54 protein-coding genes, 1 tRNA gene and 1 riboswitch (2 of these 56 running past the window's edge) are annotated in these 55,850 nt (G+C 70.7%); of the genes, 26 read left to right on the top strand and 29 right to left on the bottom strand.

The genetic code is table 11. The features are described 5' to 3' along the window. Together IEY91_RS34490 and IEY91_RS34485 are read left to right on the top strand one after the other, a co-directional pair. Nucleotides 1–817 carry the 3' portion of a peptide MFS transporter gene (locus IEY91_RS34490; protein WP_164324253.1) on the top strand. Its footprint begins 674 nt before the window's first position, so the window shows 817 of its 1,491 coding nt (coding positions 675–1,491); its start codon lies beyond the left edge, outside the window; the stop codon is at nucleotides 815–817. Between the two features lie 127 nt (nucleotides 818–944). After that, nucleotides 945–1,790 (top strand): alpha/beta hydrolase family protein, encoded by an 846-nt coding sequence (locus IEY91_RS34485; protein WP_189176988.1) that lies wholly within the window; start codon nucleotides 945–947, stop codon nucleotides 1,788–1,790. Nucleotides 1,791–1,901: 111 nt separating this feature from the next. On the opposite strand, the gene IEY91_RS34480 is transcribed toward IEY91_RS34485, so the two are convergent. The 6 genes from IEY91_RS34480 to IEY91_RS34455 form a co-directional block, all read right to left on the bottom strand. Next, nucleotides 1,902–3,305 (bottom strand): hypothetical protein, encoded by a 1,404-nt coding sequence (locus tag IEY91_RS34480; protein WP_189177022.1) that lies wholly within the window; start codon nucleotides 3,303–3,305, stop codon nucleotides 1,902–1,904. Between the two features lie 74 nt (nucleotides 3,306–3,379). Next, a complete protein-coding gene (locus IEY91_RS34475) occupies nucleotides 3,380–4,510 on the bottom strand; it encodes a hypothetical protein (protein WP_229697419.1) in 1,131 nt (376 codons plus the stop codon). Continuing rightward, the gene (locus IEY91_RS34470) at nucleotides 4,500–5,426 is read right to left on the bottom strand and encodes a COG1470 family protein (protein ID WP_189176987.1); all 927 of its coding nucleotides are present in this window, start codon (nucleotides 5,424–5,426) and stop codon (nucleotides 4,500–4,502) included. The genes IEY91_RS34475 and IEY91_RS34470 overlap by 11 nt, the downstream gene beginning before the upstream one ends. A gap of 47 nt (nucleotides 5,427–5,473) precedes the next feature. Next, nucleotides 5,474–6,226, bottom strand: coding sequence for an LPXTG cell wall anchor domain-containing protein (locus IEY91_RS34465; RefSeq protein ID WP_164324243.1), 753 nt, complete (start codon nucleotides 6,224–6,226; stop codon nucleotides 5,474–5,476). A gap of 223 nt (nucleotides 6,227–6,449) precedes the next feature. Beyond that, complete coding sequence (locus tag IEY91_RS34460) at nucleotides 6,450–6,959, bottom strand: ATP-binding protein (protein WP_164324241.1); 510 nt, start codon at nucleotides 6,957–6,959, stop codon at nucleotides 6,450–6,452. A gap of 323 nt (nucleotides 6,960–7,282) precedes the next feature. After that, nucleotides 7,283–7,651 (bottom strand): STAS domain-containing protein, encoded by a 369-nt coding sequence (locus IEY91_RS34455; protein ID WP_164324239.1) that lies wholly within the window; start codon nucleotides 7,649–7,651, stop codon nucleotides 7,283–7,285. Between the two features lie 274 nt (nucleotides 7,652–7,925). Between IEY91_RS34455 and IEY91_RS34450 the strand changes: the two genes are divergently transcribed. Further along, complete coding sequence (locus IEY91_RS34450; protein ID WP_189177020.1) at nucleotides 7,926–8,921, top strand: RNA polymerase sigma factor SigF; 996 nt, start codon at nucleotides 7,926–7,928, stop codon at nucleotides 8,919–8,921. A gap of 106 nt (nucleotides 8,922–9,027) precedes the next feature. Here the strand turns inward: IEY91_RS34450 and IEY91_RS34445 are convergent, their stop codons facing one another. Next, nucleotides 9,028–9,720 carry an aspartate/glutamate racemase family protein gene (locus tag IEY91_RS34445; protein WP_189176986.1) on the bottom strand — a complete coding sequence of 231 codons (693 nt, stop codon included), beginning with the start codon at nucleotides 9,718–9,720 and terminating at the stop codon, nucleotides 9,028–9,030. 33 nt (nucleotides 9,721–9,753) lie between these two features. Continuing rightward, nucleotides 9,754–10,164, bottom strand: coding sequence for an ATP-binding protein (locus IEY91_RS34440; protein ID WP_189176985.1), 411 nt, complete (start codon nucleotides 10,162–10,164; stop codon nucleotides 9,754–9,756). Nucleotides 10,165–10,279: 115 nt separating this feature from the next. Between IEY91_RS34440 and IEY91_RS34435 the strand changes: the two genes are divergently transcribed. From IEY91_RS34435 to IEY91_RS34405, 7 genes are all read left to right on the top strand, one after another. Next, nucleotides 10,280–11,167 (top strand): helix-turn-helix domain-containing protein, encoded by an 888-nt coding sequence (locus IEY91_RS34435; RefSeq protein ID WP_189176984.1) that lies wholly within the window; start codon nucleotides 10,280–10,282, stop codon nucleotides 11,165–11,167. Continuing rightward, nucleotides 11,112–11,327 (top strand): DUF397 domain-containing protein, encoded by a 216-nt coding sequence (locus IEY91_RS34430; protein ID WP_189176983.1) that lies wholly within the window; start codon nucleotides 11,112–11,114, stop codon nucleotides 11,325–11,327. Before IEY91_RS34435 ends, IEY91_RS34430 begins: the two co-directional genes overlap by 56 nt. A gap of 208 nt (nucleotides 11,328–11,535) precedes the next feature. Further along, a complete protein-coding gene (locus IEY91_RS34425) occupies nucleotides 11,536–11,751 on the top strand; it encodes a hypothetical protein (protein ID WP_373288088.1) in 216 nt (71 codons plus the stop codon). Nucleotides 11,752–11,755: 4 nt separating this feature from the next. Then, the gene (locus IEY91_RS34420) at nucleotides 11,756–12,268 is read left to right on the top strand and encodes a DUF6879 family protein (protein WP_189177018.1); all 513 of its coding nucleotides are present in this window, start codon (nucleotides 11,756–11,758) and stop codon (nucleotides 12,266–12,268) included. Further along, nucleotides 12,252–13,109: a helix-turn-helix domain-containing protein gene (locus IEY91_RS34415; RefSeq protein ID WP_229697417.1), complete on the top strand. Its 858-nt coding sequence runs from the start codon at nucleotides 12,252–12,254 to the stop codon at nucleotides 13,107–13,109. Before IEY91_RS34420 ends, IEY91_RS34415 begins: the two co-directional genes overlap by 17 nt. Before the next feature lie 38 nt (nucleotides 13,110–13,147). Beyond that, a complete protein-coding gene (locus IEY91_RS34410) occupies nucleotides 13,148–13,408 on the top strand; it encodes a DUF397 domain-containing protein (RefSeq protein ID WP_189176982.1) in 261 nt (86 codons plus the stop codon). A gap of 35 nt (nucleotides 13,409–13,443) precedes the next feature. Beyond that, complete coding sequence (locus tag IEY91_RS34405; protein WP_189176981.1) at nucleotides 13,444–13,950, top strand: hypothetical protein; 507 nt, start codon at nucleotides 13,444–13,446, stop codon at nucleotides 13,948–13,950. Here IEY91_RS34405 and hutI read toward each other — a convergent pair. The 4 genes from hutI to hutU form a co-directional block, all read right to left on the bottom strand. After that, nucleotides 13,913–15,103, bottom strand: a complete 1,191-nt coding sequence (gene hutI, locus IEY91_RS34400) for an imidazolonepropionase (protein ID WP_189176980.1) — start codon at nucleotides 15,101–15,103, stop codon at nucleotides 13,913–13,915. The genes IEY91_RS34405 and hutI overlap by 38 nt on opposite strands. Nucleotides 15,104–15,476: 373 nt before the next feature. Next, a complete protein-coding gene (locus IEY91_RS34395; RefSeq protein WP_189177016.1) occupies nucleotides 15,477–16,832 on the bottom strand; it encodes a formimidoylglutamate deiminase in 1,356 nt (451 codons plus the stop codon). After that, nucleotides 16,829–18,061, bottom strand: coding sequence for an allantoate amidohydrolase (locus tag IEY91_RS34390; RefSeq protein WP_189176979.1), 1,233 nt, complete (start codon nucleotides 18,059–18,061; stop codon nucleotides 16,829–16,831). The genes IEY91_RS34395 and IEY91_RS34390 overlap by 4 nt, the downstream gene beginning before the upstream one ends. Nucleotides 18,062–18,216: 155 nt before the next feature. Beyond that, nucleotides 18,217–19,875, bottom strand: coding sequence for a urocanate hydratase (gene hutU, locus IEY91_RS34385; protein ID WP_189176978.1), 1,659 nt, complete (start codon nucleotides 19,873–19,875; stop codon nucleotides 18,217–18,219). Nucleotides 19,876–20,006: 131 nt separating this feature from the next. Between hutU and IEY91_RS34380 the strand changes: the two genes are divergently transcribed. Beyond that, the gene (locus IEY91_RS34380; protein ID WP_229697416.1) at nucleotides 20,007–21,470 is read left to right on the top strand and encodes a type III PLP-dependent enzyme domain-containing protein; all 1,464 of its coding nucleotides are present in this window, start codon (nucleotides 20,007–20,009) and stop codon (nucleotides 21,468–21,470) included. 152 nt (nucleotides 21,471–21,622) lie between these two features. After that, nucleotides 21,623–22,990 carry an APC family permease gene (locus tag IEY91_RS34375; protein ID WP_189176977.1) on the top strand — a complete coding sequence of 456 codons (1,368 nt, stop codon included), beginning with the start codon at nucleotides 21,623–21,625 and terminating at the stop codon, nucleotides 22,988–22,990. A 45-nt stretch (nucleotides 22,991–23,035) separates the two neighbouring features. On the opposite strand, the gene IEY91_RS34370 is transcribed toward IEY91_RS34375, so the two are convergent. The 4 genes from IEY91_RS34370 to IEY91_RS34355 form a co-directional block, all read right to left on the bottom strand. After that, complete coding sequence (locus IEY91_RS34370; RefSeq protein WP_229697413.1) at nucleotides 23,036–23,470, bottom strand: type II toxin-antitoxin system VapC family toxin; 435 nt, start codon at nucleotides 23,468–23,470, stop codon at nucleotides 23,036–23,038. After that, nucleotides 23,449–23,700 carry a hypothetical protein gene (locus tag IEY91_RS34365; RefSeq protein ID WP_164324209.1) on the bottom strand — a complete coding sequence of 84 codons (252 nt, stop codon included), beginning with the start codon at nucleotides 23,698–23,700 and terminating at the stop codon, nucleotides 23,449–23,451. The genes IEY91_RS34370 and IEY91_RS34365 overlap by 22 nt, the downstream gene beginning before the upstream one ends. 106 nt (nucleotides 23,701–23,806) lie before the next feature. Then, nucleotides 23,807–24,640 carry a MurR/RpiR family transcriptional regulator gene (locus IEY91_RS34360; RefSeq protein WP_189176976.1) on the bottom strand — a complete coding sequence of 278 codons (834 nt, stop codon included), beginning with the start codon at nucleotides 24,638–24,640 and terminating at the stop codon, nucleotides 23,807–23,809. After that, the gene (locus IEY91_RS34355; RefSeq protein WP_229697428.1) at nucleotides 24,637–26,214 is read right to left on the bottom strand and encodes an aromatic amino acid ammonia-lyase; all 1,578 of its coding nucleotides are present in this window, start codon (nucleotides 26,212–26,214) and stop codon (nucleotides 24,637–24,639) included. The genes IEY91_RS34360 and IEY91_RS34355 overlap by 4 nt, the downstream gene beginning before the upstream one ends. Nucleotides 26,215–26,356: 142 nt before the next feature. On the opposite strand from IEY91_RS34355, the gene IEY91_RS34350 reads away from it, so the two are divergent. The 7 genes from IEY91_RS34350 (at nucleotide 26,357) to IEY91_RS34320 (ending at nucleotide 32,549) form a co-directional block, all read left to right on the top strand. Then, the gene (locus tag IEY91_RS34350) at nucleotides 26,357–27,463 is read left to right on the top strand and encodes an ABC transporter ATP-binding protein (protein WP_189176975.1); all 1,107 of its coding nucleotides are present in this window, start codon (nucleotides 26,357–26,359) and stop codon (nucleotides 27,461–27,463) included. Next, a complete protein-coding gene (locus IEY91_RS34345) occupies nucleotides 27,460–28,107 on the top strand; it encodes an ABC transporter permease (RefSeq protein ID WP_189176974.1) in 648 nt (215 codons plus the stop codon). Before IEY91_RS34350 ends, IEY91_RS34345 begins: the two co-directional genes overlap by 4 nt. Before the next feature lie 5 nt (nucleotides 28,108–28,112). Next, the gene (locus IEY91_RS34340) at nucleotides 28,113–28,784 is read left to right on the top strand and encodes an ABC transporter permease (protein WP_164324201.1); all 672 of its coding nucleotides are present in this window, start codon (nucleotides 28,113–28,115) and stop codon (nucleotides 28,782–28,784) included. Nucleotides 28,785–28,795: 11 nt separating this feature from the next. After that, entirely contained in the window at nucleotides 28,796–29,764 is a 969-nt protein-coding gene (locus tag IEY91_RS34335; RefSeq protein WP_189176973.1) for an ABC transporter substrate-binding protein, read from the top strand. 11 nt (nucleotides 29,765–29,775) lie between these two features. Next, entirely contained in the window at nucleotides 29,776–31,212 is a 1,437-nt protein-coding gene (locus tag IEY91_RS34330) for a purine-cytosine permease family protein (RefSeq protein ID WP_189176972.1), read from the top strand. Between the two features lie 103 nt (nucleotides 31,213–31,315). Further along, complete coding sequence (locus IEY91_RS34325; RefSeq protein ID WP_164324197.1) at nucleotides 31,316–32,032, top strand: carbonic anhydrase; 717 nt, start codon at nucleotides 31,316–31,318, stop codon at nucleotides 32,030–32,032. Nucleotides 32,033–32,117: 85 nt separating this feature from the next. Then, nucleotides 32,118–32,549, top strand: coding sequence for a hypothetical protein (locus IEY91_RS34320; RefSeq protein WP_189176971.1), 432 nt, complete (start codon nucleotides 32,118–32,120; stop codon nucleotides 32,547–32,549). Between the two features lie 407 nt (nucleotides 32,550–32,956). On the opposite strand, the gene IEY91_RS34315 is transcribed toward IEY91_RS34320, so the two are convergent. Continuing rightward, complete coding sequence (locus IEY91_RS34315) at nucleotides 32,957–34,366, bottom strand: cystathionine beta-synthase (protein ID WP_164324193.1); 1,410 nt, start codon at nucleotides 34,364–34,366, stop codon at nucleotides 32,957–32,959. A 319-nt stretch (nucleotides 34,367–34,685) separates the two neighbouring features. On the opposite strand from IEY91_RS34315, the gene IEY91_RS34310 reads away from it, so the two are divergent. From IEY91_RS34310 to IEY91_RS34300, 3 genes are all read left to right on the top strand, one after another. After that, nucleotides 34,686–35,684 (top strand): SGNH/GDSL hydrolase family protein, encoded by a 999-nt coding sequence (locus IEY91_RS34310; protein ID WP_164328468.1) that lies wholly within the window; start codon nucleotides 34,686–34,688, stop codon nucleotides 35,682–35,684. Between the two features lie 368 nt (nucleotides 35,685–36,052). Then, nucleotides 36,053–37,273, top strand: a complete 1,221-nt coding sequence (locus tag IEY91_RS34305) for an acetyl-CoA C-acetyltransferase (protein WP_164324191.1) — start codon at nucleotides 36,053–36,055, stop codon at nucleotides 37,271–37,273. A gap of 310 nt (nucleotides 37,274–37,583) precedes the next feature. After that, nucleotides 37,584–38,438, top strand: coding sequence for a hypothetical protein (locus IEY91_RS34300; protein ID WP_189176970.1), 855 nt, complete (start codon nucleotides 37,584–37,586; stop codon nucleotides 38,436–38,438). A 44-nt stretch (nucleotides 38,439–38,482) separates the two neighbouring features. Here IEY91_RS34300 and IEY91_RS34295 read toward each other — a convergent pair whose 3' ends face one another. Further along, nucleotides 38,483–38,794, bottom strand: a complete 312-nt coding sequence (locus tag IEY91_RS34295; protein ID WP_164324189.1) for a hypothetical protein — start codon at nucleotides 38,792–38,794, stop codon at nucleotides 38,483–38,485. 101 nt (nucleotides 38,795–38,895) lie between these two features. On the opposite strand from IEY91_RS34295, the gene IEY91_RS34290 reads away from it, so the two are divergent. Then, complete coding sequence (locus IEY91_RS34290; protein WP_016643352.1) at nucleotides 38,896–39,126, top strand: DUF4287 domain-containing protein; 231 nt, start codon at nucleotides 38,896–38,898, stop codon at nucleotides 39,124–39,126. Between the two features lie 125 nt (nucleotides 39,127–39,251). Here IEY91_RS34290 and IEY91_RS34285 read toward each other — a convergent pair whose 3' ends face one another. Further along, nucleotides 39,252–40,172, bottom strand: coding sequence for a Bax inhibitor-1/YccA family protein (locus tag IEY91_RS34285; RefSeq protein WP_164324187.1), 921 nt, complete (start codon nucleotides 40,170–40,172; stop codon nucleotides 39,252–39,254). 157 nt (nucleotides 40,173–40,329) lie between these two features. Further along, nucleotides 40,330–41,505: a 4-hydroxybenzoate 3-monooxygenase gene (locus IEY91_RS34280; RefSeq protein WP_189176969.1), complete on the bottom strand. Its 1,176-nt coding sequence runs from the start codon at nucleotides 41,503–41,505 to the stop codon at nucleotides 40,330–40,332. A gap of 170 nt (nucleotides 41,506–41,675) precedes the next feature. Here IEY91_RS34280 and IEY91_RS34275 point away from each other — a divergent pair, with 170 nt between their 5' ends. Further along, nucleotides 41,676–42,473, top strand: coding sequence for a VOC family protein (locus IEY91_RS34275; RefSeq protein WP_164324183.1), 798 nt, complete (start codon nucleotides 41,676–41,678; stop codon nucleotides 42,471–42,473). A gap of 138 nt (nucleotides 42,474–42,611) precedes the next feature. On the opposite strand, the gene IEY91_RS34270 is transcribed toward IEY91_RS34275, so the two are convergent. Beyond that, nucleotides 42,612–42,695: transfer RNA gene (locus IEY91_RS34270), tRNA-Leu, on the bottom strand. 423 nt (nucleotides 42,696–43,118) lie between these two features. Between IEY91_RS34270 and IEY91_RS34265 the strand changes: the two genes are divergently transcribed. Beyond that, nucleotides 43,119–43,892, top strand: a complete 774-nt coding sequence (locus IEY91_RS34265) for an ABC transporter ATP-binding protein (protein ID WP_164324181.1) — start codon at nucleotides 43,119–43,121, stop codon at nucleotides 43,890–43,892. Between the two features lie 133 nt (nucleotides 43,893–44,025). Then, nucleotides 44,026–46,545: an ABC transporter permease gene (locus tag IEY91_RS34260; protein ID WP_164324179.1), complete on the top strand. Its 2,520-nt coding sequence runs from the start codon at nucleotides 44,026–44,028 to the stop codon at nucleotides 46,543–46,545. 138 nt (nucleotides 46,546–46,683) lie between these two features. Here the strand turns inward: IEY91_RS34260 and IEY91_RS34255 are convergent, their stop codons facing one another. The 8 genes from IEY91_RS34255 to IEY91_RS34220 form a co-directional block, all read right to left on the bottom strand. Further along, the gene (locus tag IEY91_RS34255) at nucleotides 46,684–47,985 is read right to left on the bottom strand and encodes an SAM-dependent methyltransferase (protein WP_164324177.1); all 1,302 of its coding nucleotides are present in this window, start codon (nucleotides 47,983–47,985) and stop codon (nucleotides 46,684–46,686) included. Nucleotides 47,986–48,214: 229 nt separating this feature from the next. Continuing rightward, nucleotides 48,215–49,621: an NAD(P)/FAD-dependent oxidoreductase gene (locus IEY91_RS34250; RefSeq protein ID WP_164324175.1), complete on the bottom strand. Its 1,407-nt coding sequence runs from the start codon at nucleotides 49,619–49,621 to the stop codon at nucleotides 48,215–48,217. Between the two features lie 456 nt (nucleotides 49,622–50,077). Next, nucleotides 50,078–51,070 (bottom strand): Ppx/GppA phosphatase family protein, encoded by a 993-nt coding sequence (locus tag IEY91_RS34245; protein ID WP_164324173.1) that lies wholly within the window; start codon nucleotides 51,068–51,070, stop codon nucleotides 50,078–50,080. A gap of 53 nt (nucleotides 51,071–51,123) precedes the next feature. Beyond that, nucleotides 51,124–51,648: a DUF501 domain-containing protein gene (locus IEY91_RS34240; protein WP_164324171.1), complete on the bottom strand. Its 525-nt coding sequence runs from the start codon at nucleotides 51,646–51,648 to the stop codon at nucleotides 51,124–51,126. Nucleotides 51,649–51,697: 49 nt separating this feature from the next. Continuing rightward, entirely contained in the window at nucleotides 51,698–52,192 is a 495-nt protein-coding gene (locus IEY91_RS34235; protein ID WP_189176968.1) for an FtsB family cell division protein, read from the bottom strand. A 100-nt stretch (nucleotides 52,193–52,292) separates the two neighbouring features. After that, a complete protein-coding gene (gene eno, locus IEY91_RS34230) occupies nucleotides 52,293–53,588 on the bottom strand; it encodes a phosphopyruvate hydratase (RefSeq protein WP_164324167.1) in 1,296 nt (431 codons plus the stop codon). A 361-nt stretch (nucleotides 53,589–53,949) separates the two neighbouring features. Further along, complete coding sequence (locus tag IEY91_RS34225) at nucleotides 53,950–54,684, bottom strand: LysM peptidoglycan-binding domain-containing protein (RefSeq protein ID WP_189176967.1); 735 nt, start codon at nucleotides 54,682–54,684, stop codon at nucleotides 53,950–53,952. Between the two features lie 4 nt (nucleotides 54,685–54,688). Continuing rightward, nucleotides 54,689–54,878, bottom strand: a riboswitch (cyclic di-AMP (ydaO/yuaA leader). Nucleotides 54,879–55,081: 203 nt separating this feature from the next. After that, nucleotides 55,082–55,850, bottom strand: the 3' portion of a protein-coding gene (locus tag IEY91_RS34220) for a transglycosylase family protein (RefSeq protein ID WP_189176966.1). It continues 335 nt past the right edge of the window; the window shows 769 of its 1,104 coding nt (coding positions 336–1,104); the start codon falls outside the window, past its right edge; its stop codon occupies nucleotides 55,082–55,084.

Raw genomic sequence — 55,850 nt, 5'->3', positions numbered from 1 at the left:
GGGCCTGCTGCGCAAGGCCATGCTGTGGGTCATCGCCGCGGTCGTCTTCTACGGCGTCACCATCGCCACCGATGTCTACACCCTGAACTGGGCGACGGTCCCGATCGCGATCGCCGGTCTGGTCATCCCGATCTGGGTGCTCGCGCGCATCAAGCGCGACAAGGAGCTCGACCAGGTCGAGCAGTCCAAGATGACGGCGTACATCTGGTTCTTCGTCGCCGCCGCCGTGTTCTGGATGATCTACGACCAGGGCGCGTCCACCGTGGCCCTGTTCGGCAAGAACTCCACGGACACCTCGATCCTCGGCTTCGACTTCCCGGTCTCCTGGTACCAGTCGGTCAACCCGGTCCTGATCATGGCCCTGGCCCCGCTGGTCGCCTTCATGTGGCTGGCGCTGAACCGCCGCGGCAAGGAGCCCAGCACGGTCGTGAAGTTCGCGTCCGGTCTGGTCCTGATCGGTGCCTCGTTCTTCGTCTTCCTGATCCCGCTGACCATGGCCGCCGACGGCGAGAAGGTCGGCGCGTACTGGATGGTGGCGATCTACTTCATCCACACCATCGGTGAACTGTGCGTCTCCCCGGTCGGCCTGTCCGTCACCACGAAGATGGCCCCGGAGAAGTACGCCTCGCAGATGCTGGGCGTCTGGTTCCTCGCCGTCACCGCCGGCGACTGCACCACCAGCCTGCTGTCCACCGCGGGCGTCGACCTCAACAAGACCGGCGTGGTCGGCATGGAAGCCACCCTCGCCGTCATCGCGGGCCTCGCGGTCTACATGTACCGCAAGAAGGTCAAGGCGCTCATGGGCGACGTCAACTGACGCCCGCCTGACGCCACACGGCCCGACTGAGGCCGTTCGTACGAACTGAGGGCCGCCGCACCACCCGGTGCGGTGGCCCTTGGCGTTTGCGGCGGCGGCCCGGAGCCCGCCGGGGCACCATCGGCCCATGACCCTGCGCCGAGCGCTGCTGACCCTGGCCCTGTGCGGCTCCCTGCTTTCGTCCAGCGTCGCCGCCGAGGCGGCCCCGGAACCCGAGGCGTCCCGCGCCCCCGAGTTGTTGTCTTACGGCTCGCATCCCCGCCAGACCATCTCCGTGTACGGCGACCGCGGCCCCGCCCTCGTCCTGCTGCACGGCGGCTCCTGGGCGCGCGACACCGACTGGAGCGGCTGGGCCCGCTGGTTCGCGGCGCGCGGCTTCACCGTGTACGAGACCGACTACCGCCTCACGTCCGACGCGGTGTGGCCCGCCCAGCGCGACGACGTCCTGTCCGCCCTGCGCCGGATCGCCGCCCGCCGCCTCCCGGACACCCGGCGGCCGCTGCTGCTCGGCTCGTCGGCGGGCGGGCATCTCGCGGTGAGCGTGGGGGCGTACGGCGACGGAGTCACGTACACACGCGGTGTCGTCGCCCTCTCCCCCGTCGCCTCGCCGTACCGGGCGTGGGCCGACGGCGGCAGGCCCGGCGCGTCGAAGCAGCGGCGGGCGCTGCGGGAGGCGGCGAAACGTCTCGCCGGATGCTCGCCGGACCGGGGCGGGCGGGTCTGCTGGGAGCGGTGGGGCGATCTGGCCGCGAAGTCCCACGCGTCGGGCCCGCGCGACGCGCCCCTGTACCTCGTGCACTCCGTCGGCGACTTCGTGCCGCCCGCGCACTCCGCCGAACTCGCCGCCGCCCAGCGCAGATCGGGCCTGCGCGACATCACCGTGCGCACCCTGCCCGGATCGGCGCACGGCGGCCCGCTCCTGAAGACGCCGGGCCTCGCGGACGACGTACTGCGGTGGCTGCGGGCGCACTAGGCGCTCCGCTGGAAGTCCGGTATGCCACCTGCGGGTGCGTCGTGGCTGGTCGCGCAGTTCCCCGCGCCCCTTCGGGGCGCTGCCACGGCACACCGGACTTCCTGGGACGCGTCAGCGCAGCCCGCGGCGCCTCCTCGGCAGGAACGTGAACACCGCGCCGCCCAGCAGGATCGCCGTGCCCGCGACCAGGCCCAGCGCCCGCAGCGCGCCGTTGCCCTCGCCGCCGGTGTCCGCGAGGCCGCCGCCCGACGTCGCCGCGCCGCCCGCCGAGCCGGAGGCGGAGCCACCCGACGTACCCGAACCGCCCGCGCCGCCGCTGCCCGACGAGCCGCCGGACGCGCCGCCCGGCTGCGCCGACGTGTCGAGCTCCAGGGACACCTGGGTCTTCGCCGGGGTGCACGTCGTGGTCGTACCGAGGGCCTTCACCGTCAGGACGCCCGGCGACAGCGTCGACTTGCCGTCGGCTCCGGGCTTGTACGTGCCCTTCAGGTCGGGGACGGTGATGGGCGCGCCGGACTTGATCGGCTCCTTGTTCGCGGGGCCCTCGACAGGCACCGTGCCCTTGTCGGCGCCGCCGAGGGCGACCTGCATCGACGGGATGACGGAGTTCGCGGGGATGTCGGCGGGGCTGTCCATCACGGACTTCATGAACTGGACCGTGAGGCCGTAACTCCCGCCGTTCTTCTTGGCGTTGATCTGCACCGGCGAGGTGGCTTCCTTGTCGCCGATGGGCGTCTTGCACTTGTAGGGGATCTGGACCTCCTTGCCGGGGAAGTCGGTCTGGCCGTCACCGCCGCCGCTGGAGCCGCCCGCGGCGGACCCGCCGGACGTGCTGCCTCCCGAGCTGCTGCCGCCGGTGGTCGTACCGCCGTCGGCACCGCCGCCGGTCGACGAACCACCGGAGTCCGATCCGCCGGAGTTCCCGCCCGACGTACTGCCGCCGGAGGTGCCGCCGGACGTGGTGCCACCTGACGTGGTGCCGCCCGAACTCCCGCCGCCCTCCGTGACCTTGATGGTCGCCGCGGCCTTCACGGCCTCCTCGGGCTTGCACTTGGTGTCCGTGGAGATGGGCTTGTTGACGTTGATGTCGTACGCGTCCGGGGTGAGCGTCACCTCGCCCGGCTTCGTCAGCTTCAGCTTGCCCTTCATGTCGGACAGGACCATCGGACTGCCCTTGGGAATGGGCGGGTTGGTCCGCGTCCCCTCCAGCTTCAGGTCGCCGCTCTGCGCGCCGCCGACCTTGATCGTGCCGGTGGGCAGCACGGTGTCCTTGCCGAGGTCGAGGATGTCGGGGTTCTTGGACGCGGCCTGGACGGTCTTCCACACCACCTCGACCTCGTCGCCGACCTTCGCCTCGGCCGGCACCTTGACGTCCACCTTGGTGGTGCCGTGCACCGGTGGCAGGTTGGAGATCGGGGGCGGTACGCACTCGGTCTTGTACGCGACCTCGGCGGCGTACGCCGCAGGAGCCGCGGCGAGCACGGTGCCGGCGACGAGTCCCGTGCCGCCGAGCATCAGGGCGACACCGGCCGCCGTCGCTCTCGTACGGGGTGGTGCCGCTCCCGCCGCCCTCGCGCTCCGTTTCCTGCTCATGGCTGTCCTTTCGTCGTGGGGCCGTTGTCGGACGGTGCGGAGAGCTGTCCCGCCGGTGCGCCCGGGTCGGTGTCCGGGCTGAACCAGGGCAGGGTGGTCGTGGGGGGCGCCTGCGCGGGGGCGGGCGGGGGGCCGCCGCGGTCCGCGGCCTGGGCCGACTGCGGCAGGCGCAGCTTCGGCAGGCGTCCGGTGAGTTCGCCGATGCGGGTGGTGCGGTGGCGGCCGGGGGCGCGGCGGCGCCGGTCCGGGCGGAGGCGGTCGACGAGCACCATGCCGACGCGGAACACGGCCGCGGGCACGACGACGCAGAGCAGCACCCAGAACAAGGTGACGCCCCAGGGCCGCCCGACGCCCCACGGCTGCTCGGCGAGCACCTTGTCGGCGAACCGCAGCGACACCAGGTAGTCGCCGTGCGCGCCCGCGGGGAGCTCGACGGGCAGCTTGATCCGCGCCTTCTCGCCGGGCGCGATGGTGCCGCGCCACTGCTGTTCCTCCCACTTCGGGGCGAACACGCCGTGCGAGGTGCCGACCTGGAAGACGGGGTTCTTGACCGGCGCGGAGCCCACGTTGCCGACGGTGAAGACCAGGCTCCGCGACGGCGGGGAGCCGAACCAGGTGAGGATGCCGCCGGACCCGTCGAGCCGGGTGTCGGTGAGCACGGAGAGCCGCCCGCCCGCGCGCTGCTCGGGCAGCTGCTTCACCGGGTGCCCCGCCACCTTGAACTCCGCGTCCACGGCGGTCTTCGCGCCGGTCACGGTGGCGACGTGCACGACGCACGGGCAGGGCTTCGGGGGCTCGGTGACGGGCAGCTTCTTGCTGAAGGCGCCGTCGCCGTCGGTGGTGACGGCGCGCCCCTGGGAGTTGGCGCAGGAGTTGGTGCCGCCGGGCACGCCGACGGCGGTGGTGGCCTGCCCGCACACGAGCATCATCAGCAGCGTGTCGGGCCGCCAGCCCTTGCCCTTGACGGTGACCGAACCCCCGGTCCCCGCCTGGGACTTGGAGAGGGTGACGGTGGGCTTGTCGGCCGCGCGGGCGGCGGGAGCCGCGGTGAGGGCGAGGCCGAGCAGGGCGAGAGCAAGGCCGAGGACGGCCGCTTTCACAGTCTTGCCGTTCGACTTACCGTTCACTGGAGGCCTCCACCCGCCGACGCCGACGTACCGCAACAAAGCCCCCCACAACCACCGCGACCACCCCGGCAGCGGCCCCCGACACCACCGGCCAGGGCACGAGCCGCGCGGACCCGACCCCCACCTCGCGCACGCCCCCGCCCGCCGTGACCGTGAGCTTCACGTCCACCGCGTCGAGCGCGGGCATCCCGCCCCACGGCTCCGTGAGGGAGACCCGCCGCCCCGGCGCAAGCTCCAGGGGCAGCTTCCGCGCCCCGCGGTCGAGCAGCTCGCCGAACACCCCCTCGGCCCGCACCGCGACCCTCGGCTCAAGGACGGTGTTGCCGCGGTTGACCAGGTCGTACGAGATCCGCCCGGCCCCCGCGTCCACGCGGACGCGCTCCACGGTGAGCGCGGACAGCGTGGGCCCGCTCACCCGCAGCCGCAGGGCCACCCGCTCGTCGTGCCCGCCGCCGCGCGCGACGACCTCACCGAGGTGGTCGCCGGGTGCGGCACCCGACGGCACCGTCACGGTGAACGGCACGTCGGCGCGCGTCCGCGGCGGCACGGTCACCTCGCGCTTCGCGAACGCGAGCCACTTCCCGGTGCCGGAGGGCCCCGCGCCGCGCAGGGTCACGGTGCGCGGCCGGGCCCCCGGGTTGGTGACGGACACGGTGTCCTCGAGTACGGCTCCGGGCTCGCCCTCCGCGTAGAAGTAGGGCCGCCCACCGTCCCGCGCGGACCGGGACCCGGCCCCGGCGGAGGGCGCGACGGACCAGGCGGGACGGTCGTCGACGGCCCGGGTGGGACCACTGTCGGCAGCCCGCGCGGCACCGTCGTCGACGGCCACCGCGGGGCCCGCCGCGCACCACGCGAGCAGCGCGGCGGCGCCCACGCACAGCGCACGCCGCGCATGCGTTCCCCATGTCGACGGCATCAGCGGCTCCCCCGTGCTCGTACCTCCCACACGTCACACGGCACGCCTCAGCGCGACCGCGCCGCCTGGTTCCGCCGGGTCAGCCACAGCACGCCGGCCGCGCCCGCGAGCAGCACGGTGCCGCCGAGGGTGCCGAGGGCGATCGCGGAGTCGGCGGGGCCGGTCTGCGGGAGTTCGTCGCCGCCGGAGGGCGCGCCCTGCGAGCCGCCGGAGGTGTCACCGGAACCCGAGCCAGAGCCGGAGCCCGATCCCGTGTCCGAGCCGGACCCGCCCGTGCCGCCGGACCCGCCGCCCGAGCCCTTGACGTCCAGCGTCAGGGACGGCTTGGGGTTGTTCGCGGGCGTACACGTCGTGGTCGTACCGAGCGCCTTGATCGTGAGGACCCCGGCCGTGAACGTGACCTTGCCGGACTTCTTGGGCGTGTACGTGCCCGACAAATCGCTGATCTTGATGGGGGTGTTGGCCGGAATGGCCTCGGGGTTGGTGGGCCCGGAGACCGCGACCGTGCCGCTCTCCGCGCCGCCCAGCTTGATCACCGCACTGGGCTTCATCGCGCCCTTGCCGAGTTCGACGGGGCTGGAGGAGACACCCTTCTGGAAGGACATGGTGAGCTTGTAACCGCTGCCGCTCTTCACGCTCTTGATCTCGATCGGCGAGACCGCCCCCTTGTTCCCGATGGGCGTCTTGCACTGGTAGTCCACGTCCTGGACCTCGGCCTGGGCGGGTGCGGCAAGGAGCAGAGCCGATCCGGCCAGGGCCGTGGCGAGGACGAGCGCGGCCGTCTGTTTCTGGTACGACACCTCGTTTTCCCCTCATGCCGTGGTGCGGGCTGAGTCCGTGCCGCGCGTGCGAATTTACTGACGGCACATCAGATTGGGCGCTCAAGGTACGCCCGGGGCCTTGCCGAGGGAAGACAAAGGACGCGCCGGATCCGTGATGATCCGACGCGTTGAGGAAACTTCAGGGGGCGGAGCGATTCAGCCGCCGAGGGAGCCCGTGGGCGAGGGGGCCCGGCCCCCCGGACTAGTTGGGGGCGCCCAACTCCGCCCATACCGTCTTGCCGGCCGAACCCGGCGTACGTACGACCCCCCAGTCCAGGCAGAGCCGCTGCACGATGAACATCCCGTGGCCGCCGGGCCGCCCCGCGCGGTGCGGGGTGCGCGGCGCGGGCGTACCGGCGCCGCGGTCGGAGACCTCGACGCGCAGGACCTTGCCCTCGCAGCTGAGCCAGAGCTCCTCGGGCCCCTCCGCGTGCAGGCACGCGTTGGTGACCAGCTCGGAGACCACGAGCAGCACGTCCTCGGCGGCGGCGCGGCGGTCGGCGCCGGCCGCGGGCAGCCAGCCCCAGGCGTGCAGCGCGTCGCGGGTGAAGTCGCGCGACAGGGGCACGACACCGCTGGCCCCGTTCAGGCTCAGCCTGCGGGCCTGGCGGCCCCCGGACTCCGGGGTGGCCGCGGGCTCGGGAGCAGCCGCCACGGCGGCCTCCGGCTCCGGGCCACGGTCGCCCGGCGAGTAAGGCCGGGTGGTGCTCATCAGCACTTCACCTCACCGACAAGAGGACCGGACAAGTGGCGGGTGCGCAGGGCCCCGGTGGCGGACCCCCGCCCGCCCGGATGCGTCCCGGCCGCTTGCCGTTCTGACTTCGATCTGACTGTTGACTTGATGCTTTTGACTCGATGAATGACTTGATGGATGTGGACGACAGACTCAGAGTGACTCCTGCCCTGCCGATCCGTGCGGACACCCATGGATTCGGCACGATCCGTGTGACGCTGGTAACGCATCGATCACACAGCGACAACTGACGCGTAACTCTTCTCGCCACGCACGGAGAGTCATCGGCGAGTCACCCCGACTCAGTCGGCCAGCGCCGCTTCGAGTGTGTCGTGGACGGTGAAGACGGCGTCGGCGCCAGTGATCTCGAACACCCGGGCCACCACGGGCAGCATCCCCGCCAGATGGACCCCACCCCCCTCGGCCTCGGCCTTGAGCCGGGCCCCGAGGAGCACGTTGAGCCCCGTCGAGTCGCAGAACTCCAGCCGTGAGCAGTCGACCACGAGGCGTGCGAAGCCGTCGTCGACACAGGCCTCCAGTGGCTCGCGCAACAGATCGGCGGTGTGGTGATCCAACTCACCCGCCGGAGTCACGACGGCACTGCGGCCCTCTTTTCGGACTTCGACCAGAAGCCGGCCCCGGTGTGCGCTGCCGACCGTCCCGCGGTCCATGCCGTCACTCTCTTCCCGACAAGTCGTGGGCTGTTGCTTGCGCGCTCATGTCGCGCGATGACGCTCTTGAACATTACGCCTTCCCTACGCTCCGGGGTACCCGAACATCCCCCCGAATTCGGACATTTCGCCACGGAAGCCACTTGCGACTCCGACGCGGAAGCGGGTAGGGGTAGAAGAGACACCAATCGAGACGGACGGCCATGGAGGCGCCGCACACCGCAGTGCACGTAGTGGCATCGGCAGCCATATGCCGAGAACGATGGAGGAGACCATGTCACCCCGGCTCGACGAATCGCGTACTGACCAAGCGACGTCGACACCCCCGCCGAACCGCACCCAGACCGCTGTTTCAGGGATCCCGGGTCCGGCCCACGAGGCCGCGCCGACCCTTGAGGCCGCCCCGACCGCCACGGCCGAGCCCCCGCTCGCAGGCGCCGGAGAGCTGCACGAGAGCGCCGAGAGCCTTGAGGGCCTCCCCGAGATCCCGCCGTACGACCAGGTGGGGCCGCTGGACGCGCGGGCCCTGTCCAAGACCCTCTTCGAGCGCCTCGAATCCCTCGAAGAAGGCACGCACGAACACGCATACGTCCGCAACACCCTCGTCGAACTCAACCTCGCCCTGGTGAAGTTCGCCGCCTCCCGGTTCCGCTCCCGCAGTGAGCCGATGGAGGACATCATCCAGGTCGGCACCATCGGCCTGATCAAGGCGATCGACCGCTTCGAGCTGAGCCGCGGCGTCGAGTTCCCCACCTTCGCGATGCCGACGATCGTCGGCGAGATCAAGCGCTTCTTCCGCGACACGTCGTGGTCGGTGCGCGTCCCGCGCAGACTCCAGGAACTCCGTCTCGACCTGGCCAAGGCGGGCGACGAGCTGGCCCAGAAGTTCGACCGCGCGCCGACAGTGGCCGAACTCGCCGAGCGCCTCGGCATCTCGAACGAAGAGGTCGTCGAGGGCATGGCGGCGTCCAACGCCTACACCGCCAGCTCGCTCGACGCCCAGCCCGAGGAGGACGACTCCGAGGGCGCCCTCGCCGACCGCATCGGCTACGAGGACCACGGCCTCGAAGGCATCGAGTACGTGGAGTCCCTCAAGCCCCTGATCGCCGAACTCCCGGCTCGGGACCGGAAGATCCTCTCCCTGCGCTTCGTCGCCAACATGACGCAGTCGGAGATCGGCGAGGAACTGGGCATCTCACAGATGCACGTGTCGCGACTCCTGTCGCGAACTCTCGTGAAGCTCCGCAAGGGGCTGACACTGGAGGAGTGACCCGCGCGTCGCCTCCGCCGTCCTTGAACGCCGATCGCCGGGCGGGCTCAATGTGTTGAGCCCGCCCGGCGATCGGCGTTCAACCCCGTCAACCCCCTCAACCCCCTCAAGCCCTGAGGGCCGCGTCCACGGCCGCCTCGGCATGGAGCCGCGTCGTCGGGAAGACGGGTACCGGGCTGTGCTCCTGCCCGATCAGCAGCTCGATCTCCGTACAGCCGAGGATGACGCCCTCGGCGCCGTCGCGCACGAGAGCCGCGATGACCTCCTGGTACGCGGCCCGCGACTCATCGCGTACCACGCCGAGGCACAACTCCTCGTAGATCACGCGGTGGACGACGTCCCGCCCCGCCTCGTCCGGCACAAGCACCTCAAGCCCATGGCTCGCGAGCCGGTCACGGTAAAAATCCTGCTCCATGGTGAACGCGGTGCCGAGCAGCCCGACCCGCCGCTCCCCCGCCGCGCGCACGGCCTCGGCGGTGGCGTCGCCGAGGTGCAGCAGCGGCACGGACAGCACACTCTCGACCTGCCCCGCGACCTTGTGCATGGTGTTCGTGCAGATCAGCACGAGATCGGCACCGGCCGCCTCAAGTCCCTTGGCGGCAGCGGCGAGTACATCCCCGGCCCGCTCCCACTCCCCCGCGACCTGCAGCCGCTCGATCTCCGCGAAATCCACGGAGTGCAGGACGCAGCGCGCGGAATGCAACCCGCCGAGCCGCTCCCGCACGAGTTCGTTGAGCAGCCGGTAGTACTCGGCGCTGGACTCCCAGCTCATGCCGCCGATGAGGCCGATGGTCTTCATGGGGCCAGGATGGCACTCGCGGGACAGCACGCCTCAGGTGGGCAGCGCCACACCGTGCCGCCCTCCCTCCAACTCGCACCAGACGGTCTTGCTGTCGGGCCCCTGTTCCACGCCCCAGCGCAGCGAGACCGCGTCAAGGAGGGCCAGTCCGCGGCCTGTCTCGTCGTCTCCGCCTACCCGGCGGAGCAGGGGCCAGGCACGCGGGTCGGGGTCGGTGACCGCCACCCGAACCCGGCCGCGCGCGCTGGTGAGGCGGACGGTCACCGGGGTGCCCTCGCCAACATGCCGGATCACGTTGCTGAGCAGTTCGCTGACGCAGAGCTGTACGTCGGGGTGAGGATCGCCGTACGGATGGCAGCTCAGGGTGCGGCGGACTTCGGGGACCGCTTTGGGGACGGCGAGCAGGGCCAGTTCGAAGGTTGGGTCTGGGTCTGGGTCTTGCATGGGGTACGCCTTCCGTGCGCTCTGTGATGGATCGGTCACACGGTGGCGTTTGGGCGGCGTAGCGTGACAGGGGTTTGGGTTGCGCAGGGCAACTGGCAAAGGACGGTGGTGCGTTGTGCCTCCTCGCAAGGATCCCGACGCGTCGGCGAGCGTTCCGGCCTTCTACGGCGCGGAGTTGCGCTTCAAGCGAGAGGCCGCGGGCCTCACCCTCGAACGGCTGGCTGAGGGAAGCTACCGAGGCGTCCCCTTTCTCAGCCAGATCGAGCGCGGCGAGCGACGCATGCCGTTCGATCTGGCCCAGCACGTCGACGCAAAGCTCCAGACGGACGGCTTTTTCCAACGCCGCTGTGAAGACGCGCGCAAGGCCCGCCAAGGCGGTCACGCCGAGTACTTCGCGGATGTCGCGGAGATGGAGCGGTACGCGGAGAGCATCGAGGAGTGGGCGCCGATGATCGTGCCCGGACTGCTGCAAACTCCGGCGTACGCCCGCACGATCGTACGGGCGGCACTGCCCCGGGCCTTGGGCGATGAGGTCGAGAAGAAGGTGAATGCCCGGATGGAACGGGCCGAGCTCTTCGAACGGGAGCAGCCTCCGGAGTACTGGGTGATCATGGATGAGTCGGTGATCCGCCGCCGAGCACTCCCACTGGAGCAGATGGCCGAACTGCTGGAGCACATTGCCGAGGTGGTCAAGACCACCGGCTCCATTCTGCAGATCGTTCCGGAAACGACCGCCGCACACCCGCTCATGATGGGCATGGCCAAGGTCATGACCTTCCCGGACTCCCCTCCCGTGGTGTACACGGAAGGCCTCCACAGCGGCCAACTCATCGACTACCCAGCGCTCGTGAAGCAGTACCGAGGGTCGTACGATCTGCTCAGGGCCGCCGCACTGCCGCCTGGGGCGTCCCTGGCCATGATCGAGGATGCGGCTGAGGATTACCGAAATGGCAAGCCACGACACCGACTTGAGCGCCGCGACCTGGCGGAAGAGCAGCTATAGCAACGGCACCGGCGGCGACTGCGTCGAGATATCCGACAGCCTCCCCGGCATCGTCCCCGTCCGGGACACCAAGGTCCCGCACGGCTCGGCCCTCGTGTTTCACACGACCGCCTGGGCGCCCTTCATCACCGCCGTCACAGAAGGCGAACTGACCGCTTGAGGGGAGCTGTCCGTGCCGTTGGACGGCGAAAACTGGCGTCGGATCAGGCACTGATCGCGCGCCCCACCTGTGTAGTGGCTGGTCAAGGCGCCTTCTGTCAGAACTTGCCCCACGGTTCTATGCGGCTACGTGACTAGAGCGCGGGCCGCTCTTGTGACGGGGGTATGACCATCCGTAGCTTGCTGACCACACAAACCGGAGGGTCTCAGTGGACGAACTGCGGATGATTGCCGGCGGACCGTGCAGGAGCGACGACGACAAGTGCGGGAACGGCGACTGCCCGACCGTGTACGCGACGCCGGAACCCGGGATGTTGGCGATCCAGGGATACGACGTGATCCACCCGACGCCCGATGGCGAATCGGTCGTGTTGATCCCCGAAGACATCCTGAAGGAGGCGGCCCGTGCCCGTGGATGGCTCTAGCCCCGTGCTGCTGGACGGCGACGCATGGCAGGCGTACTTCCGCGACTTCAAGCGTTCCGCCTTCCGGCTGGAAGTCCACCAGACGTACACCATGCCCACCGAGGCCGAGACGGTCCGCGACTTCCTTGCCGGAGCCCAGAAGCCCGACGGCTTCAACGAGTCGTGGCACCAGACGATCAGAAACCACGCGGCAGCCGGGCGGACGATGACACGCGCCAAGATCATGCGCCGACCGCTCACGCCGTACAGCCGGTACCTGTTCGAGTGGTGCATCCCCGGAAATGTCGCAGCCGGGGAGGACTACCAAATCGTTGATGTGACCGACCAGTCGAACTCTGGACTTCCAGAACAGGACTTCTGGATGTTCGACGAATCGACGGTCGTACACCTCAACTACCGTCCCGACGGAACGCAGATCAACCGCGAACTGATCCAAGACCCAGACACGGGTAAGTATCTCGCATGGAGGGATCTCGCCCTGGAAAGGGCCGTGCCGTTCAGTGCCTATCGAACCTGAGACGCAAGCACGGGAACGGAAGGACTTGGCGGAGGCCCTTCGGGGTCTCCGCCGCGCTTCCGGCCTCAGCGGTGAACGCCTTGCGCTCCGCTGCAACATGAGCCAGACGAAGATCAGTCGTATTGAGACCGGTCGCGCGCTGCCCACGGTCATTGACGTCGAGCGAATCCTCAAGGCGTTGACTGTTCCCGACGAAGTTTCCGACGAGCTCATACAACTGGCGCGCAGAGCCAATGTTGACTACGCATCTTGGCGTGCGTATGCACGTGTCGGCCTCTACCACAAGCAAGCCGAGCTGAAGGCGCTTGAGTCTTCCTCGCGAGCGATGCGGCACTTCCTGCCCGCCATCCCTACCGGCCTCCTGCACGTCCGCGAGTACGCCATCGAGACGCTGTCCCCCACGGTGGACAGCGATCCGGCCAGGAATGTCCGCAGGGCCGTGCAGGCCCGCATGGACCGCCAGGCCATCTTGGACGACACGTCACGCTCGTTCTGGTTCCTGATGACCGAGCAGGCCGTGAAGTGGCGACGGGCGAGCGCTGAAGCCATGGCGGCGCAGTGTGCGCACATGGCGAAGGTCAACAGGAAGCCCAACGTCGAGATCGGAATAGTCCCGAAAGGCGTACAGGTTCCCGGTACTCCGATGAACATCTTCGTCGTCTACGACGACCGCCTTGTCACGGTCGAACTGTTCTCCGGGGAAGTCGTGCTGCGCGACCCCCGGGATATCGCCCAACATCTGAGTCTGTTCGACCTGTTCTGGTCTCACGCTCTCACCGGCGATGACGCTTCAGCCTTTCTGACCGAAACCGCCGAAGGCTTTATGCATCATCGCAACTAGCGCTCCACATCGACCCATTGGGGCGCAATGATGGGTTCATGAAGAACAAAGACAAGACCTCAGAATCCAGCAGGCTTTGCCTGTACGACCTCCCCCTCTCCGAGGCCGCCGTGTTCAGCAAGGTGTGCGGTGGCAACACGCATCCGGACGGCGAATCGTGCGTGACTCTCGCCAAGATTGGTGAGGGTGCTTGGGCGATGGGGGACAGCAAGCGGCCCGACGTCGCGCCCCTGCGTTTCAGCACGGCCGAGCTGGACGCGGCCGGTATCGACCCGGCGAGGTTCGGGCTCTCCGCCTGACCGCTCACGGCCTGGGGCCGCGAAAGGGAAGACAGTTGCACCACCATGGCTACCTGTGGACCGGCCCCAAACAGCGGTTCGACGACGAGGCGCTGCGTCGGCCTCCGCCTCCGCACCCACCCCCGGACAGCAGCAGCCCCGAGCTGATTCAGCGACACCGGGAGGTGAGGGCGGAGTTCCCCGTCGTGGATCTGCCGCCGCTGGAAACGGCGTACTGGCTGATCAAGCCGGAGAAGCTGATCCGGGGCACGTGGGACGAGCCGAAGGGCGCGGCTGCCTGGTTCGGGGAGCGGTTGGCCGAGTACGCGCCTCGGTTCGGCTCCGAGGCCGAGCGGGAGGGTCGGCGTCTCGCGGGGCTCGTCGGGTCCGCTGCCGCTCGGCTCGGGTGGGGCGGGGACGTGTCCCACGGCTGCTATCTGGAACGGCCCTTGTTCCTGTCGCTGGCCCTGGTGTGCTGCTCCCCTAATCGCTCCATGCCTGAAGTGGCCTGCCCCGCAAGGGCCCTCAGCGCACGCGTGCGCCCCGCTGCCACACCTCCGTGACCAGCGGGACCCCCGGGCGGTACGCCAGGTGGACGTGGCTCGGGGCGTCGAGGAGGGTCAGGTCGGCTCGGGTGCCCGGGGTGAGGCGGCCCACGTCCGTGCGGCGCAGGGCCGCGGCGCCGCCCGCTGTGGCCGACCAGAGGGCCTCGTCCGGGGTCATCCCCATGTCCCGTACGGCGAGGGCGATGCAGAAGGGGACCGAGGACGTGAAGGACGAGCCCGGGTTGCAGTCCGTGGAGAGGGCCACCGTGGCGCCCGCGTCCAGGAGGCGGCGGGCGTCGGGCCACTCGGCGCGGGTGGAGAACTCGGCGCCGGGGAGGAGGGTGGCGACAGTCCGGCTGTTCGCCAGGGCGTCTACGTCCGCGTCCGTCAGGTGCGTGCAGTGGTCGGCGCTCGCCGCGTCCAGTTCCACGGCGAGCTGGACGCCGGGGCCGTAGCTGAGCTGGTTGGCGTGTACGCGCGGGTGCAGGCCCTTCGCCTTGCCCGCCGTGAGGATCGCCCGCGCCTGGTCGCCGTCGAACGCGCCCTTCTCGCAGAACACGTCCACCCAGCGCGCGTGCGGCGCGCACGCCTGGAGCATCTCGCCGGTCACCAGGGCCACGTACGCCGCCGGGTCGTCCGCGTAGTCCGGCGACACGATGTGGGCGCCCAGGAACGTGACCTCGTCCGTGTGGCGGGCCGCGATGCGCAGGGCGCGGGCCTCGTCCTCGGTCGTCAGGCCGTACCCCGACTTCGTCTCGAACGTCGTCGTGCCCTGGCGCAGGGCCTCGCGGAGGTAATGGGTGACGTTCGCCTCCAGCTCCGCGTCCGTGGCCGCGCGGGTCGCGGCGACCGTCGTACGGATGCCTCCGGCCTCGTACGGGCGGCCCTCCATGCGGGCGTTGAACTCCTTGGTGCGGTCGCCTGCGAAGAGGAGGTGGGAGTGGGAGTCGACGAAGCCGGGGATGGCCGCGTGGCCCTTTGCGTCGTACGTCTCGTCCGCCGCGGGGGCCTTGGCGGTCGGGCCCACCCAGGCGACGGTTTCGCCGTCCAGGACGACTGCGGCGTCCTCGACCAGGCCGAGGGGGCCCTCTCCGAGGGTGGGGTCGTTGGTGACGAGGCTGGCGATGTTGGTGATGACGGTGGTGGTGGCGGCGGTGGCGGTTGTCGTCATGGTCCTGTCCGTGGGTGGTGGGGGTGTGCCTCCGGCGGTTGTTTCCCCAATCCCGCCCCTTCCCGAGACCGGGGGCTCCGCCCCCGGGCCCCCGGGGTGGGTGTCCCCTTCGGGCGGGACGGGCCTCCGCCGTACATGGGGCTGCGCCCCTTTCCCCGCTATCGCCGCTTCGCGGCTCGTCCTCAAACGCCGGACGGGCTGGGAGTGCCGGCTGCGTGCCGTCGTGCGAGTTGGGGCGGGTGGGTGGGAAATAGCCCGTCCGGCGTTTGAGGACGAGGCCGTTCAGGCCGATACGGGGGTCCGGGGGCGGAGCCCCCCACGCGGCGGAGCCGCAAATCGATACAGCCGGGAAGGGGCGGGGTGGGGGGAAAGCTCAGCGCAGCGTCACCACCGCCTCCGTCAGCGCCGACGGCACGTCGGGGAGCAAGGTGTGCACGCCGTCGCGGACCACGTGGCGGCCCCCCACCACGGTGTGGCGGACATCCACCGCCGAGGCCGCGAACACCGCCACCTCCGCCGCGAGCCGCGGCACCGCCCCGGCCGTCCGGACGGAGTCGAGCGCGACGGTGGCGAAGTCGGCGAGGGCGCCGGGTTCGAGGGACCCGGCGTCGGCCCAGCCGAGGGCGGCGTGGCCGTCGGCGGAGGCCGCGCGGAGGAGCGCGGCGGCGGTCCAGTGCCCGCGGGTGCGCGAGCGGAGGCGTTCGTCGAGCTCCATGGCCCGCGCCTCTTCGAAGAGGTCGATGACGGCGTGGCTGTCGCTGCCCAGGGAGAGGGTGCTGCCCGCGCGCTGGAGGGCGGGCGCGGGCCCGATGCCGTCGGCGAGGTCGCGCTCGGTGGTCGGGCACATGCAGGTGCCGGTGCCGGACCCGCCGATGAGGGCGATGTCGGCGTCGGTGAGGTGGGTGTTGTGGACACCGGTGGTACGGGGACCGAGCACGCCGTGGTCGGCGAGCAGCCGCGTCGGCGTGCAGCCGTGCACGGCGAGGCAGGCGTCGTTCTCGGCGGTCTGCTCGGACAGGTGGACGTGCAGCGGCGCCCCGCGCGAGGCGGCCCACTCGGCGACGGTCCCCAACTGCCGCGCGGGCACGGCCCGTACGGAGTGGATGGCGGCGCCGATGCGGACGTGTTCGCGATCGCCCTCCTTGAGGAGGGACACCCGCTCGGCCCAGGCCTCGGCCGTACCGTCGGAGAAGCGCAGCTGGTGACGGTTGGGCGGCTCGCCCTCCGCGGCGCTGCGCAGCCCCGAAGCGACGTACGCGGTGTCGAGGAGCGTGATGCGGATGCCCGCGTCGGCGGCCGCGGCGATGAGGGCCTCGCCCATCGCGTTCGGGTCGGCATACGGCGTGCCGCCGGGCGCGTGGTGGAGGTAGTGGAACTCGCCGACGGCCGTGACGCCGGCCAGCGCCATCTCCGCGTACACGGCCCGCGCGAGCGCGTGGTACGTCTCCGGGGTGAGGCGGTGGGCCACGGAGTACATGACCTCGCGCCACGTCCAGAACGTGCCGCTGCCGACCTGCACGGTGGAGCGCAGCGCGCGGTGGAAGGCGTGCGAGTGGGCGTTGGCGAGGCCGGGGAGCGTCAGGCCGCGCAGGACGGTCGCGCCGGGCGGCGGGGTTTCGACACCGGTGCGTACGGCCGCGATCCGGCCGTCGGCCCCGACGTCGAGCGCCACGCCGGGCTCGACGTTCGGCTCCAGCCAGGCGTGCTCGGCCCAGTAGGTGTGCGTCAGCGGCACGCGAGACCCTCCAGTACGTCGGCCAGTGCGCGCACCCCGGCCAGGCAGTCGTCCTCGGCGGCGTACTCGGCGGGCGAGTGCGAGACGCCCGTGGGGTTGCGCACGAACAGCATGGCGGTGGGGACCGACTCGGACAAAATACCCGCGTCGTGCCCGGCGCCGGTGCCGAGTACGGGGATGTCGCGGCCCTGGCCGGTGTGCTCGCGCAGGATCGCGCCCAACTCGTCGCGCAGCGCGTGCTGGAACTCCACGACGGGCGTGAAGGACTCCCGTACGACGGCGAGGTCGATGCCGTGCCGGTCGGCGTAGTCGTGGGCCGCCTTCTCGATCGCGGTCACCACCGTGTCGAGGGTGTCCTGGTCGGCGGCGCGCGAGTCCAGCCAGCCGCGGACCAGGGACGGGATGGCGTTCACGCCGTTCGGCTCGACCGCGATCTTGCCGAACGTGGCGACCGCGCCCGCGAGTTCCGCCTCGCGGCGGGCCGCGAGGACCGTCTCGGCGTACGACAGCATCGGGTCCCTGCGGTCCACCAGACGGGTGGTGCCCGCGTGGTTGGCCTCGCCGCGGAAGTCGAAGCGCCAGCGGCCGTGGGGCCAGATGGCGCTGGCGATGCCCACGGGGTCGCCGGAACCCGCGGCGGAGCCGCTATTGGACAGAGCCAGGGCTCTGCCCTGTTCCACGTGCAGCTCCACGAACGCGCCGATCCTGGCCAGGCGTTCGGGGTCCGCGCCGATCGTCGACGGGTCGTAGCCCGCCGCCTCCATCGCCTCCGGGAGGCTGACTCCGTCCGCGTCGCGGAGTTCGTACGCCGCTTCGCGGGTCAGTTTGCCCGCGGTGAGGCGGGAGCCCACGCAGGCCAGGCCGAAGCGGGCGCCCTCCTCGTCGCCGAAGTTCGTGATGGCGAGGGGCTTGGTGAACTTCGCTCCCCTGGCGCGGAGTTCGTCGAGCGCGGCGAAGGACGACACGACGCCGAGGGGGCCGTCGAAGGCTCCTCCGTCGGGGACGGAGTCCAGGTGGGAGCCGGTGACGACCGCGTCCCCTGCGGTCGGGTCGCCGAGCCAGGCCCACTGGTTGCCGTTACGGTCCGTCTCGTAGGTCAGGCCTCGGGTCTCCGCCTGCTCCTGGAACCAGGTGCGGCAGTCCGCGTCTGCGCCTGTCCAGGCGGAGCGCCTGTAGCCGTGGGTGTCGGGGTTGCGGCCGATGGGGCTGAGGTCTGCCCACATCTGGTGGAAGGTGGGCCCTGCCGGGGGCGGGCTGGGAGTGTGCCGGTTGTTTTCAGCCCGTCCGGCGTTTGAGGACGAGGCCGAAGGCCGATGCGGGGGTCTGGGGGCGGAGCCCCCAGTCTCGGGACGGGGCGGGTTGGGGGAGATCTCCTCGTTCACTCGGACTCCCGCATGGGAATGCGTACGCCCCGCTCGTCCGCCACCGCGTCAGCGGAGTCATAGCCCGCGTCCACGTGCCGGATGACCCCCATCCCGGGGTCGTTCGTCAGCACGCGCCGCACCTTCTCGCCCGCGAGCTTCGTGCCGTCGGCCACCGACACCTGCCCCGCGTGGATGGAGCGGCCCATGCCCACCCCGCCGCCGTGGTGCAGGGAGACCCAGGAGGCGCCGGAGGCGACGTTCACCATGGCGTTCAGGAGGGGCCAGTCGGCGATCGCGTCGGAGCCGTCGAGCATGGCCTCGGTCTCGCGGTAGGGCGAGGCGACGGAGCCGCAGTCGAGGTGGTCGCGGCCGATGGCGAGGGGGGCCTGGAGCTCGCCGGAGGCCACCATGTCGTTGAAGCGCTCGCCGGCCTTGTCGCGCTCGCCGTAGCCGAGCCAGCAGATGCGGGCGGGCAGGCCCTGGAAGTGGACGCGCTCGCCGGCCATCTTGATCCAGCGGTGCAGGGACTCGTTCTCGGGGAAGAGGTCGAGTATCGCCTTGTCCGTCTTGTGGATGTCGGAGGCCTCGCCGGACAGGGCCGCCCAGCGGAAGGGGCCCTTGCCCTCGCAGAAGAGGGGGCGGATGTAGGCGGGTACGAAGCCGGGAAACGCGAACGCGCGCTCGTAGCCCGCGAGTTGGGCCTCGCCGCGGATGGAGTTGCCGTAGTCGAAGACCTCGGCGCCCGCGTCCATGAAGCCGACCATGGCCTCGACGTGCTTGGCCATGGACTCGCGGGCGCGCTGCGTGAAGCCCGCCGGGTCCTTCTCGGCCGCCGTCGCCATGTCGTCGAAGTCGACGCCGACGGGGAGGTAGGCGAGCGGGTCGTGGGCGCTCGTCTGGTCGGTGACGATGTCGACGGGGGCGCTCTCGGCGAGCATCCGCGGCAGCAGTTCGGCGGCGTTGCCGAGGAGGCCGATCGACAGCGGGCGGCGGGCGTCGCGGGCCTCGACGGCGAGCTGGAGGGCGTGCTCCAGGGAGTCCGCCTTCACGTCCAGGTACTTGTGCTCGATGCGGCGCTCGATGGCGCGCGGGTCGACGTCGATACAGATCGCGACGCCGTCGTTCATCGTCACGGCGAGCGGCTGCGCGCCGCCCATGCCGCCGAGCCCGGCGGTGAGCGTGATCGTCCCGGCGAGCGTGCCGTTGAACTTCTTCGCGGCGACGGCGGCGAACGTCTCGTACGTGCCCTGGAGGATGCCCTGCGTACCGATGTAGATCCACGAACCGGCCGTCATCTGGCCGTACATGGTGAGGCCGAGCTGCTCCAGGCGGCGGAACTCCTCCCAGTTCGCCCAGTCGCCGACCAGGTTGGAGTTGGCGATGAGGACGCGCGGCGCCCACTCGTGGGTCTGCATGACGCCGACCGGGCGGCCGGACTGGACGAGCATCGTCTCGTCCTGCTTGAGGGTCTTGAGCGTGCGCACCATCGCGTCGAAGGAGCGCCAGTCGCGGGCCGCCTTGCCGGTGCCGCCGTAGACGACGAGCTTGTCGGGGTGCTCGGCGACCTCGGGGTCGAGGTTGTTCTGGAGCATCCGCAGGGCGGCCTCCTGCTGCCATCCCAGGGCGCTCAGTTCAGTGCCGCGCGGCGCTCGTACGGGGCGGGGTCCTGACATGGCAGTGCCTCCTCGATGCTGTGACGGTTCGATGCTGTGACGTTGATATTCACATCCTGGAGTCGTGAATAGACCTAGTCAATAGGTCGGCGGGGCAGCGGGGGCGGCGCACGGGTGATTGTCTGGATCACATGGGCCTCGACGACTGGACCGACCGGCGGTCGGACGAAGACGAAACCGATCAGCTCACGCGCGTCCTCGGGCCGACGGCGCCCCAGGCCCCGCCCCAGGCTCCACCCCAGGGCGCCCCCGCCAGTGACCGCCGCGACCAAGCCGTCCGCGCCGCCGTGGAGCAGGGCATCGTCGGCCCCGACACCCCCCTCGCCGGGCTCCTCGACATCGCCGGGATCCGCGCGGGCGCCGCCGCCCTGCGTGCCGCCTTCGACGAGGTCACCGCCCCCGGCACCCCCGTCCTGCACGCCTTCGCCGTGAAGGCGACCCCCCTCGTCCCGGTCCTGCGCCTGCTGCACGACGCCGGGATCGGCGCGGAGGTCGCGAGCCCCGGCGAGCTGGCCCTCGCGCGCGCCGCCGGGATCCCGCCCGCGCACACCGTCCTCGACTCCCCCGCCAAGACCCCCGCCGAACTGCGCGAGGCCCTCGCCCTCGGCATCGCCGTCAACGCCGACAACCCGCAGGAACTGGCCCGCGTCGACGCGCTCGTCCAGTCCGCGCCCACCCGCTCCCCGCTCGGGATCCGGGTGAACCCGCAGGTCGGCGGCGGCTCGATCGAGGCGCTCTCCACGGCCACCGCCACCTCCAAGTTCGGGGTGCCGCTGCGGGACGACGGCGTGCGCGAGTGGGTCGTACGGGCGTATCTGGACCGGCCCTGGCTGACCCGGCTGCACGCGCACTCCGGCTCCCAGGGCATGCCCCTCGATCTGATGGTGGGCGGTGTCTCGGCGACGTACGAACTCGCCGAGGAGATCAACTCGCGCGCCGGCCGCCGCCAGATCGACACCCTCGACATCGGCGGCGGGCTTCCTGTGAACTTCGCCTCGGACGAGGAGACACCGACGTTCGCCCAGTACGCGCGGCTCCTGCGGCGCGAGGTGCCCGGACTGCTCGACGGGCGCTACGGCCTGGTCACCGAGTTCGGCCGGTCGCTGCTCGCCAAGCACGGCACGCTGCTCGCGCGCGTCGAGTACGTGAAGTCGGCGGGCGGACGCCCCATCGCGCTGACGCACGCGGGCGTGCAGGTGGCGACGCGCACGGTGTACGCGCCCGAGTCCTGGCCGCTGCGGATCGCCGCGTACGACGCGAAGGGGCGCCCCAAGTCCGGCCCCGCCACCGGCCAGGACATCGCGGGCCCGGCCTGCTTCGCGGGCGACCTGCTCGCACGGGACCGCCCGCTGCCGCCCCTGGAACAGGGCGACCACGTGGCGGTCCTGGACACCGGCGCGTACTACTTCGCCCACCACTACTCGTACAACAGCCTGGCCAGGCCCGGGATCCACGGCTTCGCGACGGACTCGCGGGAGGGCGGTGGAGCGGTGCGGTTCGCGGTGGTGCGGGCGGCGCAGCGGGTGGAGGAGATCGTGGCGGAGGCGGGCGGGGGGCTGCGGGACGGGCTGCGCGAGCTCGGGGGCAGGGGCTGAGCCCGCTCGACTCCCGCACCCGCTGATCCCACTCGACTCCCGCACCCTCTGAGCTTGCTCAACTTCCGCATCATCACCGGCTCGCGCGGGCAGAAGATCCTTCCCAGTCGGAGGCCGGCGACGGTCCACCGTCACCCTCGGGGGAGGCTCCTGTGACGACGTCAGGAACGAACGGCACCACCACCCCACCAGCCGCCGAGGAACCGGGCCTGAAGCGCGTGCTCGGCCCCAAGCTCCTCATCCTCTTCGTGATCGGCGACATCCTCGGCACCGGCATCTACGCCACCACCGGCAAGGTCGCGGGAAAGGTCGGCGGCGCGCTGTGGCTGCCGTTCGCGATCGGGTTCGTCGTGGCGATCCTGACGGCGGCCTCGTACGTCGAACTCGTCGGCAAATACCCGAAGGCGGCGGGCGCGGCCCTCTACACGCAGAAGGCCTTCAAGGTCCCCTTCGTCACCTTCATCATCGCGTTCATGGTGATGGCCTCGGGCCTGTCCTCGGCGAGCGCGGCGGCGCGGGCCTTCAGCGGTGACTATCTGAGCGAGCTGACCGGGGACGCGCTGCCGCCGACGCTGGTGGCGATCACGTTCATCCTGGTGCTCGCGGCGCTGAACCTGCGCGGTGTCTCGGAGTCGGTGAAGACCAACGTCGTCCTGACCGTGGTCGAGCTGACCGGCCTGCTCATCATCCTCGCGATCGGCGCATGGGCCGTCCTCGGCGGGGACGGTGAGCCGGCCCGGCTCACCGAGTTCGAGTCGGACGGCACCGGATACGCCCTGCTCACCAGCGTCCTCGGGGCCACCGCCCTCGGCTTCTTCGCCTTCGTCGGATTCGAGGACTCCGTGAACATGGCCGAGGAGACGAAGGATCCGACGCGTACGTTCCCCAAGGCGATCTTCATCGGCGTGGCCGTGACCGGCACGATCTACGTCCTCGTGGCCCTGGTCTCGTCCCTCCTGGTCGACTACAAGACCCTGTCGGGTTCGTCCGGCCCCCTCCTCGAGGTGGTAAAAGCCGGTGGTGTCGACTTCCCCCACAAACTCTTCGCCCTGATCGCCCTGTTCGCGGTCACGAACTCGGCCCTCATCAACATCATGATGGCTTCGCGGCTCTGCTACGGCATGGCCAACGAGCGCATCCTGCCGCGGGCGATGAGCCGCGTCCTGCCGCGCCGCCGCACGCCCATCGTGGGCATCGTCTTCGTCTCGCTGCTCGCCGTCGGCCTGGTCTCCACCGGCGAGATCGAGGGCCTGGGCGACACGACAGCCTTCCTCCTCCTCTGCGTCTTCGCCGTCGTCAACGTCACGGTCCTGGTCCTGCGCCGCGACCCCGTGTCCCACCCCCACTTCCGCACCCCCACCGCCCTCCCCGTCCTCGGCGCCATCACGGCCCTCATCCTGGCCAGCCCCCTCGCGGACCGCCCGGCGGAGGTCTACATCCGCGCGGGGGTGCTGGTGGCGATCGGGGTGGGGTTGTGGGTCGTGAACAAGGTGGTTTTGCGGGTGCGGGAGGAGGGCTAGGGGTGGTGCGCGGGGGTGGGCGGCCGCAGGGTGTGCGTACCCGGCTCACGGAAACAGCGTGAAGGCTTTTGTGTGCCGGGGGCGGACCGCCGAAAAGTGGCGGTGGTCGAGCGTCGCCACTTCGGTCAGCCCGAGCCGCTCGGCCACCGCGACAACGGAGGCATCAACCGTGCCGAGAGGAAAGTCGGCGTACCGGCGTACCAGTTCGGCGACCCGCACGTAGTCCTCGGTGGTGAGGTCGACGGCTTCGAGCGTGCCGACCGAGAACAAGTCGAGGAAAACGGCCTCATTGTCCGGGCCGAGGCGGCGCTCGATGAGCTGTGAGGTCTCCACGATCACGGGCGCGGGCACCAACAGTCGCCCCCGCAAGGTGCTGACGTACGCCACGCACTGGGTGTGGTCGGCGTCGTCCTCGTCTGCGACCGCGTACAGGACACCGGTATCCAGAAGGTGGCACCTCAACGGTTCTCGTCGCTCCACTCCGCGGTGAGCTCCCGGTGCGATCGTGCCGTGTCCGTGTGGCCTGACCGCCCCATGCCGGCGAAGGCGGCGAAGCCGGGGCGTTCGGCCGCTGGAGGCAGTGCCTCGTCGGCCACGTACACGGCGATCTCCGGGTCCGTGTCCACGACGGCGCGAAGGTGCCGGAGCTTCTCCGGCGGCAGCCTGTCGATCAGGTGCCGGAGGTGGTCGTAGTCCTCTGCCTCGGTCATGATTCGAGCCTACGCCGGAGCATCGGCACCCGGCAGGAGTCACGGTCCCCTCACCCGGAAGGGGCGCCCGCGCGCGGAGCGCGCTGATGGATGCAGCGGGGAAGGCTCACTCCACGAAAAGACCCCGCTCCGCCGCCCCCACATCAAATTCCTCCAACCGCGCCTGCGCGTCCGGCAACCCGTCGCACATCGCTTCCAGGAGGACCCGGCCGAGGAGCATGGGCGCGCAGGCCGTGTCGAAGGCGAGGCCCGTGCCGACGGCCGCCGGGAGGAGGAGGTCGGAGTGCGCGGCGACGGGGGCGAAGGCGGAGTCGGCGACGGTGACGACGGTGAGGCCGGCGGTGCGGGCGTAGGCGAGGGCGTCGACGACCTCGCGGGGGTGGCGAGGTAGGGCGAAGCACAACAATGCAGACGCCCCGGCGCGGACTGCCGCGTCCACGCGGTCGGTCAGCATGGAGCCGCCCTCGTCGAGGAGACGCACGTCGGGGTGCACCTTCGCGGCGAAGTAGGAGAACCCGTACGCCTGGGAGGCAGCGGCACGCAGCCCGAGGACGGGCAGGGGGCGGGAGGAGGCGAGGACGCGCCCCGCCCGCTCCACGGGCGCGGGGTCGGCGAGGAGTTCGGCGAGGTGGCGGAGGTTCTCGATCTCGGCGTGCACGGCCTGCTGGTACTCGTTGAGATCGGCTTCGGCTCCGGCAGTCGCGGGCGCGACCTCGCGCAAGTGCCGCCGCAGCGCGGGATAGCCGTCGAAGCCGAGCGCGACCGCGAAGCGGGTCACGGACGGCTGGCTGACGCCGGCGAGTTCGGCGAGCTCGACGCTGGAGAGGAAGGGCGCGTCGGCGGCCCGCCGCACCATGCAGTGGGCGATGCGCCGCTGGGTGGGCGTCAGCCGGTGCCCCTCGAAGAGCACCTGAAGCCGCGCCGCGGGACTGTCACTCATGCCGTACCTCTCCACCCTGTCCAACCTGTCGCACCCGCGCCCTGAGGCCCCTCCGGCCAAGCGCTCTCGCCCGCCCCAGGGCCCAGCTGTTCCCACAGCTCCGTGAACCGGTCGAGCAGGGCGGCCGCCGCCGTCACATCATCCGTCAGCGGACGGTCCACGGTGTCCTGCTCCAGGACGGAGGCGGCGAGTTCGTACGCCCACGTCACCGGAAGCCCGGCGTCGAGCCGCAGGTCGCGCTGGCGCAACGCCCGTACGGCGGCGACGAGTTCGCATCCCACCACGAGCCGGTAGGCACTGCACGCCCGCAGCGCCTGCCGCGAGGCGAGGGACGCGAAGCTCGCCTGTTCCTCGACGCCGCGCGAGAGCACCGCGTGGCCGAGCGAGGCGGGGGCGGAGAACGCCCGCAGGTCACCGAGGGCCGCGCCCGCCGCGTACTCCAGGATCATCACCCCGGACGAGGCAGGCTCGGCGTCGGCCAGAAAGGGCCGCAGGCGCGTGAACGACGGTTCGTTGAGGGTGGAGAGGCGGGAGCTGGACAGGCGGGCCGCCTGGGTCACGGCGAGTCTGAAGTGGTCCAGGGACAGGGCGAGTTGGGCCATGTAGAAGCCGCCGTGGTGGTACGCCGCCATGTCCTCGGGTGAGATCAGGGGGTTCTCGGCGGCCGCGTTGATCTCGACCGTCAGGACGTTCTCCAGGGCGTCGGCGGCATCGTGCGCGGGCCCGTGGATCTGCGGGACGCAGCGGAACCCGTACGGGTCCTGGATCCGGCCGAGCGGCGGCGTCGGGCGGTCGGCGGCGCCGAGCAGCCGGCGCATGCGCTCGGCGACGGCGTACGAGCCGGGGTGCCGCCGCGCCTCGTGGACGGGCAGCGCGTACGCCTCGTACGAACCATCGACGGCGAGGAGTGAAAGGCCCGCCACCACCTGGGTCGCGCCGAGGAGTCCGCGCAGCTCGTGCAGGGCGAGGGCGGACTGGCCGAGGGTGAGCGCGTTGCTGCTGATCAGGGCGAGCGCGTCGTTGTTGTCCAGGGGCTGGGGGCGGGGGGCCGCGCCCTCCCAGGGGTGTTCGCCGGCGAGGGCGAGGCCCATCTGGGAGAGGGCCGCGATGTCGCCGGTGCCGACGGATCCGAACTCGTTCACCTTCGGGTACGCCCCGGTGTCAAGCGCCTCGCACAGCGCCGTCACGACGCTCGGGCGCAGTCCGGCGCCGCCCGCGAGGAGCTGGTTGGCGCGGACGGCGAGCATCGCGCGGACCTCGCGGGCGGGCAGTTCGGCACCGATGGCGCCCGCGTGGGAGCGCAGGAGCCTGAGGCCGTGGTCGGCGGCGGCCTCGGTGGGCACGTCCTCGGTGCGGTTGGCGCCGACGCCCGTGGAGCGGCCGTACACCCGGCCCCAGGAGGCGATCTGGCGGGCCGCGTTCCAGGACTCCTCGACGCGCTTCATGGCGTCGGTGCCGGGCACGGGCCGCGCGGCGGAGTCGGCGAGACGTACGACATCGGCGACGGGCAGCCCCAGCCCGTCGAGGACGACCACGGGGACGTCGGCCACCGAGTCCGCGATATGAGACGGCATCACACGCATTTCCTCCTCAAACCGGACCGCAGATCTCGCCCGTCGAGCACTCGTTACCAGTGATTTACGCCGGAGCATTGACAACCTATTCAGGTACCGAGAACTCTGCATGACGATATACAGCCGGGCAAGGGACTCACTCATGATCCAGTTCGACACGGTCCACAAACGCTTCCCGAACGGCACCACGGCGGTCGACGACCTCTCCCTCGACCTGCCGGAAGGCGGCGTCACCGTACTCGTCGGATCCTCCGGCTGCGGCAAGACGACGACCCTCCGAATGATCAACCGAATGGTCGACCCGACGTCGGGAACCATCCGCGTCGGCGGCCGCGACGTGCTCGACCAGGACGCCGCCGAACTGCGCCGCTCCATCGGCTACGTCATCCAGCAGTCGGGCCTGTTCCCGCACCGCACCGTCCTCGACAACGTCGCGACCGTGCCGCTGCTGCTCGGCTGGGGCCGCCGCAAGGCGCGCGCCCGCGCCGCCGAGCTGCTCGACACCGTCGGCCTCTCCCCCGACGCGGGCAAGCGCTACCCGCACCAGCTCTCCGGCGGCCAGCAGCAGCGCGTGGGCGTGGCGCGGGCGCTCGCCGCCGACCCGCCGGTACTGCTCATGGACGAGCCGTTCGGCGCCGTCGACCCGGTCGTACGCACCCAGCTCCAGGACGAACTCCTGCGCCTGCAGGAGGAGTTGGGCAAGACGATCGTCTTCGTCACGCACGACATCGACGAGGCCGTACGGCTCGGCGACCGCATCGCCGTGTTCCGCACCGGCGGCCGCCTGGTGCAGTGCGCGCCGCCCGCCGAACTCCTCGCCCGACCCGTCGACGACTTCGTCGCGGACTTCCTCGGCGCCGAGCGCGGCCTGAAGCTGCTCTCCCTGACCACGCTCGCGGGTGTCCCGCAGGGCCCGGCCCCCGACGGCGGCCGCTGGACCCTCGCCCTCGACTCCGCCCGCAAGCCCCTGGCCTGGCACGACACCGAGACGAACGTCCGGACCCCGCTGCGCGCGCTGCGTGACGGCGACTCCCTGCTCGCCGCCCTCAACGAGTCCATAGCCGCCCCCGGCGGCCTGGTGGCACGTGTCGACTCCACCGGTGTCCTCACCGGCGTCAGCTCCCGCGACGACATCCACACCCACGCGGGCGCGGCCCACGCCCAGGCGGCACTCACTGGGAATGCCCCGAGCGCACCCACCGGCCCCGGCCCCGGCGAGGGCGCCCCCGCCAAGGACGCCGCCGCATGAGCGTCGACTGGTCGTGGATAGCCGACCACACCGACGACCTCACCACCCTCACCGTCAACCACCTCCAGGCCGCCCTCTCCGCCGTCTTCTTCGGCCTGCTGATCTCGCTGCCCCTGGCGGTCCTCGCGCACCGCGTCCGCCCCCTGCGCGGCCTCCTCCTCGGCCTGTCCAACATCCTCTTCACGATCCCGTCGATCGCCGTCTTCGTCCTCCTGCTCCCGGTCTCGGGCCTCACCCGCACCACCACCGTCACCGGCCTGACGATCTACACCCTCGTCGTGCTCCTGCGGAACACCGTCGAAGGCCTCGACTCCGTCCCGCAGAAGACGAAGGAGGCGGCGAAGGCCATGGGCACCAAGCCGCTGCGCGCGCTCCTCACCGTCGAACTCCCGCTCGCGCTCCCGGTGATCATGGCGGGGGTGCGGATCGCGACCGTCATGTCGATCTCACTGGTCTCCGTGGCGACGTACATCGGGGACGGCGGCCTCGGCCAGCTCTTCACGGACGGATTCCAGCGCGACTTCCCCACGCCGGTGATCGCGGGCGTGGTCCTGACCCTGCTCCTCGCGCTGGTCGCGGACGCGCTGCTCGTCGCCGTCCAGTACGTCCTCACGCCCTGGAACCGACGCAGGCGGGAGGCCTGACCGCCATGTTCGAACTCTTCAAGGACCTCGGCGCCTGGCTCGTCGACGGCGACCAGTGGGCGGGCCAGGACGGCATCGGCCACCGCCTCACCGAACACCTCCAGTACTCGCTGCTCGCCACCCTGGTGGCCGCCGTGATCGCGCTGCCGATCGGGCTGCTCATCGGGCACACCGGACGCGGCGCGTTCGTCGCGATCAACCTGGCGTCGTTCGGGCGCGCGCTGCCCACCGTCGGCCTGGTCGTCCTGGTCTTCCTGGCCAGCGGGCTCTCCATGTGGCCGGTGTACGTGGCGCTCGTCGCGCTCGCCGTGCCCGCCATCGTCACCAACACCTACGCCGGGATGTCCGCCGTCGACCCGGAGGTGCGGGACGCGGCGCGCGGGCAGGGCATGCGCGGCCATCAGGTGCTCTTCCAGGTCGAGTTGCCGCTCGCGCTTCCGCTGGTCATGACGGGCCTGCGGCTCGCGCTGATCCAGGTGGTGGCGACGGCGACGATCGCCGCGTACGTCTCCTTCGGCGGCCTCGGCCGGTACGTGTTCGACGGCCTGGCCCAGCGCGACCTCGTGCAGGTGCTCGGCGGCGCCGTGCTCGTGGCCCTCGTCGCCGTCGTACTCGATCTGGCCCTGTCGGGTCTGCAGCGTGCCCTCTTCCGTCACCGCCCCGCCAAGTCCGCCTAGGAGTACGGCAGATGCCCCCCATCTCTCGCAGGCCCCTCAACCGCAGGACCCTCCTCGGCGGCCTGTTCGCCGCCGCCTCCGTCCCGGCCCTGTCCGCGTGCAGCGGCGGCATCACCTCGCTGAACGGCGACGGCGGTGGCGGCTCGGGCGGCGGCTCCAGCAAGGGCGGCGTCACCATCGGCACCGCCAACTTCACCGAGAACCAGGTGCTCGGGTACCTGTACGCGGCCGCCCTCGACGCGGCGGGCGTGAAGACCACCGTCCGCCCGAACCTCGGCACCCGCGAGATCCTCATCCCCGCCCTCCGCGGCGGCGACGTCGACCTGCTGCCCGAGTACCAGGGCGCGCTCCTGCACTATCTCGACCCGAAGGCGAAGGCCACCGAGGAGGGCGAGATGCAGAACGCCCTCGCGGTCGCACTGCCGCGCGGCCTCCAGATACTCCCCTACGGCGAGGCGGAGGACTCCGACGCCTTCGTGGTGACCCGCGAGACCGCCGACGAGTACGGCCTCACCTCCCTCGCCGACCTCGCCCGCCACAACGGCAAGCTGGTCATCGGCGCCGCGCCCGAGGTCAAGAAGCGCACGGTCGGCGCGGTGGGCCTGAAGGACGTGTACGGCGTGGAGTTCAAGGAGTTCAAGTCCCTGGACTCCTCCGGGCCGCTGGTGAAGGGCGCCCTGAAGAAGGGCGACGTCGACGTCGCGAACCTCTTCACCACCGACACCGACATCGCCGCCAACGACTGGGTGGTCCTCACCGACCCCAAGAACCTCATCCCCGGCCAGCACGTCGTCCCGCTCGTCGCCGACCGCAAGGCCGACTCGACGGTTCGCAAGGCCCTCGCGCGCCTCGGCGCCGCCCTGACGACCGAGCACCTCACCGAGCTGAACCGGCTCGTGGACAAGGAAAGGAAGGACCCCGAGGACGTGGCGAACGACTGGGCGGCGAAGCACGGCATCACGAAGAACGAGAAGGACTGAGGGGTCACGGCATGGCAGAGTCACTGGTGGAGCGCCGCTCCATCGACGTAGTCCCCGACGCGGAACGGCACGGCACCGCGTTCAGCCAGTTCACGCTCTGGCTGGGCGCCAACCTCCAGATCACGGCGGTCGTCACGGGCGCGCTCGCGGTCGTGTTCGGCGGCGACGTGGTGTGGTCGATCGTCGGCCTGGTGCTCGGCAACGTCCTCGGCGGCGCGGTGATGGCCCTCCACTCGGCGCAGGGCCCCAAGCTGGGCCTGCCCCAAATGATCCACTCCCGGGCGCAGTTCGGGGTGCGCGGCGCCGTCGTACCGCTCCTGCTCGTCATCCTCATGTACGTCGGCTTCTTCGCGAGCGGCAGTGTGCTCGCGGGCCAGGCCACCGCCGAGCTGACGCACACCGACGACACCACCGGAATCGTGCTGTTCGCCGCGGTCACGGCGGTGACGGCCGCGGTCGGCTACCGAGTCATCCACGCGCTCGGCCGCGTGGCCAGCGTCATCTGCGCCCTCGCCTTCATCTACCTCGGCGTCCGCCTCCTGGACCGCGTCGACCTCTCGTCGCTCCTCTCCGACGCCCACTTCGACCTGCCGATGTTCCTGCTCGCGGTCTCCCTCTCCGCGTCCTGGCAGCTCGCCTTCGGTCCGTACGTCGCGGACTACTCGCGCTATCTGCCGCGTACGACGTCGGGGCGGGCCACGTTCTGGTGGACGCTGTCGGGCTCCGCGCTGGGCGCGCAGTGGTCGATGACGTTCGGGGTGCTCGTCGCGGCGAGCGCGGGCGGGGCGTTCATGAGCAACCAGGTGGAGTACGTCGTCGGGCTCGGCGGCACCGGTCTGATCGCGTCGTTCCTCTACTTCGTGATCGCGCTCGGCAAGCTGACCATCAACGTGCTCAACACCTACGGCGGGTTCATGTCGATGGTGACGAGCGTCAGCGGCTTCCGCGGCCAGAAGACCCTCTCCCCGCGCGGGCGTGCGGCGTACATCGCGCTCATCATGATCGCGGGCACGACGGTCGCGCTGCTCGGCAAGGACAGCTTCCTGACCTCCTTCAAGGACTTCCTGCTCTTCCTCCTGACCTTCTTCACGCCGTGGTCGGCGATCAACCTCGTCGACTACTACCTGATCTCCAAGGAGCGGTACGACATCCCGGCGCTCTCCGACCCCCACGGCCGCTACGGCGCGTGGCGCTGGGACGCGCTCACGGTGTACGGGATCGGACTCCTCGCCCAACTCCCGTTCCTGGTCACGCACTTCTACACCGGGCCGCTCGTGGATTCGCTCGGCGGTGCGGACATCTCCTGGATCGTGGGCCTTGCGGTGCCGGCGCTGCTGTACTGGGGGGTGGCGCGGCGGAACACGGCACATATCCCGGAGCAGACTCTGTACGGAGTGGAGGAGCCGGGGTCGGAGCCGGTTCAAGAACCGGTATCGGGCAGGCCATGATCCGTCGCCGGATCAACAAAGGCTGGATAAACGCTCCCTGAGGTGTGGGGCGACGTCCCTACGGTGAACCGCCCGTAAGAGCGGCCCACCCGGAGGATCCGTCATGCCCACCACAGCCCCGCGCAGACCTCTCTCGTCTCCCGCCAACCGCAGAGCGTTCCTGACGGCCACGGCCGCCACCGTGCTCACGTCCGCCACCGCCGTGGCCTCCGCGGCGCCCGCCACCACCCGCCCCGCGGCGGCCGCCCGCCCCACCACCGGCGAGGCGGCCCTCGCCACCCTCCTCGAAGGGAACCGCCGCTGGGCGAAGATCCGCTCCCAGCACCCGCACGAGGACCGGGCGCGCCGGATCGAAGTCGCCCACGAACAGCACCCGTTCGCCGTCGTCCTGTCCTGCGTCGACTCGCGGGTGCCGCCGGAGCTGGTCTTCGACCAGGGCCTCGGCGATCTGCTGTGCATACGTACGGCGGGCGAGGTCCTGGACGAGGCGGTGCTCGGGTCGATCCAGTACGGGGTCGCCGAGCTGCACATACCGCTGGTCCTCGTCCTCGGGCACGAGCGGTGCGGGGCCGTCGCGGCGACGATAGAGCAGCTGAGGACCGGCAAGGAGGTGCCCGGACACATCGCGCGCCTGGTCGAGGGGATCGGTCCTTCGGCGTGGGCCTGCCGCGACGAGCCGGGCGACTGGGTCGACCACACGGTGGCGGCGCATGCCGAGCGCATGCGGGACGCGCTGCGCGCGGACGTGGCGTTCCGGCCCGCCACCGTGGTGGCCGCCCGCTACGACCTCGACTCCGGGCGGGTGCGCGTACTGCGCTGACCTGGGCGGCTCGGGTCTGGCCCAGTCCGGAAAGGGGGGCTAGCCCCACTGTCAGGGGCGCGGGCGGCTGCGTACCGTATGGGTTATGGAAGCCCCTCGTGACGCCGAACTCAAAAAGGAACTCAACGCCGCCTTGCACGCGCGCAAGGACCTCGGCGAGGAGTACGAGTCCGCTCTGGTCGACTCCTTCCTGGAGAAGGTCGAGAAGCGGCTCGACGGCACGATCGACCGTCGGATGCGTCGGCACATGGCCGAGCAGCAGATGGTCGTCGCGCGTGGGGCGCGCAACCCCGGGAACGGGGTGGATTCCTGGGGCGAACGCTTCGGCTTCGGCGTGGTCTCCCTCATCCTCGCCATCCCGCTCTCCGCGATCGGCGTGGTGAACGCGGGGCTTTCCGGCCTGTTCGTCACCTGGTTCGGCATCGTCGGCGTGAACGCCGTCCACGCCGCCCGGGGCACCGGCCTCTTCTCCCTCCTCCGCCCCCGCACCACCCGCAAGCCCGACTGGGACGACTAAGCGCTCCGCTGGATGTGCCGCGGCCTCGTCCGGGACCGCTCAGGGGGCTCCGCCCCTCTCCCCCGCTTTCGGGCCTCCGGCCCTCGTCCTCAAACGCCGGACGGGCTCTTTCCCCCACCCACCCGCAAGTGGGTACGGAATAGCCCGTCCGGCGTTTGGGCGTGCGTAGCGCGGGGACCGCCGCACCCCCGGGCGGACCCGGAGGGCGGGACGACGGCGGTCCCCGCGAAGGACGCGGGCCGGGTCAGGACCGGGCAGCGCGTCCAAGGCGCCGCTGGAGGTCCGGGAGCCGCTCCGGAAGTCCTGACGCCGACACCCCCCAAGGTGCCGTACGCGTGTTAAGCGGGTGCTGCGCGGACGTGTCGCCTTCGTACCACTTCCGCGAAGTTCCCCCACCCGACAGCCGGTTACCGCCCCGCGGGCGGGTTCCCACCCTGCTGCTCGGCCAGGAAGGCGAGCAGGTCCTGCCGGCTGACGACCCCGGTGGGCTTGCCCTCGACGAGGACGATCGCCGCGTCGGCGGTGCCGAGGACCGACATCAGGTCGGCGACGGGCTCCCCGGAGCCGACCTGCGGCAGCGGGTCGGACATGTGCTTCTCAAGGGGATCGTGCAGCGAGGCCCGCTGCGCGAACAGCGCGTCGAGCAGCTCGCGCTCGACGACGGACCCGATGACCTCGGCGGCCATCACGTCCGGGTGGCCGGCGCCGGGCTTGACGATCGGCATCTGCGAGACGCCGTACTCACGAAGGACGTCGATGGCCTCCCCGACGGTCTCCTCGGGGTGCATGTGGACGAGGGAGGGCAGCTCCCCGCCCTCCTTGCGGCGCAGCACGTCGCCGACGCGGGGCTGGTCGCCGGCCTCCTCCAGGAAGCCGTAGTCGTTCATCCACTCGTCGCTGAAGATCTTGCTCATGTAGCCGCGCCCGCTGTCGGGGAGCAGCACGACCACGACGTCGTCCGGACCGAGGCCCTCCGCGACGCGCAGCGCGGCGACGACCGCCATGCCGCAGGAGCCGCCGACGAGCAGCCCCTCCTCCTTGGCGAGCCGCCGGGTCATCTGGAAGGAGTCCTTGTCCGAGACCGCGACGATGTCGTCCGTCACGTTCCGGTCGTAGGCCGTCGGCCAGAAGTCCTCACCGACGCCCTCGACGAGGTAGGGCCGCCCGGACCCGCCCGAGTACACGGACCCCTCGGGGTCGGCCCCGACGACCTTGACCTTCCCGCCGGAGACCTCCTTCAGATATCCGCCGGTGCCCGAGATCGTGCCGCCGGTGCCGATGCCGGTCACGAAGTGGGTGATCTTCCCCTCGGTCTGCTCCCACAGCTCGGGGCCGGTGGAGTGATAGTGCGAGAGGGGGTTGTTGGGGTTGGAGTACTGGTCCGGCTTCCACGCGTCGGGGATCTCCCGTACGAGGCGGTCGGAGACGTTGTAGTACGAGTCCGGGTGCTCGGGGTCGACGGCGGTCGGGCAGACGACCACCTCGGCGCCGTACGCGCGCAGCACATTGATCTTGTCGGTGCTGACCTTGTCCGGGCACACGAAGACGCACTTGTAGCCCTTCTGCTGGGCCACGATGGCGAGGCCGACGCCCGTGTTGCCGCTCGTCGGCTCGACGATGGTGCCGCCGGGGCGCAGCTCCCCACTGGCCTCGGCGGCCTCGATCATGCGCAGCGCGATGCGGTCCTTCACGGAACCGCCGGGGTTGAAGTACTCGACCTTGGCGAGGACCGTGGCCTTCAGGCCCTTGGTCACGTTGTTGAGCCGCACCAGCGGGGTGTTGCCGACGAGACTGATCATCGAGTCGTGGAAATGCACCGTTGTCTCCGTTTTTCCGGGGTGTCCGGGCCGCAGCGCCTTGGATGTACTGGTTGTCCCGCGAAGGGACGCCGTACGAGGTATATGGGTGCCGTCAGACTACGGCGCCATCTCGCCGGTTCACCTACCGATGCGATTGGCCGCCCTGCCTGACGGGGCAATGAGTGGGTGTACGGGGCGTACGGCCGGGTGTGCGGCGGTTGTGCGGCTCCGGACGATTTGCTGGCACGACTTGTCGGCATGACCCGCCGGCCGGACTTGTCGGCGCGACTTGTCGGTACGACTTTGCTGAGGTGACCACGGGGTGTCGAGGGCGAGGGTGGCGCGGCGGATCGCCGCGGGTGCGGCGTACGGCGGCGGAGGCATCGGGCTGCTCGGCGCGGCCACGGTCGGGCTCGTCCTCGCCGAGGTGCAGCTGGCCAAGCGGTCGGTGGGCAACGGCGGGTACGGGGCGCCGCCGCGGGCGCGCGGGCGCTACGGGGCGGCGTTCGCCGAGCGCGCCGACTGCCACGAGCCGCTGCGGTTCGCCATGCTCGGCGACTCCACGGCGGCGGGGCAGGGCGTGCGGCGGGCCCAGCAGACGCCGGCGGCGCTGCTCGCGTCCGGGCTCGCGGCGGTGGCGGAGCGGCCGGTGGACGTGCGGGTGGTGGCGCAGCCGGGGGCGCAGTCCGACGACCTGGAACGACAGGTGTCGCTGGTCCTGTCCGACGAGACGGGCTGGGTGCCCGACGTGTGCGTGGTGATGATCGGGGCGAACGACGTCACGCACCGGATGCCGCCGACGCGATCCGTGCGGCTACTCTCCGCCGCCGTGCGCAGGCTGCGCACGGCCGGGGCGGAGGTGGTGGTGGGGACGTGTCCCGACCTCGGCACCATCGAGCCCGTCTACCAGCCGCTGCGGTGGCTGGCCCGCCGGGTCTCGCGGCAGCTGGCCGCCGCGCAGACGATCGGGGTGGTCGAGCAGGGCGGTCGTACGGTGTCGCTCGGCGATCTCCTGGGCCCCGAATTCTTGGCGAACCCGCGCGAGCTGTTCGGCCCGGACAACTACCACCCCTCGGCGGAGGGGTACGCCACCGCGGCGATGGCGGTCCTGCCCACGCTGTGCGCGGCGCTCGGCCTGTGGCCGGAGGAGGAGCGGCCCGACGTGTCCCGCCGCGAGGGCTTCCTGCCCGTGGCGCGGGCGGCGGCCCAGGCGGCCGCGGAGGGCGGCACAGAGGTCACCGGCGCCATGCCCACGGGCCCCCGCGGCCCCTGGGCCCTCCTCAAGCGCAGGCGCCGCCGCCGCATCCAGACCCCGGACCCGTCCCCGATCCCGTAGGCCTGGGGGCTCCGCCCCCAGACCCCCGCTCCTCAAAACGCCGGAGGGGCTATATCCCACCCACCCGCCCCAACTTGCACGACTGCACGCAGCCGGCACTACCAGCCCGTCCGGCGCTTGAGGACGAGCCGCGAAGCGGCGACAGCGGGGGTCCAGGGGGCGGCAGCCCCCTGCCCGCGGCGGAGCCGCTAATTGATGCAGCGGGAAGGGGCGGGCCTGGGGCGCACCGCGAGGCCCACCCCCTGAGCGCTCGCTTAGAAATGCGGCCGGGGTCACACCCCCCACCCGATGCCCCACACCCCTACGGGCAGGTAACTTCCCAGTGAGCCCTGCCCTGTTAAGGGCGCCCCCGCCAGTAGGAGCCCGTGATGCCCGAAGCCGTGATCGTCTCCGCAGCCCGCTCCCCCATCGGCCGCGCCTTCAAGGGATCCCTGAAGGACCTGCGGCCGGACGACCTGACCGCCACGATCATCCAGACCGCCCTGGCCAAGGTCCCCGCGCTCGACCCGCGGGACATCGACGACCTGATGCTCGGCTGCGGCCTGCCCGGCGGCGAGCAGGGTCACAACCTGGGCCGGATCGTGGCCGTACAGATGGGGATGGACCACCTCCCGGGCTGCACCATCACCCGCTACTGCTCCTCCTCGCTGCAGACCTCCCGCATGGCCCTGCACGCCATCAAGGCGGGCGAGGGCGACGTCTTCATCTCGGCCGGCGTGGAGATGGTCTCGCGGTCCGTGAAGGGCACCAGCGACGGCCAGCCCGACACCCACAACCCGCTGTTCGCCGACGCGGAGGCCCGCACCGCGGCCGTCGCCCAGGAGACCGGCACGAACTGGCACGACCCGCGCGAGGACGGCCTCGTCCCCGACGCGTACATCGCGATGGGCCAGACCGCCGAGAACCTCGCCCGCCTGAAGGGCGTCACCCGCCAGGACATGGACGAGTTCGGCGTCCGGTCCCAGAACCTCGCCGAGGAAGCCCTCAAGAACGGCTTCTGGGAGCGCGAGATCACCCCGGTGACGCTCCCCGACGGCACGGTCGTCAGCAAGGACGACGGGCCGCGCGCGGGCGTCACGCTGGAGGGCGTGGCGGGCCTCAAGCCCGTGTTCCGCCCCGACGGCCTGGTCACGGCGGGCAACTGCTGTCCGCTGAACGACGGCGCCGCCGCCCTGGTGATCATGAGCGACACCAAGGCCCGCGACCTCGGCCTGACCCCGCTGGCGCGCATCGTGTCCACCGGCGTCTCCGGCCTCTCCCCCGAGATCATGGGCCTCGGCCCGGTCGAGGCCAGCAAGCAGGCACTCAAGCGCGCCGGGCTCGGCGTCGGCGACATCGACCTGGTCGAGATCAACGAGGCCTTCGCCGCCCAGGTGATCCCCTCCTACCGCGACCTGGGCATCCCGCTGGAGAAGCTGAACGTCAACGGCGGCGCGATCGCCGTCGGCCACCCCTTCGGCATGACCGGCGCCCGCATCACCGGCACGCTGATCAACAGCCTCCAGTTCCACGACAAGCAGTTCGGCCTGGAGACCATGTGCGTCGGCGGCGGCCAGGGCATGGCGATGGTCATCGAGCGTCTGAGCTGACAGAGTCGGCACCGGGATCGCCGGAGCGACGCCCTGAAGCGGCCGCTCCGGCACCCTCCGTGGCCGCTCGTCTCACTGGTCGGGATCCTGCGGCAACTTCCGCCCCTCCACACATTCGTGACCCAATCTCCCTCAGGATGTGACCAATCTCCCGAGGAAGATGCATTTGCCCAGGTCAGCATGGATGCACGGATAAACACCAGGTCGAAAGTCCTGTCCATTTCGTGACGTAATGCACTGACAGCAGGATGGTGCAGGCTTCAAGCTGATGTAGGAAGTCGGGGGTCGACTTGAAACCGGGAGTACGTCAGTGAGCGCCTTGCACCTTGCCTTGCTGCTGTCCGCGGCCGCTGCCACGGCCGTGGGCGTCGCCGCCCTGCACTCCGTGCGGGGCCTGCGGCAGCAGATCACCGAGCTGCGCACCGAGCTGGCAGAGAGCCGCGGCGCGGCCGCCGGGCGCGCCTCCGTGCCCGCCGCCCGTACCGCGGTGGACACCGAGGAGATACGCGCGGCCGTCGCCGACGCCCTCGCCGAGGAGCGCGAGCGCGAGCTGGCCGAGGCGCGCGCGTTCTGGGCCGCCCAGGAAGCGCGCGACATCGCGGACACCCCCTCGCTCCTGAGCGGGCTGCCCGAGTCCATCGCGGACGAGCTGTTCCTGCCGCGCCAGGCCGACCTCGCGGGCCTGGAGTCCGAGAGCCTGGAGCCGGTCGTCGAGCCCTTCGCCGACCCGGCCGCCGCCGCGGACGAGTTCGCGGGCGGCACCTCCCTGGACGGCGTCCTCGGCGGCGAATCGCCCGAGCTGGCCGCGGCCCGCCGCCGCCACCCCTCGCACCCCGACTTCGTGCCGGTGCAGACCCCGGCGCACGGCGACCACGAGCGCACCGTGGCCTGCCTCGAAGAGCTGGCCGACGCCCGCACGGCGCTCGCCGACGTCCGCCCTGGCCCCCTCGGCACCCTGGACGTCTACGTCTTCACCGACGGCACGACGCTCTGCATGACCCCGGGCCACCGCGAGACCGCGGAACTGCTCGCCGCCGCCCTGCGCGACGGCCAGGCCCCGGTCCTGCTCGGCGGCTCCGGCGTCTCGGGCGCGTACGCGCTCACGTTCGCGTGCGGTACGGAGAACGTCTACATCCTCGCGGACCGCGTCATCGCGTCGGTCTGATCCGCCCCCCGACGGCCGCGTACGGCCGTCGGCTCACCCGGCGCTCACACCCCGGCGCGCCCCACAGCCTCCTCCACCAGACGGACCGCTTCCGCGAGTTCGCTCTCCTCGTGGAGTACGAGCGCCAAGTCCCGCCCCGCGACGGTGACCTGGTCGGCGGCCGCGAACATGCCCGCGTCGGGCATCACCCGCGGCTCGGCGAGCGGCGATTCCCGCAGCTGGGCGCGCGCCGCCAACTCCCGGGCGAGATCCAGCGCCTCGGCCGCGGCGCCGCGCTGGAGGCGGGACTGCGGCGCGGCCCGCAGCCGGTCCGCGAATCGGTCAACTGCCGTGATCAAAGGCGTCGTATCGAGCACTGTGCGACCCTACGCGCCGAGCCGGGACTGTTGCCAATACCCGAACGCTCAGGCACGGTGGCGTGAAGGACGGACCACATCGAACGCGTCCGGAGGCGCCGATGTCCCAAGTCTTCTCCGAGGAGACCCACCGCAATCTGCTCGCGCGAATCCCTCACTGCACAGGTCGTGAAGTCTCCGACTGGCTCCGCACCGTCGACGAGGGCCCCTCGCTCTTCCGCTTCGAGGAAAAGGTGAGCTGGCTCCGCGGCGAACACAACCTCGCGTACGGCCACGCCAAGGCGATCATCCACGAGTACGACCTGCGTCGTGCCGCGCGCAAGTACTTCTGACCCCGACCCTCGTTCCCCCGACCTCCGTTCCCCCGACAACGACGAAGGGCCCGCGGAATCAATTCCGCGGGCCCTTCGGCCGTTCGTCGTGTCGCTCAGGGCGTCAGCCGTCCCGGGGACGGCCGTCAGTCGTTGCCCTGCAGGATCGCAATGAGCCGCAGGAACTCCATGTAGATCCACACCAGCGTCATCGTGAGGCCGAAGGCGGCGAGCCAGGCCTCCTCGCGCGGGGCGCCGTACGCGATGCCGTCCTCGACCTGCTTGAAGTCCAGGGCCAGGAAGCACGCGCCGAGCAGGATGCCGATGATGCCGAACATGATGCCGAGGCCACCGCTGCGGAAGCCGAGGCCGTCACCGCCGCCGAACACGGCGAACAGCAGGTTCACCGCCATCAGCAGGATGAAGCCGAGGGCCGCCGCCATCACGAAGCCGTAGAAACGGCGGTTCACGCGGATCCAGCCGGCCTTGTACGCCACGAGGACGCCGAGGAAGACGGCCATCGTGCCGAGGACGGCCTGCATGGCCGCGCCGCTCGCGATGCGGTTGTCGACGACGCTGGAGACGACGCCGAGGAAGACACCCTCCAGGGCGGCATACGTCAGGATCAGCGGCGGCGAGGCCTTGCGCTTGAAGGCCTGCACGAAGCCCAGGATCATCGCGACGAGACCGGCGCCGATCGCGATTCCGATCGACCTGCTGATGTTGGCGTCGTCGACAGGGAGCAGCGCCCAGGCGAGCGCGGCCGTGACGACGAGGACGCCGAGGGTGGTGGCCGTGCGCATGACGACGTCGTCCATCGTCATGCGGCCGGTGGTCACCGGGGTCTGCGGCGGGGCACCCTGGAGGCCCTGCTGGGGCTGGGCATAGGGATTGTTGGCGTACGGGTTGGTGGGGGCCTGCTGGCCCGCGCCCGCGTACGGATTGGGCGGGTTGGTCTGCGTTCCGACGGCAGCGGCTCCCCCGGCCTGCGGCTGCGCGTTGAAGCCCGCATAGCCGTTGTCGCGGCTGAACCCCCGTCGCGAGAAGACCGGGTTACTGCTCCTCATCTCACTCCTCCATGGCCACCGTGCGTGGCTTTGGGTTCAAGAGTAATGCGTAGGCAAAAGGAAGTGCCTAGTGCTTGGGGAGGATCTTTCCCTCTCCGTGACGGGAGAACGCTCGGGACGGAGCCCAGTGTTCCCGGCGCTCAAGTGTTCCCGGTGCTCAGTCGAGGGGGAAGCCCGTGTAGGCCTCCGCGAGGTCGGCCTCGGCCGAGCGGGTGGTGGCTATCCGGTCGAGCTGGGCGAGCTGGAGGCGGTCGTCGAAGGGGGTCGCGTCGGGGTGGCGGTGCAGCATGGCCGTCATCGCGTACGAGAACCGCTCGGCCTGCCAGACGCGGCGCAGGCAGGTCGCGGAGTACGCGTCGAGGCCCGCGGGGTCGCCGGTGGCGTGGTGGGCGACGAGGGCGCGGGCCAGGGTGACGACGTCGCCGACGGCGAGGTTGAGGCCCTTGGCGCCGGTGGGCGGCACGATGTGGGCGGCGTCACCGGTGAGGAAGAGGCGGCCGTGGCGCATGGGCTCGTGGACGTACGAGCGCATCGGCGTCACGGACGCGGCGGTGATCGGGCCGCGCCTCAGCCGCCAGCCGTCGTCCGTCCCGGTGCGGCGCTCCAGCTCGTCCCAGATGTCCCCGTGGCTCCAGTCGGCGGCGTCCGTCCCCTCCGGGACCTGGAGGTACAGCCGGGACACCGTCGGCGTCCGCTGGCTCAGCAGGGCGAAGCCGCGGTCATGGCGGGCGTAGACCAGCTCGTCGTGGGAGGGCGGGACGTCGGCGAGGACGCCGAGCCAGGCGAAGGGGTACGTACGTTCGTACGTCTGTACGAGTGCGGGCGGCACGGCCCTGCGGGACACACCCCAGAAGCCGTCACACCCCGCGACGTACGCGCACTCGACGACCCCCTCCCGCCCCTCGTGGCGATAGCGCACGCGCGGGCGGTGCGTCTCCGCGTCCTCCACGGCCAGCGCCTCCGCCCCGAACAGCAGCGGGCCGCCGCCGCTCAGGCGCAGGGCTATGAGGTCCTTGCAGACCTCGGTCTGGGCGTAGACGAGGACCGAGCGGCCGCCGGTGAGGGAGGGGAAGTCCACGCGGTGCCGACGTCGCGCGAAGCGCAGCTCGATGCCCGCGTGCGGCAGCCCCTCACGGTCCATGCGCCCGCCCGCGCCCGCAGCGCGCAGGGCGTCCGCCGTGCCCTGCTCCAAAATCCCGGCCCGCTGCCGTCGCTCCACGTAGGCGCGGTCCCGACTCTCCAGGACCACGGAATCGACGCCTGCGGCATCGAGCAGCCGGGCCAGCAGCAGGCCCGCGGGCCCCGCACCAATAATCGCCACGGTCGTACGCATCACGGGAGTGTATTTCCCACCCACCCGCCCCTCCTGGGGCTCCGCCCCAGACCCCGCTCCTCAAACGCCGGAGGGGCTGAGAATGTGCCGAGGCGGCGTTCGTGGCGCGGTTGTCAGTGGGGGCTGCCATGCTGAGGAGAGCTCAGGAAACCTCCCCGAAGGGCGGGACCATGCTTTCCACCGACTTCGTCCCCGGCGCCCCGAACTGGCTGGATCTCGGCGCCCCTGACACCGACGCCGCGGTCTCCTTCTACTCCGCCACCTTCGGCTGGCAGTTCCAGTCGGCGGGCCCCCAGGGCGGCGGGTACGGCTTCTTCGTGCAGGACGACAAGACGGTCGCAGGCCTCGGCCCCCTGACGGAGGCGGGCGCGTCCCCCGCGTGGACGCTGTACTTCCACACCCCGGACGCGGACGCCACCGCGAAGGCGGTGGAGCAGGCGGGAGGCACCGTCAGGGTCGCCCCGGACGACGTGTTCAGCTTCGGCCGCATGGGCCAGTTCACCGACCCCGCGGGCGCGGACTTCGCCGTCTGGCAGCCCGGCGACACCAAGGGCGTGGACCTGGTCAGCAAGCCCAACTCCCTGACCTGGGCCGAGCTGTACACGACGGACGCCGCCGGGGCCAAGGACTTCTACCGCGCGGTGTTCTCCTGGCAGACGGCCGACATGGACATGGGCCCGGACATGACGTACACGGTCCTGACCCCGGCGGGCGGCACCGAGGAGAACAGCCACGGCGGCCTCATGCAGCTCCCGCAGGAGAACCTGGACAGGGGCTCGCAGCCCGAGTGGCACCCGTACTTCGAGGTCGCCGACCCCGACGCCACGCTCGCCAGGGCCACCGAGGCCGGCGGCACAGTGATCATCCCGGCCGCCGACGCGGAGGGCATCGGCCGCCTTGCCATGCTGCTCGACCCCTCGGGCGCACCCTTCGCGATCATCAAGAGCGCGACGCCCGAGTCGAGTTGAGTCGAGTTGAAGCGGAGCCGACGCCGAGTTGACGGAATGTCACGTACCGGATGAACGGCACGCGCTTCCTTCAACGGGAACGGCCCGCGACCGGCTTCCCGGTCACGGGCCGTTGCCCGACGAACATGACGGCGGAGGTGCCCGGAACCGGACTTGAACCGGTACGCCCGCTAAGGGGCAGCGAGGTTTAAGCTCGCCGTGTCTGCATTCCACCATCCGGGCAGGTGCGTGGGCCCCGCAACAAGGCTTCGACCTTATCGGGAGGCATCCCCCGAACAGCGGAACGACAGCCCGACGTTGTCTTATTTTATTGACGTCTGAGGGTGCATCAGCACCTGGTACGCGCCGGTGGTACTTGCCACGGGCGCCGTCGAAGGGTGCCCGCGAGGGGGAGGGAATTGACGGAATTTAGCCGTACCTGGCCGGGCCGGGGGAAGCGCTTTCGGCGACCGCCGTCCGCGCCGTCGCGCCCCGGCGCCGCCGGGCCCGGCCTCAGGGTGCCCGTCATCCCCAGGTATGACATGGCCCCTCCGAGTCCGACCGAAGTCGCCCCCAGGAACCGGAACAGCGGCTGACTCCACGGGCCCGATCCACCGAGACGATGGAGTACGTCCCCACTCGTCGTCCCGACAGGAGCACCGTCCCGTGACCACCACCACTTCCTTCGCCGCCCGCGCCACGAGCGTCGCCGCGCGCGCCTCGGAGCTGTCCAAGGTGTACGGCCAGGGCGAGACGCAGGTCGTCGCGCTGGACCGTGTCTCCGTCGACTTCGGGCAGGGCGAGTTCACCGCGATCATGGGCCCCTCGGGCTCCGGCAAGTCCACGCTGATGCACTGCGTGGCCGGTCTGGACAGCTTCAGCAGCGGCTCCGTACGCATCGGCGAGACCGAGCTGTCCACCCTCAAGGACAAGCAGCTCACCAAGCTCCGCCGGGACAAGATCGGCTTCATCTTCCAGGCGTTCAACCTGCTGCCGACGCTGACCGCCCTGGAGAACATCACGCTTCCCATGGACATCGCGGGCCGCAAGCCGAACAAGCAGTGGCTGGAACAGGTCATCACCATGGTGGGCCTTGCCGACCGGCTCTCGCACCGGCCGACCGAGCTGTCCGGCGGCCAGCAGCAGCGCGTGGCCGTGGCCCGCGCCCTCGCCTCCCAGCCGGAGATCATCTTCGGTGACGAGCCGACCGGAAACCTGGACTCGCGGTCCGGGGCCGAGGTTCTCGGCTTCCTCCGCAATTCCGTGCGGGAGCTCGGGCAGACGGTCGTGATGGTCACGCACGACCCGGTGGCCGCGTCGTACGCCGACCGCGTGATCTTCCTCGCCGACGGGCGCATCGTCGACGAGATGCTCCGGCCGACCGCCGAGGGCGTCCTTGACCGGATGAAGGACTTCGACGCGAAGGGTCGGACGAGCTAAGGGCTCGTCTGCCAGTTCTTAATCTGCGGGTCGGCTGTGGCTGGTCGCGCCCACGCGGCGGAGCCGCAAGTAGACACCGCCCCGCGCCCCTTTGGGGCGCGCCACCTCACGCCCGACCTCAGGACTCTCTCCCATGTTCCGTACCGCCCTGCGCAACGTGCTCGCGCACAAGGCCCGGCTGTTGATGACCGTGCTCGCCGTCATGCTCGGCGTCGCGTTCGTCTCCGGCACCCTGGTCTTCACCGACACCTTCGGCTCCGCCTACAAGAACAAGTCGGCCAAGAGCTTCGACCACGTCTCGGTCGCCATCACGCCCGACGGCGGCACCCGCGACAACGACGGCCAGGAGGCCAAGCAGCCGGACCGGCTCACGGACTCGCTGCTCACCAAGGCCAAGGACCTGCCCGGCGCCCAGTCGGTGCTCGGCAGCGTCTCCGGCTTCACCGCGGTCGCCGACAAGGACGGCAAGCTCGTCGGCGGCGAGTGGGGCACCTCCGGCTCCAACTACTTCCCGGGCAAGGACGGCAAGGACCCGCGCTACGACTTCACCGAGGGCGCGGCCCCCAAGTCGGCCGGCGACATCGCCCTGGACAGCCGCACCGCCGACCGCACCGGCTACAAGGTCGGTGACACGGTCCGCTACTCCACCGACGGACCGGTGCGCACCGCCAAGGTCAGCGGCATCTTCGACACCGACGACGGCAGTGTGATCGCGGGCGGCAGCCTCGTCGTCTTCGACAACAGCACCGCGCTCAAGGTCCTCGGCAAGTCCGAGTACGACGAGATCGACGTGAAGGCCGCCGCGGGCACCTCCGAGGCCGCGCTCAAGAGCTCCGTCGAGAAGATCCTGCCCAAGGACACCGACGCCGAGACCGGCGCGTCCCTCAAGGCCGACCAGGACCGCATGATCGAGCAGAACACCAGCTCCATGAGCCAGGTGCTGCTGATCTTCGCCGGCATCGCCCTGTTCGTCGGCATCTTCATCATCGCCAACACCTTCACCATGCTGGTCGCCCAGCGCACCAAGGAACTGGCCCTGATGCGCGCCGTCGGCGCGTCCCGCCGCCAGGTCACCCGCTCCGTGCTCATCGAGGCGTTCATCGTCGGCCTGGTCGCCGCCGTCGCGGGCTTCGCGCTCGGCATCGGCGTCGCCGTGGGCCTGGAGTCCCTGATGAACGCCGGCGGCGCCTCGCTGCCCGACGGCCCCCTCGTCATCGGCCCGACTACCATCCTGACGGCGCTGCTCATCGGCGTGGTCGTGACCATGCTCGCCGCCTGGCTGCCCGGCCGCCGCGCCGCGAAGATCCCGCCGGTCGCCGCGATGAACAGCGTGCACGCCTCGCCGACGATGCGCGGCCTCGTCGTACGCAACACCATCGGCTCGCTGATCGTCGCCCTCGGCGTGGTCATGCTGTTCATGGAGGACAACTACGTGAAGTCCGGGGGCGCCGCGACGATCCTCGTCGGCGTCATCGTCCTCACGCCGCTGCTCTCGCGCCCCTTCATCGCCGCCGCGGGACCGCTCCTGAAGCCGTTCGGCGTCACCGGCAAGCTGGCCCGCCTGAACTCGGTCCGCAACCCGCGCCGCACCGCCTCCACGGCCTCGGCCCTGATGATCGGCCTGACCCTCATCACGGCGATGACCGTCGTCGCGGTCTCCATGGGCAGCGCCATCAACAAGATGGCCACGGACTCCCTGAAGGCCGACTACGCCGTCTCCATGGCCAACTTCCAGCCGCTGACCCCCAAGGTCCACGAGAAGCTGGAGAAGCTGCCCGAGGTCGAGGCCAGCTCCGCCCTGCGCACCACCTACGGCGAGGCCGACGGCAGCTACGGCCGTGTCACCGGCGTCGACCCCAAGGCCTTCGGCAAGCTCGTCGGCCTCGACTTCACCAGCGGCTCCCTCGCCGGCCTCAAGGGCAACGCCGCCCTCATCGACAAGGACCTCGCGGACGACAAGGGCCTGAAGCCCGGCGACACCGTCCCCGTGAAGTTCGACGACGACAAGACCGTCCAGCTCAAGGTCGCCGGCGTCTACAAGTCCAACGAGATGCTCGAAGGCCTGTTCACGCCCACCGCGGTCGTCGACCCGCACCTGTCGAAGATCAGCGACCAGCAGGTGCTCCTGAAGATGAAGGACGGTACGTCCGGCAAGGCCGAGGACGCCGTCGTGAAGGCGCTCGGCGACAACCCCGCCATCAAGATCCAGGACAAGGACGACATCAGCAACGAGGTCGGCGGCGCCATCAACCTGATGCTGAACATGCTCTACGGCCTGCTCGCCATGGCGATCCTCGTCGCCGTCCTCGGTGTCATCAACACGCTGGCGATGTCCGTGTTCGAGCGGAAGCACGAGATCGGGATGCTGCGGGCCATCGGGCTCGACCGGGCGAAGATCAAGCAGATGGTTCGGCTCGAGTCCGTGGTCATCTCGCTGTTCGGTGCGGTGCTCGGCGTTGGCCTGGGCCTCTTCCTCGGATGGGTCGCGGGCGACAGCATCGCCGGGACCGTGACCACGTACTCCATGGAGGTGCCCGTCGGGCGGATTGTGATCTTCCTCGGGATTGCGGCGGTTGTCGGTGTCCTTGCTGCGGTGTGGCCCGCGCGGAGCGCGGCTCGACTCAACCCGCTTCAGGCCATCAAGGCTGAGTAGTCGTACGAAGGTGTGGGGCCCCGGGGTGACAGTCACCCCGGGGCCCCGCTGCCGTATACGGGGGCTTCGCCCCCTGGCCCCCCTTTTCGCCGCTTCGCGGCTCGTCCTCAAACGCCGGACGGGCTGAAATGGCTCGCCCTAGGGCTTCCACTCCCGCGCGCGCAACGGCATCCCGGACTTCCCATCCCCCTCCGGTGTCCGTACCGCCAACACCTGATTCACCCCTATGCGGTTGCGCTCGAAAGCCAGTGCCGATGCCGCCATGTAGAGGCGCCAGATGCGGGCTCGGCCGGGGCTGGTCAAGCGGACTCCCTCGGGCCAGTTCGCCTCCAGGTTGGCCACCCAGTGGCGCAGGGTGAGGGCGTAGTGCTCGCGGATGGATTCGACGTCCCGGACCTCGAAGCCCGCGCGTTCCAGGAGGTCTACGGTGCGGCCGAGGGGGGCCAGTTCGCCGTCGGGGAAGACGTAGGCGTCGATGAACTCGTCCACCGCGTACGCGGACTCGTCGGTCTGGGGGCGGCGGGCGATCTGGTGGTTGAGGAGGCGGCCGCCGGGCTTCAGGAGGGCGTGCAGGTCGGCGGCGTACTCCAGGTACTGTTCGGCGCCGACGTGCTCGGCCATGCCGATGGAGGAGATGGCGTCGTAAGGGCCGTCGCGCACGTCGCGGTAGTCCTGGACGCGGATCTCTATGCGGTCGGTCAGGCCCTCCTGGGCGATGCGCTTCCTGGCGTACGCGGCCTGCTCCTGGGAGAGGGTGACGCCGACGACGCTCACGCCGTGCTCGCGGGCGGCGTGCACGGCCATGGAGCCCCAGCCGCAGCCGACGTCGAGGAGGCGCATGCCGGGCTTCAAGTCGAGCTTGCGGGCGATGAGTTCGAGCTTGTCGCGCTGGGCGTCCGCGAGGGTGGACTCCGGGGACTCCCAGTAGGCGCACGAGTAGACCATCGAGGGGCCGAGCACCAGCTCGTAGAAGTCGTTGCCGACGTCGTAGTGGTGGCTGATGGCCTTCTTGTCGCTGCCTCTGGTGTGCCGGTGCAGCCTGCCCGGTCTGCGCATCTCCTCGCGCGGCACGGGCGGCGGCAGGAAGGGCGCGGCGAGCGCGAACAGGGCGCGGGCCGCGGCCCGGACCTGCGGGTCGCGCAGGTTGTCGGTGAGGCTCCGCGCGTCCTCACCGCGCTCCCAGATGTACTCGGCGAGCAGATCGAGCGCCGCGTACAGATCACCGTCGACGTCGATGTCCCCGGCCACCCAGGCCCGCGCGAGCCCCAGCTCCCCCGGTTTCCACAACAGGCGGCGCAGGGCGCGGCGATGGCGTACGACGAGTGTGGGAGCGCCCGGCGGTCCCGCTTCCGATCCGTCCCAGGCACGGATTCGAACCGGCAGCTCGGCTCCCGTCAACTGCTCGGCAAGGTTCTTCAGCCGCAGCGCGGCGTCCTGCATGACGCACCTCCGTCAAGGCGATCCCGGAACGGAACGGTCCAACACCACGTAAACACCAACGGCGGGCCCGCGCAGTCCCGTTGCCTCGTTACGAATATGCAAAATACATGTAGTCGCCATCCAGCCTTGGCGTGAAACGCGCGAAGGGGCCTCCCGCACCACGGATGGCGGGAGGCCCCTTCGGGCGATGCTCGCGTGCGTCACGTACGCACGTGTGTGCCTTACGGCGTCAGGAGGCCTTGGCCTTCTCCTCGACCGGAGCGGCGGCGACCGGCTCGGCCTTCGCCGCGGCGGGCTTGGGCGCCGGCTTGGCGGCCTCGTAGAACTCCTCGCGGGGAGTCTCCATGGCGCCGAGCGAGACGACCTCGCGCTTGAGGAACATGCCGAGCGTCCAGTCCGCGAAGACACGGATCTTGCGGTTGAACGTCGGCATCGCCATGCCGTGGTACGCGCGGTGCATGTACCAGGCGAGACGGCCCTTGAGCTTGATCTTCATCTTGCCCATGACGATCATCGCGACGCCCTTGTGCAGGCCGAGACCGGCGACCGCACCCTTGTTGGCGTGGCTGTACTCCTTCTGCGGGAAGCCCCGCATGCCGGAGATCACGTTGTCGCCGAGGACCTTGGCCTGGCGAAGGGCGTGCTGGGCGTTCGGCGGGCACCAGGCGTTCTCGTTGCCGGCCTTGCGGCCGACGACGTCCGGCACCTGGGCGTTGTCGCCCGCGGCCCAGATGTAGTCGGTGCCCTGGACCTGGAGGGTCGTCTGGGTGTCCACGTGGCCGCGAGGGCCGAGCGGCAGACCGAAGCGCGCGAGGGCCGGGTTCGGCTTGACGCCGGCGGTCCACACGATGGTGTTGGAGTCGACTTCGAGGCCGTTGTTGAGGACCACGTGGCCGTCCACGCAGGAGTCCATGCCGGTCTTCAGGTAGACCTCGACGCCGCGGCCCTCGAGGTGCTCCTTGCCGTAGGCGCCGAGCTTCGGGCCGACCTCGGGGAGGATCTTGTCGGCGACGTCGACGAGCAGGAAGCGCATGTCCTCGCGCTTCACGCTCTTGTAGTACTTGGCCGCGTCGCGGGCCATGTCCTCGACCTCACCGATGGTCTCGGCACCGGCGAAGCCACCGCCGACGAAGACGAAGGTCAGCGCCTTGCGGCGGACCTCCTCGTCCGTCGTGGAGTCGGCCTTGTCCAGCTGCTCGAGCACGTGGTTGCGCAGGCCGATGGCCTCCTCGATGCCCTTCATGCCGATGCCCTGCTCGGCGAGGCCGGGGATCGGGAAGGTGCGGGAGACCGCGCCCATCGCGATGACCAGGTAGTCGAAGGGCAGCTCGTACGCCTCACCCACGAGGGGGGCGATCGAGGCGACCTTGCGGTCCTGGTCGATGGTCGTGACCCGGCCGGTGAGGACTTCCGCCTTGGGCAGCACGCGTCGCAGCGGGACGACGACGTGCCGAGGCGAAATGCTGCCGGCCGCGGCTTCGGGGAGGAAGGGCTGGTACGTCATGTACGAGCGCGGGTCGACGACCGTGACGGTCGCCTCTCCGTAGCGCATCTTCTTCAGAATGCGTCGAGCTGCGTACAGGCCTACGTACCCACCGCCTACTACGAGGATCCTGGGACGCTCCGTGGTGCTCATGCCATCGAGTATCCACCCCCTCCTCGGGGGTCGCTCGTGCGCCCCTTCACAAGCATGGGTGGGGCCTCTGCTACACTTCGCCGCCCACGTGACACAGGTCATGACGCCACAGGGGAACCACCGCATACCGCGAGTCGTTGTCAACCCCTCTTGAGCTGCCGCTCCTGGCTCCGGGACCGGGTGAACCACCCGCCCGTTCACGCCCCGGCAACACCCCGGAAGCGATCCGGGCACCCGCCCCGCGTGACCCCGGCCACCCGTCCGTGGCCCCAACTCCTCAAAACCTCGCTCAACAGGGCTGATTTCCTTGTGAAGAACTTCACGAAGTTTTCCGACGGGGCGTCGTCCGGGGGCCTCCTGGACCCTCTTTCGGCCGCTCAAGCGTCGCACGGGACGCTCAAGCGATCAATGCTCGGGCGGTCCGTCCTGAGTGCTCGGGCGGTCTTTCCTGAGTGCTCAGGCGACGGACCAGCCGATGCCGTCGAGGATGTCGTGCTCGCTGACGACGACCTCCTGGGCGCCGGTGCGGTCCATGATCGCGAGCAGGACGAGGGCGCCCGCGGCGATGACGTCGACGCGGCCGGGGTGCATCACGGGGATCGCGGCGCGTTCGGCGTGCGTGGAGCGGGTGAGCCGGTCCACGATCTCCGCCACGCGCGCGTAGGGGATGCGGGAGTGGTGGATCGCCGCCGACTCGTAGGCGTCGAGGCCCAGCGCGATGCCGGCCACCGTGGTGACCGAGCCCGCGAGGCCCACCAGGGTGCGGGCCTCGCGCAGCGGGACCGTCTGCTCCGCGAGGTCGAGCGCCGCCTCGATGTCCGCGCGGATCGCGGCGATCTGGGCCTCGGTCGGCGGGTCGGTGACGACGCCGTCGCGCACGAGGTGGCGTTCCGTCATGCGTACGCAGCCGACGTCCACGGAGCGGGCCGCGCGGACCTCGCCGTCGCCGACCACGAACTCCGTGGAGCCGCCGCCGATGTCGACCACCAGGTAGGGCGTGGGCAGTCCCTCCCGTCGCCCGCCACCACCCTTCTGCGGAAGGCGCTCCGCGCCCCTTTTGTTTTGGCCCTTGAGTTCCCGCGTCGCGCCCGTGAAGGAGAACTCGGCCTCCTGGTCGCCGGAGATGACCTCGGGTTCGACGCCGAGGATGTCGAGGACGCCGCGTACGAAGTCGTCCCGGTTCTCCGCGTCGCGGGAGGCGGAGGTCGCCACGAAGCGGACCCGCTCCGCGCCGAGTTCCTTGATGATCTCGGCGTAGGTGCGGCAGGCGGCGAAGGTGCGCTGCAGGGCCTCGGGGGCGAGGCGGCCCGTCTTGTCGACGCCCTGGCCCAGGCGGACGATCTCCATCCGGCGGTCCAGGTCGACCAGCTCACCGGTCCGCGGGTCGGCGTCCGCCACCAGCAGGCGGATGGAGTTCGTGCCGCAGTCGATGGCTGCCACGCGGGTCATCGGGGTTTCTCCTTGAGGTAGCAGCGGCTGCCGCGGGTGGTAAGGGTGCCGGGTCAGGCGGAGTCGGCGGTGCCCACGCAGGCGCCCTTGCGCCACCACTGCGGGAGCATGGCGATCGCCTCGTCGCCGAGGGGGTTCACACCGGGGCCCGCGGCCAGGGAGTGGGCCACCAGTACGTGCAGGCACTTCACGCGGTCGGGCATGCCTCCGGCCGAGGGGAAGCCCTCGAGCACCTCGATGGAGTCGCGCCGCGCGATGTAGTCCTCGTGCGCGGCCCGATACGCGGCGGCCAGCTCGGGGTCGGTGGCGAGCCGCTCCGTCATCTCCTTCATGACACCGTTGGCTTCGAGCGTCCCGATGGCGGACGCGGCCCGCGGGCACGTCAGGTAGTACGTCGTCGGGAACGGCGTGCCGTCGGGCAGCCGCGGCGCCGTCTCGACCACGTCCGGGTTGCCGCAGGGGCAGCGGTGCGCGATGGTGCGAAGGCCGCGCGGCGGGCGCCCGAGCTGCTCCTGGAACGCGGCGATGTCGGCGTCCGTGGGCGCGGTGGGCTCGGTCTGGGGCGGGGGCGTTTCCATGCCTGTCTTTCGGTTCGTACTGATTTCGGTTCGTACTGAACTGACGGTCTCAATTGTCGTCGGCGCGATCGGCCGCGTCGGCCTCGTCGACGCCGTCCCAGACGTTCGCGTACCAGGGCCGGTCGGCCGCGCCCGCGTCCCCGCGGTGGCCGTCGGCGGCCGTCGGGTCGACGACGGTGAACCCGGTCTCGCCCGGCATCACGTAGTGCAGCCGGTCCCGGACGCGCTGCTCGGCGTACGCGTCGTCCTGCCAGCGGGCCTTCTCGTCGCGAAGCCGCTCCACGTTCTCGCGGTGCTCGGCCTGCTTCTGCCGCTGCTCGGCGATCTCGGCGCGCTGCGACACGTACTGCCTCATGGGATAGGCGAGCGCCACGACCAGCGAGCAGACGACGAGCACGAGGAGCGCGGCCCGCCCGGTGAGCCGGGAGCGGCGCGCCTGGCGCTTGGTCTGCGAGCGGTACACGCGCTCGGCGGTCTGCTCGCCGAGCAGCCGCAGCCGGGTCGCCGTGGAGAACCGGTCCTTGTCCCGGACTTTCCCGGCCATGTGTCTCGCCTCCCCAGTACGCGCGTACGTCCCCGCACACGGTACGGGACCGAGTACGAGGACGTACGTACGACTGGCTAGGGCTCAGCCCTTGCTGTGTCTACTGGTTCGCAGAGCGAAACCGGGGGAACGCGCTGCGGCCGGCGTACACCGCCGCGTCGTCGAGGATCTCCTCGATGCGAAGCAGCTGGTTGTACTTGGCGACGCGGTCCGAGCGGGCCGGGGCGCCGGTCTTGATCTGGCCGCAGTTCACGGCGACGGCGAGGTCGGCGATGGTGACGTCCTCGGTCTCGCCGGAGCGGTGCGACATCATGCACTTGAAGCCGTTGCGCTGGGCCAGCTCGACGGCGTCGAGGGTCTCGGTCAGCGAGCCGATCTGGTTCACCTTCACCAGGAGCGCGTTGGCGGAGCCCTCTTCGATGCCGCGGGCCAGGCGCTCGGGGTTGGTGACGAACAGGTCGTCGCCGACGATCTGGACCTTGTCGCCCAGGCGGTCGGTGATGACCTTCCAGCCCGCCCAGTCGTCCTCGTACAGCGGGTCCTCGATGGAGACCAGCGGGTACGCGGAGACGAGCTCCTCGTAGTACTCGGTCATCTCGGCGGCCGAGCGGGACTTGCCCTCGAACTCGTACTTGCCGTCCTTGTAGAACTCGGACGCGGCGACGTCGAGCGCGAGCGCGATCTGCTCGCCGGGGACGTAACCGGCCTGCTTGATGGCCTCGACGATGAGGTCGAGGGCCGCGCGGTTCGACTCCAGGTTCGGCGCGAAGCCGCCCTCGTCGCCGAGACCGGTCGACAGGCCCTTGGTCTTCAGGACCTTCTTCAGCGTGTGGTAGACCTCGGCGCCCCAGCGCAGCGCCTCGGAGAAGGACTCCGCGCCGATCGGCGCGATCATGAACTCCTGGATGTCGACGTTGGAGTCCGCGTGGGACCCGCCGTTCAGGATGTTCATCATCGGGACCGGCAGCAGGTGCGCGTTCGGACCGCCGAGGTAGCGGAAGAGGGGGAGGTCGGAGGCCTCCGACGCGGCGTGCGCGACGGCCAGCGAGACGCCGAGGATGGCGTTGGCGCCGAGCGAGCCCTTGTTGTCGGTGGCGTCGAGGTCGAACATCGCCTGGTCGATCAGGCGCTGCTCGGTGGCGTCGTAGCCGACGAGCTCCGGGCCGATCTGCTCGATGACGGCGAGAACGGCCTTCTCGACACCCTTGCCGCCGTAGCGGTTGGCGTCTCCGTCACGCAGTTCGATGGCCTCGAAGGCGCCGGTGGAGGCGCCGGACGGGACCGCGGCGCGGCCGGTGGACCCGTCGTCGAGGCCGACCTCGACCTCGACCGTGGGGTTGCCTCGGGAGTCCAGGATTTCCCGGGCTACGACGACGTCGATGGACGGCACGAGCATCTCCTTATGGGATGTGACGCTAGGGGCGCATGGCGTGCACCACTGGGGGCGCGGGCTTGCGCATGGCTTGCATGGTCTTCATCGGCCCTGCGTCTCCTGAGCCTAACGGGCCCGGGAGCTTCGGCCAGCCGACCGCCCGCCCCGTGGGACGACGGGCGGGCCGATTCCCCGGTAATCAGGACGGAAGCCCAGGTTCTACCGACCGGTAGCTTCGCCCATGGCGTACAGAACCGGGAGCGGAGCAGCGGCAGACCGGGGGCGGACAGCACCTCGCCCCGGTGCGTACGGGGGATACGCGCACCGGGGCGAGGAGGACCCGTGGGGACGGGGGCGCCCTACGTGTGCAGGGCGGGGCTCAGCTTCAGCTGAGGTGCAGCTGCTGGCCCGGGTAGATGAAGTCGGCGTCGTCGATGATGTCGCCGTTCAGCTTGTAGACCTTCTGCCAGCCGCCCTTGACCTCGTGCGACTCGGCGATCTTGGAGAGGGTGTCGCCGGACTTGACCTTGTACTCGCCGTCGCCCTTCTTCACGACCTTGCCGGTCGGGGTCTCGACGGTCTTCTTCTTCGCGGTCTGCGGGGCGGTCTGCTGCGGCTGCTGCTGCGGCTTGGCCTGCTGCTGCGGCTGCGCCTGCTGCTGGGGCTTGGCCTGCTGCTGGGGCTGCTGCTGCGGCTTGGTCTGCTGCTGCGGCTGCTGCTGACCGCCGCCACCGCCGCCGTTGTACGCGGTGCCGGAGAGGCCCACGCCACAGCTCGGCCAGGCACCCTTGCCCTGGCCCGCGAGGACCTTCTCGGCGATCTCGATCTGCTGGGCCTTGGAGGCCTTGTCCGCGGTGGCCGCGTACTTCGTACCGCCATAGGCGGCCCAGGTGGAGGCGGAGAACTGCACGCCGCCGTAGTAGCCGTTGCCGGTGTTGATGGACCAGTTGCCGCCGGACTCGCACTGGGCGACGGCGTCCCACTCGGAGCCGGTGGCGGCGCTGGCGGAGCCGGCGGCCATCAGCGGGGCGGCGACGGCCGCGCCGGTGACACCGGCGAGCGTGACGACCCGGGTGGCCTTGGACGGACGACGGTGCTTGCCCTTGCCGGAAAGCAGCATGGAGTGATCCCCTCACCGACGCCTGCGAGGTGAGCTGTCGGGTTCGGGCGGGTGAGTGCCCGGTCGCACGGCTTGCGTGCGACTTCACCCCTAGCCGCTCCTGTCCGTCTCGCAGCGCGACTTGCTCGCTGCGGGGCGGACGGGCCCGGCGCTTACCTTGGGTCCCCCGCTCCTGCCTTCGGCGCTCGAAGCGACGACTGTTCCCGTCCGACCGTTGGCAGGATTCGGCGTACCGACCGGCGGGGCCCGCTGTGGCGAGCGGTCACGACCGTAGACACGCAATCACCCGAATTTCAAAGACGATCAGGGCTTCTGAGACCCATCTCTCACTTGCCTCTCATCGTCTTTAAGTCGGACATTAACCGCGAACTGCCAGTCAACTTCCGCCCCGCGGAGGCTACTTCCCCTCCGCCTCCGCCGCCTGATTCTCCTTCAGCTCGAGTCGCTGACCGGGGAGGATGAGGTCGGGGTCGACGCCGACGGTCTTCTTGTTCTCCGCATAGAGAGAGGACCAGCCGCCGTCAAGGTCGTGACGGTCGGCGATGCGCGAGAGGTTGTCGCCGGAGCGGACCGTGTAGGTGTCCGTGGCGCTGCCGGTGTCACGCGAGTCGCGGCCCTCACCGCGCGACGCGTGCCGTCCCGCGGAGCCCGCCCCGGACTCGCCCTCCGTCGCCTCGTCCGCGCTGGAGCCGCGATGGCGCCCCGAGGGGCCGTCGGAGGCGTCTTCTGAGCCCTCAGGGCCCTCGGAGGCCTCCGGGGACCCCGAGGGCGTCCCGGAGCCGGGCGAAGTGCTGTCGCGGCCCTCGGACTTGCCGTCCTCGTCCGCGTCCCCCTTCTCCCCCTTGCCCGCCTTCTCGTTCTTGCTGTCGTCGCCCGCGGTGTCGCCGCTGCCGGGCTTGCGGTGCTTGCCGGTCTCCCGGTCGGCGTCCGTCTTGCCCGCCTTGTCGCCCTTGCCGCTCTCATCACTCTTGTCGCTGTCGGAGTGATCCTTGTCTCCGGCGCCGTCCGAGTCACCGGAGTCGGAGTCGGAGTCGGTGTCGCCCGAGTCCTTGCCCGACCCGTCCGACGGCTCCGCGGACTGCGACGGCGCGGGCGGCAGACCCGGGTCGACGTCGGCTGCTTCGCCGCCCTTGGCGAGGCCCGCGACCGAGGCGCAGCTCGGCCAC

It is taken from the genome of Streptomyces lasiicapitis (genome assembly GCF_014646335.1).
Classification (GTDB): domain Bacteria; phylum Actinomycetota; class Actinomycetes; order Streptomycetales; family Streptomycetaceae; genus Streptomyces; species Streptomyces lasiicapitis.
This window is presented reverse-complemented; position numbering and strand designations above follow the sequence as displayed.

Excerpts from the sequence above, each read along its gene's own strand:
- IEY91_RS34345 (WP_189176974.1), top strand. The coding sequence starts at position 27,460 with ATGAGCGTCGACTGGTCGTGGATAGCCGACCACACCGACGACCTCACC.
- IEY91_RS34275 (WP_164324183.1), top strand. The coding sequence starts at position 41,676 with ATGCTTTCCACCGACTTCGTCCCCGGCGCCCCGAACTGGCTGGATCTC.
- IEY91_RS34430 (WP_189176983.1), top strand. The coding sequence starts at position 11,112 with ATGGCAAGCCACGACACCGACTTGAGCGCCGCGACCTGGCGGAAGAGC.
- IEY91_RS34240 (WP_164324171.1), bottom strand. The coding sequence starts at position 51,648 with ATGGAAACGCCCCCGCCCCAGACCGAGCCCACCGCGCCCACGGACGCC.
- IEY91_RS34410 (WP_189176982.1), top strand. The coding sequence starts at position 13,148 with ATGAAGAACAAAGACAAGACCTCAGAATCCAGCAGGCTTTGCCTGTAC.
- IEY91_RS34480 (WP_189177022.1), bottom strand. The coding sequence starts at position 3,305 with ATGCTCGGCGGCACGGGACTCGTCGCCGGCACCGTGCTCGCCGCGGCT.
- IEY91_RS34225 (WP_189176967.1), bottom strand. The coding sequence starts at position 54,684 with ATGCTGCTTTCCGGCAAGGGCAAGCACCGTCGTCCGTCCAAGGCCACC.
- hutU (WP_189176978.1), bottom strand. The coding sequence starts at position 19,875 with ATGTCAGGACCCCGCCCCGTACGAGCGCCGCGCGGCACTGAACTGAGC.
- IEY91_RS34245 (WP_164324173.1), bottom strand. The coding sequence starts at position 51,070 with ATGACCCGCGTGGCAGCCATCGACTGCGGCACGAACTCCATCCGCCTG.
- IEY91_RS34305 (WP_164324191.1), top strand. The coding sequence starts at position 36,053 with ATGCCCGAAGCCGTGATCGTCTCCGCAGCCCGCTCCCCCATCGGCCGC.
- IEY91_RS34325 (WP_164324197.1), top strand. The coding sequence starts at position 31,316 with ATGCCCACCACAGCCCCGCGCAGACCTCTCTCGTCTCCCGCCAACCGC.
- IEY91_RS34360 (WP_189176976.1), bottom strand. The coding sequence starts at position 24,640 with ATGAGTGACAGTCCCGCGGCGCGGCTTCAGGTGCTCTTCGAGGGGCAC.
- hutI (WP_189176980.1), bottom strand. The coding sequence starts at position 15,103 with ATGACGACAACCGCCACCGCCGCCACCACCACCGTCATCACCAACATC.
- IEY91_RS34290 (WP_016643352.1), top strand. The coding sequence starts at position 38,896 with ATGTCCCAAGTCTTCTCCGAGGAGACCCACCGCAATCTGCTCGCGCGA.
- IEY91_RS34255 (WP_164324177.1), bottom strand. The coding sequence starts at position 47,985 with ATGCAGGACGCCGCGCTGCGGCTGAAGAACCTTGCCGAGCAGTTGACG.
- IEY91_RS34450 (WP_189177020.1), top strand. The coding sequence starts at position 7,926 with ATGTCACCCCGGCTCGACGAATCGCGTACTGACCAAGCGACGTCGACA.
- IEY91_RS34485 (WP_189176988.1), top strand. The coding sequence starts at position 945 with ATGACCCTGCGCCGAGCGCTGCTGACCCTGGCCCTGTGCGGCTCCCTG.
- IEY91_RS34285 (WP_164324187.1), bottom strand. The coding sequence starts at position 40,172 with ATGAGGAGCAGTAACCCGGTCTTCTCGCGACGGGGGTTCAGCCGCGAC.
- IEY91_RS34445 (WP_189176986.1), bottom strand. The coding sequence starts at position 9,720 with ATGAAGACCATCGGCCTCATCGGCGGCATGAGCTGGGAGTCCAGCGCC.
- IEY91_RS34280 (WP_189176969.1), bottom strand. The coding sequence starts at position 41,505 with ATGCGTACGACCGTGGCGATTATTGGTGCGGGGCCCGCGGGCCTGCTG.
- IEY91_RS34365 (WP_164324209.1), bottom strand. The coding sequence starts at position 23,700 with ATGACCGAGGCAGAGGACTACGACCACCTCCGGCACCTGATCGACAGG.
- IEY91_RS34340 (WP_164324201.1), top strand. The coding sequence starts at position 28,113 with ATGTTCGAACTCTTCAAGGACCTCGGCGCCTGGCTCGTCGACGGCGAC.
- IEY91_RS34460 (WP_164324241.1), bottom strand. The coding sequence starts at position 6,959 with ATGAGCACCACCCGGCCTTACTCGCCGGGCGACCGTGGCCCGGAGCCG.
- IEY91_RS34260 (WP_164324179.1), top strand. The coding sequence starts at position 44,026 with ATGTTCCGTACCGCCCTGCGCAACGTGCTCGCGCACAAGGCCCGGCTG.
- IEY91_RS34330 (WP_189176972.1), top strand. The coding sequence starts at position 29,776 with ATGGCAGAGTCACTGGTGGAGCGCCGCTCCATCGACGTAGTCCCCGAC.
- IEY91_RS34470 (WP_189176987.1), bottom strand. The coding sequence starts at position 5,426 with ATGCCGTCGACATGGGGAACGCATGCGCGGCGTGCGCTGTGCGTGGGC.
- eno (WP_164324167.1), bottom strand. The coding sequence starts at position 53,588 with ATGCTCGTGCCGTCCATCGACGTCGTCGTAGCCCGGGAAATCCTGGAC.
- IEY91_RS34355 (WP_229697428.1), bottom strand. The coding sequence starts at position 26,214 with ATGCCGTCTCATATCGCGGACTCGGTGGCCGACGTCCCCGTGGTCGTC.
- IEY91_RS34390 (WP_189176979.1), bottom strand. The coding sequence starts at position 18,061 with ATGTGGGCAGACCTCAGCCCCATCGGCCGCAACCCCGACACCCACGGC.
- IEY91_RS34380 (WP_229697416.1), top strand. The coding sequence starts at position 20,007 with ATGGGCCTCGACGACTGGACCGACCGGCGGTCGGACGAAGACGAAACC.
- IEY91_RS34350 (WP_189176975.1), top strand. The coding sequence starts at position 26,357 with ATGATCCAGTTCGACACGGTCCACAAACGCTTCCCGAACGGCACCACG.
- IEY91_RS34335 (WP_189176973.1), top strand. The coding sequence starts at position 28,796 with ATGCCCCCCATCTCTCGCAGGCCCCTCAACCGCAGGACCCTCCTCGGC.
- IEY91_RS34250 (WP_164324175.1), bottom strand. The coding sequence starts at position 49,621 with ATGAGCACCACGGAGCGTCCCAGGATCCTCGTAGTAGGCGGTGGGTAC.
- IEY91_RS34455 (WP_164324239.1), bottom strand. The coding sequence starts at position 7,651 with ATGGACCGCGGGACGGTCGGCAGCGCACACCGGGGCCGGCTTCTGGTC.
- IEY91_RS34440 (WP_189176985.1), bottom strand. The coding sequence starts at position 10,164 with ATGCAAGACCCAGACCCAGACCCAACCTTCGAACTGGCCCTGCTCGCC.
- IEY91_RS34235 (WP_189176968.1), bottom strand. The coding sequence starts at position 52,192 with ATGGCCGGGAAAGTCCGGGACAAGGACCGGTTCTCCACGGCGACCCGG.
- IEY91_RS34320 (WP_189176971.1), top strand. The coding sequence starts at position 32,118 with ATGGAAGCCCCTCGTGACGCCGAACTCAAAAAGGAACTCAACGCCGCC.